This window comes from Cupriavidus sp. HPC(L), assembly GCF_000307735.3.
Classification (GTDB): Bacteria; Pseudomonadota; Gammaproteobacteria; order Burkholderiales; family Burkholderiaceae; genus Cupriavidus.
The window spans coordinates 57,672-110,107 of the sequence record NZ_AMPR02000334.1; the positions used below are offsets into that span (position 1 = coordinate 57,672).

Sequence of the window (52,436 nt, forward strand, 5' to 3'; positions counted from 1 at the left end):
TCGATCGGCATGATCAGGTCGATCTCGCCATTGGGATGGGTGTGATGCGGGCCGGCGATATCGTTCATGTCGACCACGTCGACCGAAAAGCCGTGCAGGTCGTCGGCGGGTTTGAAGATGCGGCCATAGCGGATACCGCCGCCTTCGCGATCGCACAGCCAGCCTTCGGCGACGCCGGTTTCGCAGGCGGCCTTCAGCGCGCGGTAGGGCTCGGTATCGGGGCCGTATTCGGCGTTGAGCCAGGCATCGAGCGCGGCGTCGAGCGGACGGCCGGCCAGGCGGGCGGTCAGTTCGGCCAATTGCTGGCGGAAGGCCTGGGCGGCCGGTGGGAGGGTGGGGGACATCGGCAAGTGCTCCGTCACGTCGGGGAAAACCTAACCGGTTTGCACGTCGGCTTTTGATGCATTATTGTGCATGGGCGAACCATAGAGGTCGACGCCGGCGCTGTCAAGAACTATATTGCAGGAGTGTCGGCGGATGCGCTAGGCAAAGGCTGCGCGCGCGAACGAAAGCTGATGTTGTTGTGGGCCTCCAGCCACGCCGCCTGCGTGCGCTATATGAAGTAAAGCGCAGCATGGTCGCTATCCGAGTGCATGCACAATAATTCTTGACGCCGCTCGAAGAGATGCACTATGATGCGTGACATCGGGTTCCAATCCATGCACTATCGTGCTTTACCGCACGAGGCGCGCAGGCTGAACAGACAGCGATGTCAGCACAGAGAACAGGAGACAATGCCGTGACCCAGGTCCCCCGCGTCGACTACCAGACCGACCCTTCCCAATACAAGCACCTGAAGCTGCGGTTCGATGGACCGGTCGCCACGCTGGTGCTCGATATCGACGAGAACGCCGGCCTGCGTCCCGGCTACAAACTCAAGCTCAACAGCTACGACCTCGGCGTCGACATCGAACTGAACGACGCGCTGAATCGCATTCGCTTCGAACATCCCGAAGTGCGCAGCGTGGTGGTCACCAGCGGCAAGGAGAAGGTGTTTTGCTCCGGCGCCAATATCTTCATGCTCGGCGTCAGCAGCCACGCGTGGAAGGTCAACTTCTGCAAGTTCACCAACGAGACTCGCAACGGCATCGAGGATTCCTCGAAACACAGCGGCCTGAAATTCCTCGCCGCGGTCAACGGCGCCTGCGCCGGCGGCGGCTACGAGCTGGCGCTGGCCTGCGACGAGATCCTGCTGGTCGACGACCGCTCGTCGGCCGTCAGCCTGCCCGAAGTGCCGCTGCTCGGCGTGCTGCCCGGCACCGGCGGCCTGACCCGCGTCACCGACAAGCGCCATGTGCGCCACGACCTGGCCGATATCTTCTGCACCACCACCGAAGGCGTGCGCGGCCAGCGTGCCAAGGAGTGGCGCCTGGTCGACGACATCGCCAAGCCGGCGGTGTTCGCGCAGAAGGTACAGGAGCGTGCGCTGGCGCTGGCCGCGCAGAGCGATCGCCCCGCCGACGCGCAAGGCATCGCGCTGACGCCGCTGGAGCGCACCGTCGAGGCCGATGCGCTGCGCTATGGCTACGTCGACGTGCAGATCGATCGCGCCGCGCGTACCGCGACCTTCACGATCCACGCGCCGCGCGGCCCGCAGCCGGAGACGCCGGCCGCGATCGCCGAGGCCGGTGCGGCCTGGTATCCGCTGCAGCTGGCGCGCGAGCTCGAGGACGCGATCCTGTCGATGCGCACCAATGAGCTGGGGATCGGTACCTGGCTGATCAAGACCGCCGGCGATGCCGACGCGGTGCTGCGGATGGACGCCACGCTGCTGGCGCACCGCGACCACTGGCTGGTGCGCGAGACGATCGGGCTGCTGCGCCGCACGTTCAGCCGGCTCGATGTGTCATCGCGCAGCCTGTTCGCGCTGGTCGACGAGGGCACCTGCTTCGCCGGCTCGCTGCTGGAGCTGGCGCTGGCCTGCGATCGCATCTACCACCTGGCGCTGCCTGACGACGAGGCCCGCGCGCCAAAGATCACCGTCGGCGAAACCAACTTCGGCCTCTATCCGATGGCCACCGGCCAGAGCCGCCTGGGCCGCCGCTTCTATGACGAAGCGCCGGCGCTGGAAGCGGTGCGCGCCAAAGCCGGCCAGCCGCTCGATGCGGACGCCGCCTTCGCGCTCGGCCTGGCGACCTCGAACCCGGACGACATCGACTGGGCCGACGAGCTGCGCATCGCGATCGAGGAACGCGTGGCGATGTCGCCCGACGCGCTGACCGGCATGGAGGCGAACCTGCGCTTCAACGGCCAGGAGACCATGTTCACGCGCATCTTCGGGCGGCTGACCGCCTGGCAGAACTGGATCTTCCAGCGGCCCAATGCCGTCGGCGACAAGGGCGCGCTGAAGGTCTACGGCAAGGGCGACAAGGCGGCATTCGACTGGAACCGCGTCTGACTGGATGTCGTCCCCGCGAAAGCGGGGACCCAGCGGCTTTCAGCGACGCAGAAAGCAAGCCACTGGGCCCCCGCGTTCGCGGGGGCGACAGGGATGGCAACGACACAGCGACATATCACCGGGAGACCAACGATGTCCGGTATCAACTACAGCGAGAAGATCCCCAACAACGTCAACCTCAGCGAGGACCGCACGCTGCAGCGCGCGCTGGAGCAGTGGCAGCCGAACTACCTGAGCTGGTGGAACGACATGGGCCCGGACGGCTCGCAGAACTTCGACGTCTACCTGCGCACCGCGACCAGCGTGGATCCGCAGGGCTGGGCGCAGTTCGGCTACGTCAAGATGCCGGACTATCGCTGGGGCATCTTCCTGAATCCGGCCGAGCAGGGCCGCAAGATCCATTTCGGCGACCACAAGGGCGAGGACGCGTGGCAGGACGTGCCGGGGGAATACCGTGCCAACCTGCGCCGCATCATCGTGACGCAGGGCGATACCGAGCCGGCCTCGGTCGAGCAGCAGCGCCATCTGGGCCTGACCGCGCCGAGCATGTACGACCTGCGCAACTTGTTCCAGGTCAATGTCGAGGAAGGCCGCCACCTGTGGGCGATGGTCTACCTGCTGCACAAGTACTTCGGCCGCGACGGCCGCGAGGAAGGCGAGGCGCTGCTCGAGCGCCGCAGCGGCGAGCAGGACAACCCGCGCATCCTGCAGGCGTTCAACGAGCGCACGCCGGACTGGCTGTCGTTCTTCATGTTCACCTACTTCACCGACCGCGACGGCAAGTTCCAGCTGTGCGCGCTGGCCGAGAGCGCCTTCGATCCGCTGGCCCGCACCACCAGGTTCATGCTGACCGAGGAAGCGCACCACATGTTCGTCGGCGAATCGGGCGTGTCGCGCGTGATCCAGCGCACCTGCCAGGTGATGAACGAGCTGAAGACCGACGATCCGGGCAAGCTGCGCGCCGCCGGCGTGATCGACCTGCCGACGATCCAGCGCTACCTGAACTTCCACTACAGCGTGACCATCGACCTGTTCGGCGCCGACGAGTCCAGCAATGCCGCGACCTTCTACAGCACCGGCCTGAAGGGCCGTTTCGAGGAAGGCAAGCGCAACGACGACCATCTGCTCAAGGACAGCACCTATCGCGTGCTGCAGGCCGCCGGCGGCCAGCTGGTGGAGAAGGAAGTGCCGATGCTGAACGCGCTGAACGAGGTGCTGCGCGACGACTACATCAAGGACAGCGTCGCCGGCGTCGAGCGCTGGAACCGCGTCATCGACAAGGCGGGCATTCCGTTCCGGCTGAAGGTTCCGCACAAGGCCTTCCACCGCAATATCGGCGCGCTGGCCGGCGTCAAGGTGTCGCCGGACGGCCGCGTGATTTCGGACGCCGAATGGCAGGCCAATGTCGGCCAGTGGCTGCCGACCGAAGACGATCGGGCGTTTGTCGCCAGCCTGATGGGCCGCGTGGTCGAGCCCGGCAAGTTCGCCAACTGGATCGCGCCGCCGGCGATCGGTGTCAATCGCCAGCCGGTGGATTTCGAATACGTGCGGTTCAACTGAGCGACGGCGAGAGCAACGGCAATATCGGCGCAACAGCGCCAGCAACAACGACAGCGACCGCGCGTGACCGAACGCAGCGCCGAGCCGCGGCAGCATCTGGAGACGGCCATGGATATGGCAGACATGCAAATCATCAAGCAGCATCTGATCGACCCCGAGATCTGCATTCGCTGCAATACCTGCGAGATGACCTGCCCGGTCGGCGCGATCACGCACGATTCGCGCAACTACGTGGTCGACGCCGACAAGTGCAATCTATGCATGGCCTGCGTATCGCCGTGCCCGACCGGCTCGATCGACAACTGGCGGATGGTGCCGCGCTCGCGGCCCTATACGTTGGACGAACAGCTCGGCTGGGACACGCTGCCCGACGAACTGAGCAGCGAGCAGCTGGCCGCCAGCGGCGTGGGCGCCGAGGCGATCGCCGAAGCGCAGGCGCTGGAGGCGGTGGAAGAGCCGGTCGATCCGGCCCTCGCGCAGATCGCGCCGTTCAACAGCGCGCAATACGGCGCCACTCTGCCGCCGTGGTCGGCCGCGCATTGCTACACCAATCTGTACGGGCCGAAGTCGGCGATCAAGTCGGTCACGGCCACCGTGGTCGGCAATGTGCGCGTGACCGAGGTCGGCCGCGACTACGACACCCACCATCTGGTATTGGACTTCGGCGCGATGCCGTTCCCGGTGCTGGAGGGGCAGTCGATCGGCATCGTGCCGCCGGGCGTCGACGAGCAGGGCCGCCCGCATCATGCGCGGCAGTATTCGGTGGCCAGCCCCCGCAATGGCGAGCGGCCGGGCTACAACAACCTGTCGCTGACGATCAAGCGCGTGCTCGAGGACCATCAGGGCAATCCGGTGCGGGGCGTGGCCTCGAATTACCTGTGCGACCTGCAGGTCGGCGACACGGTCGAGGTGATCGGCCCGTTCGGCAACAGCTTCCTGATGCCGAACCATCCGCGCTCGAACATCGTGATGATCTGCACTGGCACCGGCAGCGCGCCGATGCGGGCAATGACCGAATGGCGGCGCCGGCTGCGCAAGTCGGGCAAGTTCGACGGCGGCAAGCTGATGCTGTTCTTCGGCGCGCGCACGCAGGAGGAATTGCCGTACTTCGGTCCGTTGCAGAACCTGCCGAAGGACTTCATCGATATCAACCTGGCGTTCTCGCGCACGCCGGGCCAGCCCAAGCGCTATGTGCAGGACCTGATGCGCGAACGCGCCGCCGACCTGGCGCAGCTGCTCGCCGATCCGGACAGCTATTTCTATGTCTGCGGGCTCAAGAGCATGGAGGAGGGCGTAGTGCTGGCGCTGCGCGATATCGCCGAACAGGCCGGTCTCGATTGGGAAGCGGTGGCCGCTTCGCTGAAGCGCGAAGGGCGGCTGCATCTGGAGACGTACTAGCTTGCGTATCGCCCTGACCGGGGCTTCGGAGGTTCACAAGGCCGGCCGCCGCGCAAACGCGGCGCCGGCCTTGTTCTTTTAGTCGTTTAGTCGTTTAGTCGGTCCAGCTGGGGCGATGCTCGCCCAGATCGGCGACATGGTCGTCGCCATCGGGCAGGCCGAGCGAGAAGCGCACCGGAAAACGGACCGCGATGCGGTCCTGGTCCGGGTCCGACACCGCACGAATCGTGCCGCGTGCCTGCACGTGCGGGTCCTGCAGCAGCTCTTCGGCATTCAGCACCGGCGAGATCGGCAGATCGACGCCGGCCAGCAGGTCGAGCCATTGCGCCAGCGTGCGGCTGACGAAGATCTGCGCCAGCAGCGCGTTGACCTCGACCTTGTGGCGCTGGCGACCGGCCCGCTCGGCGAAGCGCGGATCCTTCAGCGACGGGAATTTGTCGCCCAACGCGTCGCGCAGGTTCAGCCAGAACTTGTTCTCCAGAATGCCGAGCGCCAGATGGCGGCCGTCGCGCGTCTCGAACAGGTCGTTCTCCGGCATCACCGTGGGCGAGCGTAGCGGGGCGTCGGCATGCTGTTGCGCGGCCCAGGCGCCGTGGGCGGTCCACGACAGCATCGCATCGTGGATCGAGACATCGAGATGCTGGCCGCGCCCGTGCTGGCGCGCGCTGAGAATGGCGACGGTCAGTGCCAGCGCCGCGTAGCTGGAGGCCGCATAGTCGGACACCCGCACGCGCGGCCGCGCGACCTTGTCGCGCACCTGTACCGGCGCGGCCCAGTAGCCGGCCAGCGCCAGGTAGTTCAGGTCGTGTCCGGCATGGTCGGCATAGGGCCCGGTCTGGCCGAAGCCGGAGATCGAGCACAGCACGACGGCCGGATTGACCTTGGCCAGTTCGGCGTAGTCCAGGCCGAGTCGCTGCATCACGCCGGGACGAAAGCCCTCGACCACCGCGTCGGCATCGCGCACCAGTTCGAGGAAGGCGGCGCGTCCCTCGCTATCCTGCAGATCCAGTGCGACCGAACGCTTGCCGCGATTGAACTGCGCGAACACCGAGGCGCTCAACGTGCGCGAGGTATCGCCGACGCCGGGCCGCTCGACCTTGATCACGTCGGCGCCCAGCTGCTGCAATTGCAGCGTCGCGTGCGGGCCGGGCAGCAGCTGGCTCAGATCGATGATCCGGACGTCCTTCAGGCAGGACCAGTCCGGCTTGGCCGATGGCTCGTTCGATGGCTTGGCCGATGTCATTGCCGGGGCTCGATCAGCCGATATCGGCCGTCATGCCGATATCGCGCATCAGCGATGCATAGCGCTTGGTCTCGGCGGACACCATCTCGCGAAACTGCGCGGGCGACGCGCTGCGGCGCAGTTCGCCCGCGCTGGCCTCGAGCAACGAGTCGAGCTTGCCGCTGGCCTGGACCTCGTTGATCGCGGTGAACAGGCGCTGCGTCAGTGCCGGCGGCAGGTCGGCCGGCGCGAACAGGCCGCTCCAGTTGTCGAGCACGAAGCCGGGCGGCAGCGCCTCGGCCAGCGTCGGTACATTGGGGAAGTAGCGCGAGCGCTCGGCCGTGGTCACCGCAAGGGCGCGAACCTGGCCATTGCGCAGGTACGAGGTGGCGGTGCTGAGCACCGGCATGCCGAATTGCGTCTGCCCCGTCAGCATCGCCGTCAGGATCTCGGGCGCGCCCTTGTACGGCACGTGGACCGCCTCGGTGCCGGTCTGGTGCAGCATCGATTCGACGGCCAGATGGGCGATGCTGCCCTTGCCGCCGGAGCCGTAGTTCAGCTTGCCCGGGGCGCGCTTCATCGCCGCGACCAGCTCGGCCGCGGTGCGGTACGGCGAGTTGGCCGGCACCACCAGCGCGGTCGGGCCGCCCGACAGCGGCGCGATGCAGGTGAAGTCGCGCGCCGGGTCGTACGGCATCTGCTTGTACATATGGATGTTGATCACGTGCGTGTTGGCCAGCACGCCGAGCGTGTAGCCGTCCGCCGCGGCGCGCTTGAGCGCGCGGCCGCCGATGATGCCGCCCGCACCGGGCATGTTCTCGACCACCAGCGGCTGGCCGAGCTTGGGCGCGAGTTCGGCCGACAGCGCGCGGGCCATGTTGTCTGGCGAGGTGCCGGCGAGGAACGGCACGATCAGCCGGATCGGCCGGTTCGGATAGTCGCTGGCGGCGTACGCGCGCGGCAGGATGCCGCCCAGTGCCGCGGCGCCCGCGGCGGCCAGCCATGTTCTGCGATGCATTTGCTGTCTCCTGTACTGATGGCGCAGTCTGGGGCTGCGTCGATCGTTGCCTGGTTGGGGATCGTGGTGGGATGGCAACCGCCACCCAACAAACCCCTGCGCTACCTATCGAGCCTTCTCGCCCGCAGGCCCTTTCCCCGCCTGCTCCATCAGCGGCTCCAGAATCGCCCGCGCAATGGTATTGCGCTGGATCTCGCTGGTGCCCGTGAAGATGCGGAACATGCGCAGCTTGCGGAAGGTCTGCTCGACCGGATGGCCTCGCGTGACGCCCACATTGCCGTGGATCTGCACTGCCTTGTCGGCGATCTCGAAGCAGCGCTCGGACACGAACAGCTTGCAGGCCGCGGCTTTCATCCGCAGGTCGGCGCCGCTGTCGGCCAGCGCGGCGGTCTGCGCGATCATCGCCTCGCACGCCCACAGCGCCGCCGCCATATCGGCGAGCATATGCTGGATCGCCTGGAACCGCGCGATCGGGCCGCCGAACTGCCGGCGCTTGCCCGCGTACTCGACCGAAGCGCGATACACGCTGGTGGCAAGACCCAGCATGCTCGGGCAATGCAGCAGGCGGTTGACGTTGATCCGCGACATGCTCAGCTTGAAGCCGTTGCCCTCGCCGCCAAGGATATTGCTGCGCGGCACCCGCACATCGACCATGCGGATATCGGCGTCGATATGCTGGCCCGACATCGGCGTGTATTCGGTATCGACGGTGACGCCCGGCAGATCGAGATCGACCAGCACCGCGCTGATCGACGGTGGCGTGGTGCTGGCGTCGGTCACGCACAGCACGATCGCGAAGTCGGCGAACGGCGCGCCGCTGATGTAGTGCTTGTGGCCATTGATGACCAGCTCGTCGCCGTCGGCGACCGCGGTCGTCGAGATGCTCATCGCGTCCGACCCCGAATGCGGCTCGGTCATCGCGAAGCAGGTCGAGCGCTCGCCGCGGATCACCGGACCGAAATAGCGCTCGATCTGCTCCGGCGTGGCGTACTTCAGCATATTGCCGACGCGCGGCGGACCGCCGAGGTCGCCCAGCACATGCGGCGCCAGCGAGCAGCCGCTGGCGGCGATGTCGGCCTTCAGCGCGCATTGCTCGGCGATATTCAGGCCCTTGCCGCCCAGTTCGACCGGCAGGCAGGCGGCGTACAGACCCAGCTCGCTGGAGCGTCGCCACACGCGGCGCAGCACCTCCTTAGGCCACGGGTCTTCCGAGCCCAGGCCGAGCTCGCGCTCCATCGGCCGCAGTTCCTCGTCGATAAAGCGCCGGATGGCGGCCCGCGTCTCGACCAGCACGGGATTGGTCAGGTATTCGAACATGGCGTCGTTCCTTGGTGTCGTGGGCGGTGGGTCGCGTGTCAGTTCACGCGCCGTTCCTGACCCTGCCAATAGCGCTCGCGCACCAGCTTGCGGGCGAGCTTGCCGCTGGCGTTCTTCGGCAGCTCGCTGACGAAGTCGATCGAGCGCGGCGTCTTGTAGTCCGCGATGCGCGCACGGCAATGCGCGATCAGGTCGGCCGCGCTCAGTTCGCGCCCCGGCCACAGCGTGACCACGGCCTTGACGCTCTCGCCCCAGGTCGCATCGGGCACGCTGATCACGCAGGCTTCCATCACGTCGGGATGCTGGTACAGCGTCGCTTCGACCTCGGTCGGATAGACGTTGAAGCCGCCCGAGATGATCATGTCCTTCTTGCGATCGACCAGGTAGATGAAGCCTTCCTCGTCGACACGGGCCAGGTCGCCGGTATGCAGCCAGCCGTCGACCAGCACCTCGCGGGTCAGTTCCGGTTCGCCCCAGTAGCCCTGGAACACGTCCTCGCCGCGGATCACCAGTTCGCCGATCTCGTCGCCGCTGACTTCCTCGCCGCGCTCGTTGACCACGCGCACCTCGGTCTCGCCCATCGCGCGGCCGCACGAGGCCAGGCGCTCCGGACGATTGGCCAGCGCATCGGCATGATCGGCGGTGGACAGCCGCGTGACGCCGGAGGTCGATTCGCTGGCGCCATAGCCCTGCGACAGGATCGGGCCGATGCGCTCCCACGCCTCGCGAATGCGGGCCGGGGCCATCGGCGCGGCGCCATAGGCCAACGTCTTCAGGCTGGACAGGTCGGCAGTGGCCAGCGACGGCTCGGCCAGCACCATATTGATCATCGCCGGCACCATGAACACATGGGTGATGCGCAGGCGCGCGATCTCGGCGAGGAAATGCGCCGGCTCGAACTTGTCGAACAGCACCAGCGTCGCGCCGCAATACAGATAGGGCTGCATCAGCATGCCCGACGCGTGCGTGACCGGGCCGATCAGCGCCAGCCGGTCGCCGGAGCGGGCGGGGCGGTCCATGCCGAGCACGATCTTGCGCAGCGAGGCGATGCGATTGCCGTAGCTCTGCATCGCGGCCTTGATCTTGCCGGTCGAACCGGACGAGAAGTGCAGCACCGCGAGATCGGACGCCTGCGGCGTGTAGTCGGGCGCCCGGGTGTCGCCACGGCTGACGACATCTTCGTAGTCCAGATAGCCGGGCGCCGCTTCCCCGATTGCGATAAAGGTCTCGACCGAGCCGAAGCCAGCCGTCTGCGGGTTGTAGCCGGTGTAGCCCCGGCCCGCGATCATCACGCGCGGCCCGCAGTTCTCGACCACCTGGGTTGCCTCGGCGGCGGTGAAGCGCGGATTGAGCGCCGCCTTGACCAGCCCCGCCTTGAACAGCGCGCATTCGATCTCGACCAGCTCGGTGCAATTGCGCGACTGCACCGCGACGCGGTCGCCCTTGGCCAGGCCCAGTCCCAGCAGCGCATTGGCCAGCCGGGTCGAGCGCTCGTCCAGCTGGCGATAGCTGAGCGCGCGGTCGCGATACAGCACCGCGGGGCGGTCGCCCCAATAGCGCGCGGCACGCCGCAGGAAATAGGCGAAGGTCATCGATGTCTCCTTGATCTGCTTTGGCGGCAGTTTGGAAGACGTGAGACATCACTACAATGCTGCATTGGAAATAAAGCCATAACCGACGGGAATGCGAGGGAAGCGGCATGGAGACACGCGATCTGGAGTACGTGCTGGAGGTGGCCGCCCATGGCGGCATCGGCCGGGCCGCCGAGGCGCTCGGCATGAGCCAGCCGGCATTGACCAAGGCGGTGCAGCGGGTGGAAGGGCAGATCGGCCTGCCGCTGTTCGAGCGCACCGCGCTTGGCATGCGGCCGACCCAGGCCGGCGCGGCCTTTATCGAGCGCGCCCGGCGCATCCGGCTCGAATACGAGGACGCGCTGGCCGAGATGCGCGGTATCCGCACCGGCGAGCAGGGCGTGCTGCGGCTGGGTTATTCGCCGTCGATTCCAAACCCGGTGGTGCTGGACGCGTGCCGTCAGCTGATGCAGGAGCGGCCGGTCGCGCGGTTGCGCTTGACCAGGCGAATGGCGCGCGACCTGATGGATCCGCTGCTGGCCGGCGAACTCGATCTGGCCATCGCCCCGGTTCCGCGCCAGCGGACCGACGAGTTCGTCGTCCACGACCTGTTCGACGACACGCTGGCGGTGGTCGCCGACGAGTCGCACCCTTTGCATCGCAAGCGCGGCCTTATGCTGGCCGACCTGGTCGATCAGGAATGGCTGCTGCCCGGCGCCCATATCCTGCTGCGCCAGCAGCTCGAGGCCGCGTTTCAGCAGCGTGGCCTGCCGCCGCCGAACCTGCGCGTCGAATCGGATTTCGGCAGCGCCTCGCTGTTCTATCTGATGCGGGGCACGCGGATGCTGAGCATTGCCGGCGCGCAGATGGCCCGGCCGCTGGCGGGTTTTCGTGCGTTGCGGCTCAGCAGCGACGAACTGGATTTGCGGCGGCGGGTCGGCGTGATCGCGCGCGCCGGGGCCTATCTGTCGCCGCTGGCGCAGCGGATGGTGGCGATCTTGCAGGCGAGGGCGATATAGGACAGTGCGTCGGCATGCCGTCTCTTCGGCAGCGAAGGGAAGGGAAAAGCGAAGAGAAAAGCGAAGAGAAAAGGGAAGAGAAATGGCACGCCCGCCCGCCGCTATACTGAGGCACCGTTGCACCGACCATTTGTGGACGACAGCACCATGAATATCTGGCTATTTCTCGTTCCCTTTGCCATTGCGGCCGCATTGCCGGGGCCCGCGCAAGGCGCCATGTTTGCCAGGGTCGTCAGCATGGGCACCGCGTCTGCCTGGTCATTTATCGTGGGCATGGTGGCGGGCAATGCCGTCTGGCTGCTGGCGGCCGTCTTCGGGCTTTCGGCGCTCGCGGTCCGTTTTGCCACCGTGTTCGTGGTGGTCAAATGGCTTGGCGTGCTGTTCCTGCTCTATATGGCATGGCGGCTGTGGAAGTCCGATGGCCACCGCGCGGCGCAGCAGCCGGCGCGTTCGGGCAGCGGTTTTCTGGCGGGCGCCTTCCTGACGCTTGGCAATCCCAAGGCCATGGTGTTTTTCGGCGCGGTATTGCCGCAGGCATTCGATATGACGGCGTTGACGGCGGGGCAGATCGTGCTGATCGTGATCCTTGGCGTGGCCGTCGATTTCCTCGTGCAATTGTTCTATCTGATGCTGGCGCGGCAGACCCGGACCTTCATTTCCTCCCCGCAACGCGTACGGATCGTCGACCGCACCGCGGCGGCGTTGATGGCCGGCTGCGCCGGCGCGATTGCCGCGAAAACGTAGGGGATTCCACTCCCGCGTTTTCGCCGTCCGAGCAAAAATACAACGGACACAGAGATTTAAAAAGATTTCATATCGGCAAGCCGTTTGTTGTTGTATTTGTATTGGCCAGAACGGGCTGCATAAATACAAGGTCGGCGCGAGCCAGCGCCAATGCCGATACGATGAAATTCTCTGTCTTTCTGCTCGGAGCCGGAACCATCGCCGTGATGCTGATGGGCGCGGCACAGGTCAAGGGCACGCTGACGAACGCGCCGATCGCCGCGCTGGCCCCGGGTTTTCACGCCGATGGCGATCATTTTGGCGGCAGGCCCTGCGCCGAGCCGTGCGCCGAGTTGTTCCAGGGCTATGCATGGGCGCTGATGCACGACGTGCGCCATGCCAGGTCCTGCGAAGCGGTACAGCCGGACTTTCGCGCCGGCTGCATGCAGTACGTCGATGATCTGAACATGCGGCGCAGCGCCCGGGCCGTGGCGCAGCGCCAATCCGGCCCATCCGACATCCCGGCGACGGGCGGGTCCGCGAAACCGATCGGACCCACGCCGACGCTGGTGCTGCCAGTCTCTACATCCGGTACCGCAACGTCGCCATGACGCTGCGCGGCGCGCCCGGCAGGTTCAGGTTCGGGCTCGAACCGTGGCCCGAGACGATATAGCCCTTGTCGAACAGGTTGTACAGGTTCAGCTGCAGCTCCATCGGTCCGCGCCGGTACCACGCCATCATGTCGGCCGTGACATAGCCGGGCAGCGTCACCGTGTTCTGCGGATCGGCCATGCGCGCGCCGACGAGGTTCAGGCCGCCGCCGATGCCGAAGCCGTGCCCCAGCTCCTTGGTGACCCAGACATTGCCGCTATGGCGCGGTGTCAGCGTGGCGCGCTTGCCTTCGAGCGCGCTGGTCGAGCGGGTGACCTGCGCGTCGAGGAAGGCGTAGCCGGCCAACACCTTCAGGCCCCGGCCCAGATCGCCGGCGACGGTCAGCTCGGCGCCGTCGGTCCGCTGTTCCCCGATCGGCATCAGCGCGGTGCCGGTGGCGTTCGCGACCTTGATATTGGTCCGTTCCAGCCGGAATACCGACACCGTGGTGCTGAGGCGGCCATCGAGGAAATCGTATTTGGCGCCGATCTCGGTATTGCTGGTTTTTTCCGGGGCGAGCTCGGCGTTATTGGCGGCCAGCGAGAAGGCTTCGCCCGACGGCTGGAACGAACGGCTCCATGACAGGTAGTACGACTGTGTCTTCGACGGCTGCCACACCAGGCCCGCGCGCGGGCTCCACGCGTTGTCGGTACGCGCCAGGCCGCGCTGGTTCGGGCGGCGGTCGACGGTCTCCTGCTCGAAGCGGTCGTAGCGGATGCCGACCAGCGCCTTCCACTGCTCGCTCAGCGTGATCATGTCCTGGGTGTAGAGGCCCAGCGTCTTGAAGGTGCCTCGGTTGGTGGTGCCCGGCGTGCCGCCGAGCAGCCGCGGCAGCGTCGGTAGCACCGGATGGAACAAGTCCACGGTGGCGACGTTGTTGCGCGAATAGTTGACCAGGTCCTTGTTCTGCTGGCCGACCTCGACGCCGTACAGCAGTTCGTGCTTCATGCCGAACAGCGTTGCCTTCTGCGTCAGGTCCGTCTGGTTGAACCAGCCGTGCTCCTCGCGGTAGACGTTGGAGCGGTTCAGCGACACCGTGCGCCGCGCCGCGTTGACGGTGCCCGGCAGCGTGTTGTTGCGGTCCAGCGAATAGTGGTAGTAGCGCGTCGCGTTGCGGATCGACCAGTTGTCGTTGAAGCGATGCGTCAGCGTGGCGGTGCCCGAGTACACGCGCGACTGGCTGTAGTCGGCGTCGCGTGCATTGGCCGCGCCGTAGTAGGTGGACGCCGGCACCTCGACCGGACGGCCGTTGAACGCCGGGATGCCGAAGTCGGTCACGCGCCGGTCTTCCAGATAGTCGGCCTGCAGCAGCAGCTTGGTGTTCGGCGCGAGCTTCAGGTCCAGCGACGGCGCGATCGCGGTGCGGTCCAGAAACTGCTGCGAGCGGTAGCTGTCGGCGCGCTGCACCGCGCCGGTGATGCGGAACGCCGCCGCGCCGTCGCCGAACACCCGGCCGACGTCGACCTCGCCGCGCCGGTCCGCCCACGAGCCGTAACTGAGGCTCAGGTCGGTGATGTCCAGGCCCGGCTTCTTCGTCACGCGGTTGATCAGGCCGCCCGACGAGCCGCGGCCGTACAGCACGGCGGCCGGTCCCTTGATCACCTCGATCCGCTCGACGTTCGACAGGTCGCGGAAATACAGCGCGTCGTCGCGGATGCCGTCGACGAACTGGTCGGCGATCGCGGTGAAGCCGCGAATCGTCACCTGGTCGCGCTGTCCATCCCCATGCGAGAAGCCCACCCCCGGCACATTCTTCAGCGTGTCCTGGATCGAGGTCGCGTGCTGGTCGCGCATGACTTCGGCGGTCACCACGTTCACGGTCTGCGGCACGTCGCGCAGCGGCACGTCCATCTTGGTGGCGGTGACGGTATCGGGCGGGTTGTAGCCCTCGCCCAGCTCCCGGCTTGCGCTGGCCTTGACCTTCACTTCGGGCAGCGTTTCAGTGGCCTGGGCCCGGACGGCGGCAGGGGAAAGAACGGAGGCCGCCAGCAGGGCGGCGGTGATCGGGTGACGCTTGGCTCGCATTTTGTAATGAACTGTAATATTTTGACGGAATGCGAATTATTATCATTACAAGATATGCGGTCAACTGCCTAATCACCCATTCGTGGGGTGCGGCCAACGCAGCGTCCGCGGGCAAGTGTCTCTTTCGGTACTCCGGGATCACGGTGGACGGCGATGAACGGCGCGTGAAGCGGCGAAGAATTCACGGCCAGCACCGTTCAGGAACACGCGGCGGGCGTATGCTTGCACGGTAGTCAGCCGTCCTGTCACCCATGTCACCGCTTCGCTCGCCCCGCCAGTCTTCCACTTCCCGTGATCCGCGCAGTTCCTCGCCGTTTCGCCATTTCCGCCGCTTCTTGCCCGATCCCGAACGGTTGCAACAGCACCGGTGGCTGCGCTGGATGGGGCCGATCCTGCAGCACCCCCGTCTATGGCATGTCAGCCGACGCGGCATCGCGCTTGGCGTCGCGCTAGGCCTGTTCTTCGGCCTGCTGCTGCCGATCGCGCAAATCCCGATGAGCGGCGCGGTGGCGGTCGCGTTGCGTGCCAACGTACCGGCCGCGGTGGCCAGCACCTTCGTCAGCAATCCATTGACCTTCGGCCCGATCTACTACGCCGCGTGGCGGCTGGGCAGCGCGGTGCTGGGAGAAGGCGGCCCGCCGCCGGCGCCGGAAGCGCTGGCGGCGGTCGCGGAACCGGGCGCGATGGTCAATCTCGTTCCGGGAGGTGCCGCGCCGGCGGCACAGCCGGCCCAAGTGGAAAAGGAGAGCTGGTGGACGGAAACCCGCCGCCGCCTGCTGGGCGTCGGCAAACCGCTGCTGCTGGGCCTGGCGCTGATGGCCACCGTGACCAGCGTGTTGTTCTATTTCGGCGTGTCGTGGGTGTGGGCGCTGCGCACGCGCCGGATCCGGCGCCGGCGTGTGAAAGCGGCGCAGGCCGAAGCAAAACTGGGTGGCGGTGGCCCGCGCGCCAAGCCGTGAACAAGGCAGCTATCGGTCGCCCGGGTGGCCTTTTCGGCAAGTGATGCCCGCGGTTTTGCTTTAGCTGTTGCTTTCCGGCATACGCATTTCTACCTAATGTTGCATTGCGTCAATTCTTTGCCTACAATTCGGGAAAACCCCATAAGGGTTATCCCTGAAAGGAAGGACGCCATGAACACCCAATCCGATATCAAGCTGACCGATCAACTGGAACGTGACCTGATCGAGCGTGAACTCGACGCTCCGCGCCTGGGCTTCGCCTACGACGTCAAGCGCGCCATCGCCGCCGTGCAAGGCGTGCTGGCCCGCCTGCAGTCGGACGCCCGCAAGGCCAAGATCGTCTTCGCGAACGGCTAAGCAGCCGGCTCGACCCCTGCATCGCGATAGTCCCCCGCTGTCGCGCTGCAGTAAGCAGTAGGGTCGGCCAATCAAAAACCGGTCCGGTATCGGCCTCGCAGCAATGCGCTGCGGGACCGATGCCGGGCCGGTTTTTTGTTGGGCCGATCAGCGTGTGCTGCTTTCCGATTCGTTCGGCGTTCCGTTCGTACCGTCGCCGGCGGCCGCTTCCGCGTGTGCAGGGACTGAGGCGGGGCGGCTCACCGCTGCCGCGGCGGGACGCGGCTGCCACGACACGCTGATGTCGCCGTTGACGAAGGTCTGGCAGGCCAGCCGGTGGCCGCTCGCCAGCTCCTGCTCGGTCAGCAGTTTTCTCTCCTTGGCCTTGACCTCGTCGGTGTGCTCGAGGCCGCTGTCGATGTGGCACTTGCAGGTCCCGCAAAGGCCGCCGCCGCACTTGAACGGGATGCCGCCCTGTTCGCGCAGCGAGACGCGCAGCAGGTTGCTGTTGGGCGGGGCGGTGGCGGTCTTGCCGTTGTTGCTGACGAAGGTGATCTGGATCATGGCGATGCGCTGCGAGAGAGCGTGTTCGGGATTTCGGGATTTCGGGATTTCGGGATGTCGGATCAGATGGCGACCAGCGTCAGTTCCATGCTGCCGAACGAGGCGAGCCGGCGCAGTTCCTCGCGCGCCGCTTCGACGGTGGCGTACTTGTCCAGGAACTTGGTCGGGACGTGGTTGACGATGCCGGGCGGCGTTTCCTCGACCACGCGGACCTTGGCCTCGTGCTCGAGCCGGGCGATGACGAAGCGCACGGTGGGTTTGCCGTAGAAGCGGTACTCGTAGCGTTCCACCGGCGTGACGCCGTCGACCGGCTCGGTGCGGAACTGGCCGGGGCGGCTGGTCAGGATCACGTACATGGCTTGCGACTCACGATGCAGGCCATCAGGCCTTGATGCCGGCCGGTACGCGGCCCGCGGCGCCGGCGGCTTCCTCGGCCGGCGACAGTTCATCCTGCGCCAGCTCGATGTCGTGTTCGATCCAGAGCTGGCAGATCAGCCGGTAGCCCTGCTCGAGCCGCTCGCCCAGCTGCTTTTTCTCTTTCCAGTTCGGCGGCGGCAAATGTTCGGCGCCGGAGAGCACGCGGCAGGCGCATTTCGAGCACTTGCCCATGCCGCACTCGTAGCGCAGGTTCGGATAGGGAAACTGCCGGATCCCGGCGCGCACGACCAGATTGGTACGAGGTGCGACCTCGTCGCTGTGAACCTGGCCGTGCCGGTGAAGAAGAACCTTGGGCATGATGTCGTCCTGCTTGTTGCTGTCTACTTGGCTATCTGTCTAGCTATCTGCGGATGGGAGGCGAGGGCGGCGGCCGCTCAGGACCACAGCAGCATCGCGGCCACGGTCGAACACGCCAGCCCGATCACCACCGGAATCAGCAGCGCGCGCACCGCGTCGAGCACCGGCACCCGGGCGAAGCCGGCCACCGCGATCAGCGAGGACCAGGCGATCAGCGTGCCGCCACCGGTCCAGACCGCGCCCATCTGGCCGACCGCCGCCAGCGTGGCCGGATCGAAGCCCACCACCGGGCCCAGTGCGCCGGCCAGCGTGCCGGTCAGCGGCAGGCCGGCGAAGCCGGAGCCGTCGATGCCGGTGATCATGCCGACCAGCAGCACGCCGAACGCGACCAGCATGTGGTTGTCGGGAATCAGGTGCTGATACGACTGGATCAGTTCGAACAGCAGGCTCGGGGCCTTGCCTGGCGGCAGGCCGAGGATCTGCGCGGCAGTCTCGCCGGCGCCGACGAAGAAGAAGCCGGCGATCGGCAGCACCGAACCCATCGCCTTGAAGGCGAACACGAAACCGTCGGTGATGTGCTCGGGGCAGACATCCAGCATCCGGCGCGGGCCTTCGGCGGCCAGCGTCGCCAGCATCATCAGCACCGCGGCCACGCCGCCGACCAGAGCGGCGGCCTCGCCCCCCTTCAGGTCCTGCACGCCGGTGCCGAGCTTGGGCAGCACCATCACGGTGACCACGGCCAGGAAGGCGATCGGCGTCACGATGGCAAAGCACTTCGACCATTTGATCCGCTTGCGCTCGACCATCGACAGGCTGGCCTCGATATTCGATTCGGTGGCCAGCGGCTCCTCATGCGCGGTGGCGCGGGCGATCTCCGCCTTGTCGAAGGTGCCACCGCCGCCGCCGTCGTCACCTAAGCCCAGCGCGGCCCCGCTGGCGCGCTGTTGCCAGCGGTCCAGCAGCGTGCCGCTGGCCGGGACGATGTGCTTGCGCATCGACAGGTAGGCCAAACACAGCGCGATCGCGCCGGTGATGATCGACAGCGTCAGCGCGCGGTCGGCGACCACGGCCGCGCTGACTGCGGCGCCGGCCGCCTTGGCGCTGATGCCCGGGGCGACGCCGATCACATAGTCCGACGACAGCGCCATGCCCTGGCCGGCAATCGCGATCGCCATCGCGCCCGCCAGCGGCGGCAGTCCGGCCGCGATTGCCGCTGGCAGCAGGATCGCGGAGACCAGCGGCACCGCGGGCGTGGGCCAGAAGAACAGCGAAATCACATAGGTCACGCCGGCCAGGATGAAGAAGGCGCTGTGGCCGTTCTTCATCACCACGCGAAACGGCTCGACCATGCGGATATCCGAGCGCAGCGTCTTCAGCGCGTTGAGCAGCGCGGTCATGAAGGCGATGACCAGGAAGATATTGAACAGCTCCTTGGCGGCCACCAGGCTGGCCGAGAACACGCCCGCCAACGCGGATACCGGGCTGCCGGTCAGCGCGAACACGACCAGCGCGGTCCCCACGATGGAGGGCACGACGACATTGGCGCGCAGGATCATCGTCAGCACGATGACCGCGACCCCCATGAGATATATCCAGTGCGCGGCACCGATCACGACTTCGTGTTGCATGAAAGCTCCGTGGGGCGAGAGGGTGGTTCGTGAAGCTCGACCGTCCTTCGGGTGGGGGTCTGGACGGTATACTATATTCCGTATCGCTATGTCGCCAAGCGAAATCGTATACGGATATACGCTGATACCGGGGTGGGGTTTGATCCCGGAAAGGCGCACCAGAACTGGGATTCGTGCACCCCAGGAAACACCGTTGCGGTGCCTGCGCTCGGGGAATGGCTTGCGCTTTGATTCGCGTCGTGTGTAGACTGTATACCAACAACCGCTAGTCAGGTATTCCGCCGCCGGCAGTTGACGACGCGACGTGCGGCCGCGCCGCCGTCCGTGCTGCTCCCACTCCTTTCCGTCATGACCACCACGCTGCCCGCGTTGATTGCCAGTCTGTCGCCGACGCTGTCGCCGGCCACGTCCTTGCTGCCGGCCGTGCCGCTGTCCGAGTACGGCTGGATGGGTGCGACGATCTTCGCCGGTGCCTGCCTGCAGGGCGTGGGCGGCATCGGCTTCGCGATGCTGGCGGCACCGCTGGCCGCGATGTTCTTTCCGCAGCTGGTGCCGGGGCCGCTGTTGGCGATGGGCGGCTGCCTGTCGCTGCTGGCCGCGCTGCGCGAGCGCGAGGCGATTGCCTGGCGTTTGACCGGAACCGCGTTGCTGGGCCGCACGCTCGGCGGCCTGATCGGCGTGCTGGCCATTGCCTGGCTGCGGCCGCAGTGGCTGGCGGTGGTGTTTTCGTTGTCGATCCTGCTGGCGGTGGCGCTCAGCGCCCTTGGCTGGCGCGTGCGGCCCTCCGCTGGGAATCTGGCCATCGCCGGCACCGCGTCCGGCTTCATGGCGACGCTGACGTCGGCGGGCGCGCCGCCGTTCGCCATCGTGATGCAGCACATGAGTCCGGCGGCGATGCGCGCGACGGTCGGCTGCATTCTCGGTGGCGGCGCCGTGTTGTCGCTGGCGATGCTGGCCGGCGCGGGACGCTTCGGTATTGCGGACCTGACGTTGAGCGCGCTGCTGGCGCCGTTCCTGCTCGCCGGGTTTGCGGTGTCGAGCCGGCTCAAGGCGCGTGTGTCGGCGGTGGCCGTGCGCCGGTTGCTGCTGGCTTTGTGCGCGGCGGGCGCGATCGCCGTGCTGGTCAAGGTGGTGGTGCAGGGCTGAGCTGCCTGGCCCCCTCTACCTCGCTTCAACTTCAACTACATCCATCCACCATCGCAGGAGACCCGATGCAGCACATCACAGACGAAATGGTCGATCGCCACGTCGCGCCGGAAGACGTGCAACGCATCATGCTGGAGGCGTTCCGCAGCTTCGGCCAAGGCAAAGCCGCCATGCAGCAGCGCATCCGTACCGAGGCGGGCGGCGTCAAGCTGTCGACGCTGGGCGCGGTGATACCGGATCAGGGCGTGGCCGGCGCCAAGGTCTACACGACCATCGACGGGCAGTTTTCCTTCGTGATCCTGCTGTTCTCGACCGAGGATGGACGGCCGCTGGCGTCGTTCGATGCGGGCGCGATCACGGGGCTGCGCACCGCAGCTTGCACGGTGGTCGCGGCGCGCCATCTGGCGCGGCCCGATGTCCGTACGCTGGCGCTGTTCGGTGCCGGCACGCAGGGCGCCGCGCACGCGAGGCAGTTGAGCGCCGCGTTGCCGCTGGAGCGCATCCTGCTGTGCGATCCGTATGCGCCGGCCGATCTGCCGGAGCGGCTGAGCCAGAGCTGCGGCATTCCGGTGCTCGTGACGGAGAACGAGGCTGCGGTGCGAGAGGCCGACATCGTCGTCACGGCATCGCGCTCGACCACGCCGCTGTTTTCCGGGGAGGCGATCAAGCCCGGGGCATTCGTGGCGGCGATCGGTTCCAGCCTGCCGCATACGCGCGAACTCGACGACGTGGCGCTGTCGCGCGCGTCGGCCGTGGTCGTCGAATGGAAGCCGCAGTCCACGCGCGAAGCCGGCGACATCGTGATGGCGGGGCAAGGCGTGCTGCCCGAATCGAAGCTGGTCGAACTGGCCGATGTCGTGCTGGAGCGCGCGCAGCCCCGGCGCAGCGACGACGACATCGTCATCTACAAGTCCGTGGGCGTGGGCCTGGAAGATGTGGCACTGGCCGGGCTGGCGTGGCAGCGGGTGCAGGCGGCTGCGCGATGAGTCGTTAAGCCACTGGGTCCCCGCCTGCGCGGGGACGACATGGAAGTGTTCCGTCGTCCCCGCGAACGCGGGGACCCAGCGACTTGCTTCGCGGCCGAACTCCGACTCGCCAGAAACCCAAGGTAAACCCCGACGAATAAAGCCGCCCAGGCCCTTGTCCGTCCCGCTTAAGTGTATATAGTATACAAACATCGGACGAACGATCCGTCCGACCCAACCATCCCGAACCGTCAGCCAACAAGGAGCCCCACATGGCCGAACTGATGAACCGAGAAGAATTCCGCGCCGCGCTGGAAGAAGCGATCAAGGGCAAAAGCGCCAACCAGGCGCCGTTCAGCAAGGCCTGGGCCACCGGCAAGCTGAGCCGCGCGCATCTGGCCCGCTGGGCCGAGAACCACTATCACTATGTCGGGCCGTTTGCCGATTACCTGGGCTACATCTACGCCCGGATGCCGGATCGGTATACCGAGGCCAAGGATTTCCTGCTGGCCAATATGTACGAAGAGGAAATCGGCGGCGATCGCCACACCGACCTGCTGATCCGCTTCGCCGAGGCCTGCGGCACGACCCGTGAGCGCGTGATCGATCCCGACAACATGTCGTCGACCACGCGCGGCCTGCAGTCGTGGTGCTATGCGGTGGCGATGCGCGAGGACCCGATCGTCGCGGTGGCCGGCCTGGTGGTCGGGCTGGAGTCGCAGGTGCCGTCGATCTACCGCAAGCAGACGCCGACGCTGCGCGAGAAGTACCAGTTCACCGACGAGGAGGTCGAGTTCTTCGACCTGCATATCGTCTCGGACGAGATCCATGGCGAACGCGGCTACCAGATCGTGCTCGAGCACGCGAACACGCCCGAGCTGCAGCAGCGCTGCCTGAAGATCTGCGAGATCGGCGCCCAGATGCGGCTGCTCTATACGACCGCGCTGTACTACGACTACGTCGCGCATGAGCTGCCGCTGCCCGAGCTGGAAATGGCTGCCTGAGCGCGACGCTCGAACCGTGCCGCGCGGCGCCTACCGGCGCCGCGCTCTTTCCCTGACCGCCTGATGAGCGCCGCAAAGATGGAACCGTTCTACAACTACATCGATGGCGAATGGACCGCGTGCCAGTCCGGCCGAACCTTCGACAACATCAATCCCGCCGATACGAACGAAGTGGTGGGCCGCTTCCAGGCATCCGCCGCCGAAGATGGCCAGGCCGCAGTGGCGGCCGCCGCCGCCGCGTTCGAGGGCTGGAAGAACACGCCGATCGGCCGCCGCGCGGCCATCCTGAACCGCGCCGCGCAGCAGCTCGAAGCCAATGCCGACAGCGTCGCGCGCGAACTGACGCGCGAAGAGGGCAAGGCGTTGAGCCTGGCGCGCGACGAGGTCCTGCGCTCGGCGCAGACGCTGCGCTTCTATGCCGTCGAAGGCCAGACCTTCACCGGCGAATCGTTCCCCAACGACGACGGCGACATGCTGGTCTACACGCAGCGCGAGCCGCTGGGCGTGGCGACGGTGATCTCGCCGTGGAATTTCCCGATCTCGATCCCGGCACGCAAGATCGCGCCGGCGCTGATCACAGGCAATACCGTGGTGTTCAAGCCGTCGTCCGATGCGCCGCTGAGCGGCTATCGCTTGGCCGAGGCGCTGATCGACGCGGGCCTGCCCAAGGGCGTGCTGAACTTCATCACCGGCAGCGCCGCCGACGTGGGAGCCGCGATCACGCAAGCCCCGGCCGTGCGTGCGATCTCGTTCACTGGCTCGACCCGCGCCGGCGAGCAGATCCATCGCTCGGTGCCGCTGACCACGCGCACGCAGATGGAGCTGGGCGGCAAGAATCCGCTGCTGGTGATGGAGGACGCGGATCTCGACCAGGCCGTCGGACTGACGATCAAGGGCGGTTTCTCGCTCAGCGGCCAGGCCTGCACCGGTACCAGCCGCGTGCTGGTCGCCGAGTCCGTGCGCGACGCCTATACCGAGAAGCTGCTGGCCCGCGTCAAGACACTGAAGATCGGCAGCGGCCTGACGCCCGGCATGGACCTGGGTCCGCTGGCCACGCGCAACCAGCTCGACAACGTGCTGCGCTATATCGACATCGGCAAGTCCGAGGCGACCCTGCTGTGCGGCGGCGAGCGGCTCGGCGGTCCGGAGTTCGACAACGGCTTCTACGTGTCGCCCGCCGTCTTCACCGATGTCACGCAGGACATGCGCATCGCGCAAGAGGAGATCTTCGGGCCGGTGATCGCGATCATCGCGTTCAGCGACTACGCCGACGCGATCGCCAAGGCCAACGACAGCGAGTACGGCCTGGCCGCGGCGATCGTCACGCGCAATCCGCGCTACATGCATCGCTTCGCCGCCGACATCGAGGCCGGCACCGTCAAGATCAACCGCACCACCACCGGCAATCTGGTCAACGCGCCGTTCGGCGGGCTGAAGCGCTCCAGCACCTCGACCTTCCGCGAGTCCGGCCGCACCGGCCTCGAGTTCTATACCCAGATCAAGACCGTCTACCGCGGCCTGTAAGCACTACGTATCGCAGCATCGCAGCATCGCTACACCGTATCGACCAGGAGAACATCGCATGAAACAAGCCATCAAGCTCGAACTGCGCGAAGCGCGCCATATGGTGGCCGCGGCCATCGCCAAGTCCGAGGAGATCGGCGTGCTCGAATCCATCTGCGTGGTGGACGAGGGCGGCTATCCGCTGGTGCTGGAGCGGATGGACGGCGCCCGTATCACCGGGCCGCAGATCGCCTGGAACAAGGCCTTTACCGCGGCCGGCCACAAGCGCTCGACCCATCTGTTCACCACGCCGCCGAACGGGCCCGCGCTGCCCGGCAACGAAGCCTTCGGCATCCAGTGGAGCTTCGAGGGCAAGTTCGCCGCCTTTGTCGGCGGTTTTCCGATCGTCGTCAACGAGCAGGTGATCGGCGGCATCGGGCTGAGCGGCGGCAACGGCGAACAGGACACGCAGGCGGGCCTCGCCGCGCTGCAGGCGCTGCAGGAATTGCTGGCACCGCAGGACCTGAAGGTGGTGGTGCAGGCCGATATCAAGCGCTGAACCGAGCGCTGACCCAAGCGCTGCACGAAGCGCTGAACCCCCGCCGCATCCTTCAACCGGCCATTCGGAACGCATCATGTCTCACCGCATCCAGATCCTCGAAACGCAGCAGGCCTTTTTTGTCGAGCGAGGCGAAACGCTGCTGCAGGCCGCGCTCAAGGCCGGTATCGCGCTGCCGCACGATTGCCAGCTGGGCGGCTGCGGCACCTGCCGGATGAAGCTCGTCGAAGGCGAGGTCCGCTACGAGGAAGAGCCGATGGGGCTGGCGCCCGACGAGGCGGCGGCGGGCTATGCGCTGGCCTGCCAGGCGCAGCCGGTTGGGGATTTGGTGATCAGCACCGCGCGCGAGGACGAAGCCTGCGCCGAGCCGATGCGGCATCGCGCGCGGATCGAACAGGTTCTTCCGCTGACGCCGACCGTGCTGCAGGTCCGGCTGGAGGTGCCGGATCTCGACGCGGCGCTGGATTATCGACCGGGCCAGTACCTCAAGCTGATCGCGGCAGAGGGGCAGGCGCGCACTTTCTCGATGGCGTCGGTGCCGCAGGGCGGCAGCATCGAACTGCATGTGCGCCGCATTCCGGGCGGCGCGGTCACCGACCGCATCCTGCCGGGCCTGGCGCCCGGCGATGCGGTCGAAGTCGAGCTGCCGCACGGCAACTTCTTCTATCGCGCGCGCGACTATCGTCCGTTGCTGATGGTCGCCACAGGCACCGGCATCGCGCCGATCAAGGCGATTCTCGAGTCGCTGATGGACGATCCCGATTGCCCGCCGGTATCGCTGTACTGGGGCATGCGGGAGGAGGGCGATCTGTATCTGCACCAGCAGATCGAGGGCTGGGCCGAGCGCCTGTACGACTTCCGCTATGTCCCGGTGCTGTCGCGCGGCGCAGCCGGCTGGCAGGGCCGCCGCGGTTATGTGCACCATGCCGCGGTCGACGATCTCGGCGACCTGTCCGAGCACGCGATCTACCTGTGCGGCTCGCCGGACATGATCCGCGACGCGCGGCAGGCCTTCCTCGATCGCGGCGCCAGCACCGAACATATCTACGCCGACAGTTTCACGTTCCAGCGGGACTGAGGCCCGGCGGCCGTGGAGGGGCGGCGACCGCGCCGCTTCGTTCGGTAGCTGGTATACAATGACGCCAGCCTTTGGCGCGGGCTCGCACCGACCCGGTGCCTCGCCGCAGCGCCTGGGTCCCCGCCAATTCGCGCGCTGTCCAATCCGATCGCCTCGCCATCCGCCATGTCCCTCCGCCCGTCCGTTTCCGCCGCGCCCGATCAGGAAGTCGTGAGCCTGGGCGCCAGCCATTCGCCGCTGTTCGCGCTGGTCACCGACAAGCTGCGTGAGCGCATCCTGAAGGGCGACTACGAGCCGGGCGAACGCCTGGTCGAGAACAAGCTGTCGGCGGAACTGGGTGTGTCGCGCATCCCGGTGCGCGAGGCGCTGCGGGCGCTAGCCAGCGAAGGGCTGGTGCTGATCGAACCGCGCCGCGGCGCCTCGGTGGCCAAGCTGTCGCCCGATATCGTCCGCGAGATGGTGGAGGTGCGCGCCACGCTGGAGGGGCTGAACGCCAAGCTCGCCGCGCAGCGGCGCGATCCCGCGCTGATCGCGGAGCTCGAGGCGGTGTTGCAGCAGGGCATGGAAGCGGCGGCCCAGGGCAAGGCCGACGAACTGCTGACGCTGAATTCGCGTTTTCACGAGGTGCTCGGCAATATCGCCGCCAACAGCGTGCTGCAGGAAATGATGCGCTCGCTGCGTGAGCGTACCGCGGTGCTGTTCGGGCCGGCCAACACGGTGCGCGCCCGCCAGAACTGGGACGAACACGCGCAGATCCTGCAGGCGGTGATCGCCGGCGATGCCGATCTTGCGGCCCTGCTGGCGGCACGGCATGTCTACAGCGCGGCCAAGGCGGCCGAGCTGCCGGTCGGCGAGCAGCACGCCGCCTGACGGCTGTTGCTTGACGCATGTTGTCTGAGGGCTGTTGCGGCCTGACGCCTGTTGACTGACGCCGGCGGCAGGTCCTCCGGTCTCTCTGCCTTTTCTCTTTTCCCTTTCCCGATTCCTCTTTCGCGATTCCTCTGTCGCGATGCACCACGGGCGCGGTGCGCCTTGCCGCCGTGCCCCGGCATCGGCCGCGCGCACGGGTCCGGGGCGTCCGGCGCACCGTCATGGCGCAATGCACAAAAATTGTGTATACTGTCGACTGTTGTAAACGCAATAGAGAAAGACCATGACTTACCGCGACACCAATGCCCGGGCGTCGTACCTGAAGACCCCGGTCGGCCAGCAACTGCTGCGCCACTACGCGGCCCGCGACGCGGTCCGCCACGCGACGCCGCTGATCCCCCTGCGGATCGCCGACGTGCTCCGCTTTGTGCAATGCCTGTTCGGCCGCGCCGGCTGCGGGCATCGCCCGGCATAACGGCGAAGCCGATACAGCGCTCACGTCGTTGCCGCGCAGGCGGGGACCTAGTGTCTTCAGAAGCCGCTGGGTCCCCGCCTACACGGGGATGACGACGGCGCAAGCAATCTGAACCGCCCTTCGGGGCGGTTTTGCTTTTCCGGCCGCTCTTGTGTGCGGCACTGCTTCGAATGCGCGGCACCGCATCGTGCCGCGATCTTCCCGGACCGATTCTTGCGTCCAGCGCCACCCACGTACCGACAGCCCGCCAGCGGTGCGAGGGTTTCCGCCAATGCCGACGAGCCTTGGTCCGCCTTAAACTATTGCATATAGTATACCGACGCAGCACTTAGCCTCGCCTCCGCCAGAGGGGCAGGCGTGCTGCCGTCAGGGTCGCGGCATAAAACAACAGGCAACAACAAGAACAGGAGCCGACGTGAGCCTGCCAACGTCCCCGTCCATCCCGGCCCGCGCCGGTGCTTCCCTGCGCCAGCAAACAGCCGCCGCCCCGCCCGCCGCGCGCTATCGCCCGCTATGGCAGGCCGTCGACGATCTCGCCGAAGGCCGCACCAGCGCCGAGCAACTGCTCGATCTCTGTCACGCCGCCTGGGCCGAACGCAATCAGCTGCTGAACGCCATCGTGCTCGCCGACTTCGATGCCGCCCGGGAGCAGGCGCGCGCCAGCGATGCGCGCCGCCGCAAGGGCAGGGCGCTGGGGCCGCTCGATGGCGTGCCGTTCTCCGTCAAGGAATCGTTCGACGTGGCCGGCTGGCCGACCACCTGCGGCAATCCGGCGCTGCGCGAGCACGTCGCGCAGCGCGACGCCACCGCGGTCCAGCGGCTGCGCGAGGCCGGTGCGGTGCTGGTCGGCAAGACCAATGTGCCGCTCGGCCTGCGCGACTGGCAAAGCTATAACGCGGTCTACGGCACCACACGCAATCCGCACGATCCGTCGCGCACGCCGGGCGGTTCGTCGGGCGGCAGCGCGGCGGCCGTCTGCGCCGGCATGAGCCTGTTCGACATCGGCTCGGACATTGGCTCGTCCCTGCGCAATCCCGCGCACTACTGCGGCGTGTTCTCGCACAAGAGCAGCCACGGCATCGTGCCGCTCAGCGGTCATGGCACCGGCGCGGCGTCGTTCGGCATCCAGGACATCAACGTCGCGGGCCCGATCGCCCGCAGCGCGCGCGATCTCGAACTGGTGCTGCAAGCGATCGCTGGTCCGGAAGGCGCCGACGCGCAGGCTTTTCGACTGGCGTTGCCGCCGTGCCGGATGGATTCGCTGGCGCAATTCCGCGTCGCGGTGCTGCCCTCGCACCCGCAGGCAGAGGCCGACCGCGAGGTCAGCGACTGCATCGAGGGGTTGGGCCGCTGGCTCGAAGGGCAGGGCGCCAGCGTTGCCTGGCATGTACGCCCGTCGTTCGACGCTGAAGAACTGTGGCGTGTCTACGTGCTGCTGCTGCGCGCGACTACCTCGGTCCATATGCCGGACGGCGCGTTCGCGGAAGCCATCCAACAGGCCGAAGCCGCCACGGCCGACGACGCCAGCTACGCGACCCTCCAGCATGTCGGCGCAACGCTCCGCCACCGCGACTGGCTGCTGCTGCAGCACGCACGCGAGCGTTTTGCCGGGGCCTGGCAGCGTTTCTTCGATGACTACGACGTGCTGCTGTGCCCGGCGGCGACGACGACCGCCTTCTCGCTGAACGAATCCGGCGAGCCTTGGCAGCGCCATCTGGATGTCAACGGCAAGCCGCAAGCGATGACGACCCAGCTGTTCTGGGCCGGCCATTCCGGACTGTGCGGACTGCCGTCGACCGTCGCGCCGATCGGCCCCGCCAGCAACGGCCTGCCGGTCGGCGTGCAGATCGTCGCCGGACGCTACCGCGACCTGACCTCGCTGCGCTTCGCCGGCCTGCTCGAGGCGGCGGGCTTCGCCTTCCGGCCGCCGCCGGGCTGAGCACGCTTCGCTGACACCACGCAAACACCAGGCAAACACCCCACCGAATTCGCACGCCGCGCGGCCCGCCACGCCGCCGCGATGCCCACACTGACAAGGAGCGACGATCATGATGGACTGGTTCAAAGAGCTATCGCGGATGGAGCGCAAGGGGTTCTACGGCGCGTTTCTTGGCCATGCGGTCGACGTGTTCGATTTCATGATCTATTCGTTCCTGATCTCGACGCTGCTGACGCAGTGGCAGATGAGCAAATCGACCGCGGGCGCGATCGTCACGTGGACGCTGGTGTCGTCGCTGGTCGGCGCGATCGGCGCCGGCATGCTGGCCGACCGCTATGGCCGCGTGCGCGTGCTGCGCTGGACCATCGTGGTCTTCACCGTCGCCTGCTTCCTGTGCGGGCTGGCCAATTCGCCCGAGCAGCTGATGCTGTTCCGCATGATCCAGGGCATCGGCTTCGGCGGCGAATCGTCGCTGTGCATGGTGCTGGTGACCGAGATGATTCGCAATCCGGCGCACCGCGGCAAATACTCGGGCTTCACGGCGAGCAGCTATTCGTTCGGCTGGGGCGCGGCGGCGCTGGCCTATGGCCTGACCTTCAGCCTGTTCCCGGCCGAGACGGCCTGGCGGGTCTGCTTCTTCCTGGGCATCGTGCCGGCGCTGGTGGTGTTCTATCTGCGCCGCAACCTCGACGAGCCCGAGGTCTTCGTCAAGACGCGCGCCGAGCGGGCCGCGTCGCAGGGCTCCGCCTGGCAGGAGCTGGGCCGGCTGGTGCGGCGGCCGCTGCTGCGCAAGACCGTGCTGTGCAGCCTGCTGTCCGGCGGCATGCTGGGCGCCTACTACGCGATCGCGACCTGGCTGCCGACCTTCCTGAAGACCGAGCGCGGCCTGTCGGTGTTCGGCACCAGCTCCTATCTGGCGGTGACCATCCTCGGCTCGCTGGTCGGCTATGTGGCTGGCGCCTACGCGACCGACCGGCTGGGACGGCGGCCGACCTATGTGCTGTTCGCCGCCGGCGCCTTCGTGATGGCGCTGATCTATATGGTGATCCCGGTCTCCAACCTGTCGATGCTGTTCCTCGGCTTTCCGCTGGGCGTGCTGATGCAGGGGGTGTTCTCCGGCATCGGCGCGACCATCTCGGAGTCGTATCCGAACGATATCCGCGCGACCGGCTACGGCGTCTCGTACAACCTCGGCCGGGTGATCGGCTCGTTCTTCCCGCTGTCGGTCGGCTGGCTCAGCTCGGGCCGGACCTCGTTGCCGCTGGCCATCGCCATCGTCGCCGGGGCCGGCTATGCGCTGGTCGTGTTCGCCGCGCTGATGCTGCCGGAGACCACCGGCATGGATCTGGACAAGGCCGGCGGCGACGAGGCCGACCGGGACGACAAGGTGCCGGGCAAGGTCGGTTTGGCGCCGGCGCCGGGCATCGGCGGAACCGCGGCCTGATCAGTCCGAAATGACATCGAACCGGGGGAACGGGCAGGGCGGAAACGCCCCGCCCGATATCCAGATCGTCACGTTTTCGGGAACAACCTAGGGCTAACCCTGTCCATGCGATTGCATTCGGTTACAATGCCGCACTTGCGTCTTATTACGCAGAGCACTAACCGCCATATTTTTGGCGTAGTGCCTCTGCCCGCATACCGACGCCAACTTCCCCTTGATGCGAGCCTTTCTACCGTTTCTGATCGCGGCCTGCCTGTTCCTGCTCTCCTTCGGAGCGCAGGCGAGCACGCGTCTGGACGCGGCGGCGGGGCTCGGGCAAGGACAGATGCGCGTGGGGCCGCTGGTCTGCAGCATGGCCGCGGTCGCCGCGGTGGCGGCCCGGGCGGTTTCCAGCGATGACGACGGCAGCCGCATCGTCGCCCCGGGCGACGACGGCATCCACGCCGACGACGACGTCGCCGAAGCCGCCTCCCACCCGGGCTACTGCAATATCTGGTCGGCGGACCTGCTCGATCCGCCCGACGTGCTCGACGAAATCGAGGAATCGAGCGCGCTGTTCGCCTTGCCGGCGGCGCCGCTCGAACTGCCTTCCGGCGATGTCTCTCCGCCTCGCCACGGCCGCGCGCCGCCACTGCCTGCGGCGCTGTTCAAGCCCCCCATCTTCTCCGCCTGATTGCTGACGCGCCGGTCCGGCTCCGCGTCGGACCGGTCGCGCCCCCTATCTGCGTGTCTTGCTCGCGGCGCTCGCTGCCGTGGGCCGTGTGCTTGTCGCGGTAACGCCGTCCGCGCGAAGCCGGCATGCAGTGGTCCGGCTTTTTCTCGTTGCCATGAAGATCTCTACGCTTACCCTGATAGCGTCGCTTTCGCTTGGGGTGTCGTCGGCCTTTGCCGCCGATGCCTTCTCGCTGGAGCAACTGCTTTCCCTGTCCCAGAACTCGAACAAGGGCGTGGCCGCCGCGCATGCCGGCGTGGACGCCGCCAGCGCCGCCGTCACCAGCGCGGGCGCCTATCCGAATCCGCAGGTCGAAATGATGTACGGCCGCCTGCGCGGCCGGCAGGCCGGCGTCGCCGAAGGCAACACGCCCAGCTTCTCGATCACGCAGCGGCTCGACTACCCCCAGCAGCGCAGCCTGCGCCGCTCGATCGCCGAGCGCAATCTCGACGCGACTGAAGCGGGTCTGCAGGCCTTCTATGCGGACCTCGCCGGCCGCGTCAAGACCGGCTACTTCGGCGTGCTGCGCCGGGAGAGCGAACTGGCGGCGGCGCGGGAAGACCTGGCGATGATGAAGCAGGTCCATTCGCGGGCGCGCCTGCGCGTCGAGGTCGGCGAGGCGCCGCGCTATGAGCTGATCCGGGCCGAGACTGAACTGCTGGCCGCGCAGAAGTCGCTGCAGAGCGCCGAATACCGCGTCGACCAGGCCAAGGCGGCGCTGCGCCAGCAGGTCGGCGGCGCGCTGCCGCCGAAGTTCGCGCTGGCCGGCAGCCTCGGCCAGATCCCGAACGTGCCCGATCTGGCGGTGATGCGGGAGCGGCTGAGCACGGCCAATGCCGAACTGGTCCAGCGCCGCATGGAGCTGGAGCGCGCCAATCTGGCCGTCGACTACCAGCGCTCGCTGCGGTTGCCCGAGCTGGCGGTGCGTGCCAGCACCACGCGCGAGCCGGACAACAGCGTGTCCCAGGTCGGCCTGGTGCTGACCATCCCGTTGTGGGACCGCCGCAAGGGCCCGGTGGGCGAGGCGGTCGCGCAAGCCACGCAGGCACGCAGCGCCTATGAGCTGCGCGAATTCGAACTGGCGCAGGAACTCGAGTCGGCGTACCGCCAGCTCGAAATCACGCAGGCCCAGGTCACCGCGCTGGAGTCCGGCATTGTCCGTGAGGCCGAGAACGCGCTGCAGGTCGCGCAGGCGGCCTACCGGTACGGCGAGCGCGGCATCCTCGAAGTGATCGATGCCCAGCGCACGCTGCGCAACGCTCGCAACGAACTGATCGCCGCCCAATACGACCAGCAGATGGCCGTGATCCAGATCGAACGCCTGCTGTCGATGGCGCCCGGCATGTCCACGCCCGGCGTGACCCCGGGCAGGACCTCGGACGTGACTCCGGATGTCAGCCCGGCTATGACCCCGGCCGTGACCTCCGCCACGACCCCGGCCATGACCCCGACCGCCGCGACCCTCTCCACCGAATCGAACAAAGACTGACCATGCGCCCCATTTCTCTCCGTACCCTGGCGGTGGCTGCCGCCATGATGTTGACGCTCGCGGCCTGTTCCGAGGAGCCGCCGCCCGCAGCCGAGGCGCCCAAGCTGCCGCCCGGCGTGGTCAAGCCCGAGCCCTCGTTGCAGCAGCAGCTGAAGGTCGCGCCGGTGACCGCCAGCCCGTTCAGCGAGATGCTGCACGTCGCCGGCCGCATCGATTTCGACGAGCAGCGCGTGGCCCGCATCGGCGCCTCGGTGACCGGCCGCGTGACCGACCTCTACGCGATGCCCGGCCAGGAAGTGAAGGCCGGCCAGGTGCTGGCGCGCCTGCACAGCAGCGAGCTGGGCGCCGCGCAGATGTCCTACCTGAAGGCACTGGCGCAGTCGCAGTTGCAGGCGCAGAACGCCGAGCGCGCGCGTCAGCTGTTCGCCGCCGACGTGATCGGCCGCGGCGAGCTGCAGCGCCGCGAGAGCGAATATGCGATCGCCCAGGCCGAGATGAATGCCTATCGTGACCAACTGCGCGTGCTGGGCATGTCCAAGGCCGCGATCGCCGAGCTGTCCAAGGGCGGCAGCATCAATTCGTATTCGCCGGTGTATTCGAGCATCAGCGGCACCGTGGTCGAGCGCAAGGTCGCGCAGGGCCAGGTGGTGCAGCCCGCCGATTCGCTCTATACGGTGGCCGACCTGTCGCGCGTCTGGGTCGTGGCCGAGGTGCCCGAGCAGCAGGCCGCGCTGGTGGCCGAGGGGCAGACCGTCGAGATCGACGTGCCGTCGCTGGGCGCGGGTACGGGCCGCAGCCGGATCGCCGGCAAGCTGATCTATGTGGGCCGCACCGTCAATCCCGAATCGCGCACGGTGCTCGTTCGTACCGAACTCGAGAACCGCGAGGGACGCCTGAAGCCGGCGATGCTGGCCAGCATGGTGATCGCCAGCCGGCCGACCGAGCGGCTGGTGGTGCCGGGCTCGGCCGTGGTCCGCGATGGCAACGAGGAGCAGGTCTACGTCGAGCAGGGCGAGGGCCTGTATCGCGCCGTGCCGGTCAAGCTCGGCGCGGAGAGCGACGGCATGCGCGTGGTGCAGAGCGGCGTCAAGGCTGGCGACCGCATCGTGGTCAATGGCGCGTTCCATCTCGATAACGAGCGCAAGCGCCTCGAGCAAGGTTGACCACGATGATCGAATCCCTAGTCCAAGCTGCCATCAAACAGCGGCTCGTGGTCTGCGTGATCGCGGTCGTGCTGTTCTTCTTCGGGCTGCGCGCCGCCGGCAAGCTGTCGGTCGACGCGTTCCCCGATGTCACCAACGTGCAGGTGCAGATCGCCACCGAGGCGGCCGGCCGCTCGCCCGAGGAGGTCGAGCGCTTCGTCACGGTGCCGATCGAGATCGCGATGACCGGCCTGCCCGGGCTGGTCGAGATGCGCTCGCTGAACAAGGCGGGCCTGTCGCTGATCACGCTGGTGTTCACCGATGCCACCGACGTCTATTTCGCGCGCCAGCTGGTGATGGAGCGGCTGATCGAGGTCGGCGGCCGCATGCCGGAAGGCGTGACGCCGGTGCTCGGCCCGGTGTCGACCGGTCTGGGCGAGGTCTACCAGTACACGCTGGACCGCGCCGATGACGGCGACCGCGAGCTGACGCAACAGGAACTGTCCGAGCGCCGCATCGTGCAGGACTGGGTCGTGCGCCCGCTGCTGCGTTCGATCCCGGGCGTCGCCGAAATCAACTCGCAGGGCGGCTACGTCAAGCAGTACCAGGCGCTGATCAATCCGGACCGCATGCGCCACTACGGCATCTCGGTGCAGCAAGTCTATCAGGCACTCGCCAACAACAACGCCAACTCGGGCGGCGGCGTGCTGCCGCACTATGCCGAGCAGTACCTGATCCGCGGCGTGGGTCTGGCGCAAGGCGTCGAGGACCTGAAGAGCATCGTGCTGAAGGAGATCAACGGCACGCCGGTCTACCTGCGCGACGTCGCCGAGGTCACCATCGGCCATGAAGTCCGGCAGGGCGCGCTGATCAAGAACGGGCAGACCGAGGCGGTCGGCGGCATCGTGATGATGATGCGCGGCGGCAACGCCAAGGAGGTCGTCAGCCGCGTCAAGCAGCGCGTCGCCGAGATCAACGAGCGGGGCATGCTGCCCGGCAAGCTGCAGATCGTGCCGTACTACGACCGCAGCGAACTGGTCGACGCCGCGTTGTGGACGGTGACCAAGGTGCTGCTCGAAGGCGTGGTGCTGGTAGTGATCGTGCTGTTCCTGTTCCTCGGCGACCTGCGCTCGTCGGTGATCGTGCTGGCCACGCTGGTGCTGACGCCGCTGCTGACCTTCATGGTGATGAACCAGGTGGGGCTGTCGGCCAACCTGATGTCGCTGGGGGGGCTGGCGATCGCGATCGGCCTGATGGTGGACGGCTCCGTGGTGGTGGTCGAGAACGCGTTCGAGCGATTGGGGCGCAAGGATGAGCTGAGGCTGTCGAAGACCGAGGTGCTGGTCAAGGCGGTGCAGGAAGTGGCGACGCCGGTGATCGTCGGCGTCGGCATCATCATCCTGGTGTTCCTGCCGCTGATGACGCTGACCGGCACCGAGGGCAAGATGTTCGCGCCGCTGGCCTTCACCATCGCGATCGCGCTGGCCATCTCGCTGGTGCTGTCGCTGACGCTGTCGCCGGTACTGTCGTCCTACATCCTGAAGGGCGGGGCAGAGCACGATACCCGCGTGATCGCCTTCCTGAAGCGCCACTATTTGCGGATGCTGAAGGTGGCGATGGCAAACAGCCGCAAGACCGTGGTCGCTGCCGTCGTCGCGTTCCTCGGCACGCTGGCGATCGTGCCGCTGCTCGGTTCGTCGTTCATGCCGGAGATGAAGGAAGGCTCGATCGTTCCGGCGATCGACCGCGTGCCCAACATCTCGCTGGAGGAATCGATCAAGCTGGAGAAGGAGGCCAACAAGCTGGTGCTCAGCGTACCGGGCGTCAAGTCGGTGGTCTCCGGCGTCGGCCGCGGCGAAAGCCCGGCGGACCCGCAGAGCCAGAACGAGTCGACCCCGATCGCCAGCCTGAAGGACCGCGACGAGTGGCCCGACGGCTGGACGCAGGACGACATCGCCGAGCAGATCCGCCAGAAGCTGCGCGCCATTCCGGGCGTGCAGATCGTGATGGCGCAGCCGATTTCCGACCGGATCGACGAGATGGTCAGCGGCGTGCGTTCGGACATCGCGGTCAAGATCTTCGGCGACGACCTCGGCAAGCTGCGCGAGCTGGCCGGCGAGGTCGCGCGCGTGGCCGGCGGCATCCAGGGCTCGCAGGACATCCGCATCGAGCGCATCACCGGTCAACAGTACCTGTCGATCGACATCGACCGCCAGGCGATCGCGCGCTACGGGCTCAATGTCTCGGACATCCACGACATCATCGAGATCTCGATCGGCGGCAAGCGCGCGACCGACATTTTCGAGGGTGAGCGCCGCTTCAGCGCCGCGGTCCGTCTGCCGGAGCGCTTCCGCCACGATGTCCAGTCGATCCGCCAGCTGCTGGTGACCACGCCCGACGGCATCCAGGTGCCGCTGCAAAGCGTGGCGAAGATCGAGGTCAGCGACGGCCCGGCGCAGATCAGCCGCGAAATGGCCAAGCGCCGCGTCGTGGTGATGATCAACGTCAAGGACCGCGACCTCGGCGGCTTCGTCGCCGAGCTGCAGCAGGCGGCCGACAGCAAGGTCAAGCTGCCCGAAGGCTATTACTTCGAGTGGGGCGGCCAGTTCCAGAACATGGAACGCGCGATGGGCCACCTGAAGATCATCGTGCCGATCACGATCGCCGCGATCTTCTTCCTGCTGTTCCTGCTGTTCAACTCGCTGCGCTTCGCCACGCTGATCATCACAGTGCTGCCGTTCGCGTCCATCGGCGGCATCATCGGCCTGTTCATCACCGGCGAATACCTGTCGGTGCCGGCGTCGGTGGGCTTTATCGCGCTGTGGGGTATCGCGGTGCTGAACGGCGTGGTGCTGGTGTCCTACATCCGCAATCTGCGCAACAACGGCATGGACCTCGACGAGGCGGTGATCCACGGCGCCACCATGCGGTTCCGGCCGGTGATGATGACGGCAACCATCGCGCTGCTGGGCCTGGTGCCGTTCCTGTTCTCGACGGGTCCTGGCTCCGAGGTGCAACGCCCGCTGGCGGTGGTGGTGATCGGCGGCCTGATCACGTCGACGCTGCTGACGCTGGTGATGGTGCCGACGCTGTATCGCTGGTTCGACGACCGCAAGCCAAATCCGGCGACGGACGAGCCGGTGTAACCGAAGGCCGGGCGCCGGCCTGTGCCGGCGCCATGGTGGTGCGTTGGGGTCCCCGCGAAGGCGGGGGCCCTTTTTTATTGCCCGGCGTTCAGTCAGTCGTCCTGCGCCAGCCGATGCACCGGCTCCGGCAGTGCATCGAGCAGCGGCTTGCCGAAATACTGGCGATCGCTGACCGCCAGCTGCTTCAGCCCTTCCCGCAGCAGCCGCAGCGCCTTTGCCGCCGGCTCCAGCTGGCCGGCATGCGCGGAATACCAGGCCAGTTCGAACCACAGGCTGCTCTGCTGCAGCAGCGGATACTTGCGCTCGCCGCGCTGCGATTCCGCCAGGCGCCAGGCGGCGACGTCGTGCCAGCTGTCCGGCCAGGCGGGGCCGGTGAAGGCGTCGGCGAACGGCCCGGCCAATTGCCGCAAGGCCGCCACGCCGATCGGTGCGGTCGCCTGGAATTCGGCCAGCGTGGGCCGCGGCGCGGTATGGCAGGCGCCGCGCGCGATGCGCATCAGGTAGATGGCGTTCCATGCGGACGGATGGCGGTTGCCGGCACCGCGGCCCAGCCATTCCGACAGGCCGATCCACTGGATCGCGCGCTCCGCTTCTCCATCACGCAAGGCGCCGGACCATCCGATGCCGGCCTCGCCGAACAGCCATAGCGCCATGCCGATATTGGCGGCCACATGCTGCGCGGCATCGGAGACGTTCGATTCGAACGCCGCGGCCAACGCCTGATCGAAATGGGTGGCGGCCTGTTCGGCCAGTGCGCCAGCGGTCGCGGCGTCGTGCGGGGCAGCGGCCAGCGCATTGGACCGCTGGATCAGCGCGGCGAGGTTGTGCCATTCGAAGCGGACATGCGGGTGGGCCTGCACCAGCGTCGCACTGGGCTGGTTCTGCGCCAGCGCCTGCAGCACGGCCAGCGCGCCGGGCAGGTCGCGCTCGTCGTAGGCGCACCAGGCGGCGACGATGCCTTCCATGGCGTCGAGATAGTCGTTGCCGGCGATGGCATGACCGCGCCGGCGCCGCTTCAGTGCGCGCAGCATCTTGCGCGTCTGTGCGCGATCGCCCAGGCGGCGCCACAGCAGCGCCTCGTTCAGCGCGACGAACGCGTGTTCGAACTCGCTGGCGGCCAGCCGCCGCGCGGCGCGGAATGCGGTCAGCGCAGCGGGGGCGTCATGCGAGCCATTTCCACCTGTCCCGCCGGTCTTGGCCGCATCCTCGCGCGACAGCGGCGTCAACAGCCGCCCCTCACGCAACGCCTGCTTGCCGTCGACAAAATGGCGCCAGAACGACAGGTCGGTCTGGGTGACCATCCGCTGCGGGATGAGCGCCTTGCCTTGGCCGGGCCCGTCGCGATCGAGGCCGAGAAACGCCGCAATCTCCGCCGCGCCGGCCGGAGCCCCGTCGACCACGCAGACGATGCGCTGGCGTTCATGCGCGGCAAGCCAGAACGGCCCCTGGCTGCGTCCCTCCAGATTCAGAAAACGCGGATCGCGGCTGGCGTCGTCGCCCCAACCGACCGCCAGCTCCCAGCGCGCGAAGTCCTGGAAGGCACGCGTAATCGCCATGCGCAGCGTGCGCGCGTTGCTCATGCGCTCGCGCAGGTCGTCGGCGTAGACCAGCGGCCGGTGCGGCGCCTGTTGGGCCGCGTAGTGCAGCCGGACCAGCAGCCATACCGACTGGTAGGGCGCCCGGAGGCCATTGACGGTTTGCGGGGCGCACAGCTCGATTAGCAGGGGCTCGGGCATGGAGGCGGGCACAGAGAAGCGGAATCGGTACAGGGACGTGACAGCCGTGACAGCGGATGCAGATTGTCGCACGCATCGCGTTGGACTGGCGCATGCCTGTGGCTACGATGCGGGCTGTCCGGTTGGTGTCGCGCCACGCCGCCCGGACCGGCGCGCCATTCCCAAGTACAAGGAGAGACCATGAAGTCCCGAACGAACGAGCAGCCTCTGCATGGGCAATGTCTGTATCGCCGCCGTCTGCTGCAATTGGCCGGAGGCGCGGCGTTGCTGCCGGCCGCCCGGTTGGTGCAGGCCGACGACATCGCCCGGGTGGTGCAGCGGGCCGAGACCGCGGCGCCAGCCGAAGCCGTCCGCGAGGATCTGATGTCCCACTTCCGCGAGCTCGATGTCGACGGCTGCTTCGCGATGCTCGACGTCAAGGCGAACCGGCTGTCGCTGGTCAACGCGCCGCGCGCGAAGACGCGCATGGTGCCGGCCTCGACCTACAAGATTCCGAACAGCCTGATCGCCTTCGAAACGGGCGTCGTGGCCGATCCCGACCAGATTCAGCCGTACGGCGGCGGCAAGACGCGATTTCCGCAGTGGCAGCGCGACATGAACCTGCGTGAGGCGATCGCGATGTCGAATGTGCCGGTGTACCAGGGTGTCGCGCGCCGCATCGGCATGCAACGAATGCAGACGTGGGTCGACCGCCTCGACTATGGCAATCGCGAATTGGGCAAGCAGGTGGATCAGTTCTGGCTGCGCGGGCCGCTGGCCATTTCGGCCGTGGAGCAGACCCGTTTTCTCGCGCGGCTGGCGCAGCAGCAGCTGCCGGCCTCGCGGCTCAGCCAGCAATGGGTGCGGGAGATCCTGAAAGTCGAATCGGGCGGCGACTACGCGCTATTCGCGAAGACCGGCTGGGCGATGGACGCCGGGCTGAACCACGGCTGGTGGGTGGGTTGGGTCGAGCGCAACGGCGGCGTGTACACCTTCGCACTGAATATGGATCTGCAGCGCGAGGAGCTCGCGCCGAAGCGCTTGACGATCGCGCGGGCGATGATGGTCGAGCTGGGCGCATTGCCCGCGCAAAACGCGCCGGTGCGCAAGACGAGCTAGCGCAGGGCGTGCCGCCACTGTCGGGTGACGACGGTGCGCGACCCTGCGCGCCTACGGGACGACGGTCAGACTGTCGCGTCCAGCTCCGACGCGCGAGCTTTCGTCGCGGCGGCCTTGCGCTTGCCCTTGGTGAAGCTCGACAGGCCGTCGATCACATCGCGCCCGTAGGCGACGGCCGCTTCGATCGCCTCGCGCGGGCTACCGGCGCGATGCGAACGCAGCGCGGGCAGTCCGGTCGACGGCGCTCCGCCCAGGGCAATGATATTGATCGTTGCCTCGAAGCTGTCGCGTGCGGTGCCCGACTTGCTGGCCTGTTCGGCGGTGTGATGGACGTGGGCCGAGAGGCGATAGCCCTTGTAGACGGCGTGGTTGGCGTACATGGTGGACTCCTTGGTAATGCGCGCCCTCAATGGCGGCGCAAGCGCGCAATCGCGCGTTCGCCCGCTTGCCGGGCGACCTGCTTGGCCTGCGCTTCCGTGCGATGCAGCGTGTCGCGTACCGCGACGTTCTCGAGCACCCGCTCGCGGCCGCTTTCATAGCGGCTGACGATGTAAGTGGCGAACCACTGGCCGGGGCTTTGCTGGATCGGATGGACAGCGACGGTGTATTGGTTGTGGTTGTGTTGTGGATTCATGTGATTGGAATGGGGCGGTCCCTTGCCCTGTCCGGTGGATCCGCGCGAATGCGTCAGCGTGAGAAAGGACGCGTGCAGGCGGACTTCGGGCGCCGTGGCGCGTGGTGACACGCGCGACTTGCGACTTACCGAAAACGGCGATGGTCACTGCGCGTGATGCCGGCTCGGAGTGAGCGGGAACATCCGCGATGCGATGACTGATTGGGAACGCTTGGGTGGTGAATGCCGGACGTCAGGTCGGGCGGCGGGGCCCTCGGGGCCAGCCGGACAGTGTCTTGTCTTAATAATCTGTCCGGGTTTTCGCCTCTTGGGGCGAAGGAGCACACTATAGCACGGTTACCTATGGAGCGCGGGGCAGTGGTTTGCGCTCGCTCTTGGCTGCAAGGAGGAGGCAGGGGTTGCTCGATGGCCGTCGTGGTTTGCCGGTGCCCGTCGTGGTTTGCCGGTGCCCGTTGCCCTCTCCCCAACCCTCTCCCGCAAGCGGGAGAGGGAGCCGCTTACCGCGAGTGTGACGGCTGTCGCGGTCTGTATTCGGGAGCCTTGTCGTAGCGAGTGTTTCCTTTCTCGAGCAAGCGGGAGAGGGGGCCACTTGTCGCGGGTGCTGCGGCTGTCGCAGTCATTGGTGTGACGGCAGTCGGAGCCACTGTTCTCCAGAGCCTTGTCGTAGCGACTGTTTTCTCCCCTCTCCCGCTCGCGGGAGAGGGGCGGGGGAGAGGGAAAGCAGCGCTCGTTATGCGAGAAACGCCGGAAAACGCACCGCTCCCACGCCCGGCACCATCAAATATGCAGCACCCCCCGAATCGTCTCCGCCAGGTCCTTCGCCAGGAACTTCGACACATAGGCATCCGCGCCGACCTTGCGCACATGATCCTCGCTGGCATTGCCCGACAGCGACGAGTGGATGACCACCGGAATGCCCTGGAAGCGCTTGTCCGCCTTGATCTTGCGGGTCAGCGTAAAGCCATCCATCTCCGGCATCTCCAGATCGGTCAGCACGCAGGCAATCTCGTCGCGCACCGTGCGTCCGGCTTTTGCCGCATGGGCGGCGATGTCGTTGAGCTCGTCCCACGCTTCCTGGCCGGTCTTGGTCATCACCACGGACACGCCCATCGCATCGAGACCTTGCTCGATCAGGCTGCGGGCCAGGGCGGAATCGTCAGCCGCCAGGATCTTCGCGCCCGGACGCAGCGCCAGCTTCGGCCCCACGGTCGATGGATCGACATCGGGCTGGCTGGTCGGCAGCACGTCGCGCAGGATCTGCTCGACGTCGAGCACCTGCACCAGCCGCGCGTCCGGCGTGTCGGCATTGAGCTTGGCGATGCTGGTCACCAGTCCGCCCTTGGTGCTGGCCTCGGCCGACACCACCTCATTCCACTCCAGCCGCACAATTTCTTCGACGCCTTCGACGGCAAAGCCCTGGGTCGAGCGCGCGTACTCGGTGACCAGCAGGATGCCGCAGCTGCCGCCCTGCGGTGTGCAGCCAACGATCTTGGCCAGATCGATCACCGGAATTACCTGGCCGCGGATGTCGGCCATGCCCAGCATCGCCGGGGCGCCGCCGACGACGGTGGTGATTTTCGGCATTACCAGAATTTCGCGAACTTTGAATACATTGATCCCGAAAATCTCGTTCTGGCCCGAGCGTTCCGCATTTCCCAACCGAAACAGCAACAATTCGAACTGGTTATTGTTGGTCAGGTTGGTGCGCTCGTCGATTTCCTTCATCAAGCCGCTCATGACTTCCTCTTGCTCCTCGCGACGCCCGCACGAGCGGTGGCGCTGTGTCTTGTCGATGTCACACGGGGTGGAAGCCGGGAAGGGCTCCAGGCCGCTCGTGGTACGCACCATTAACGGCTTGGGCGCTTCAACCTTGAGCGACTTGGGCTGCACCGAAATGGGGAACGTTGTAAACAGATATTTACTTAAACCTGATGTAAAAAGTTCTCAAGGCAGTTTTCAACATTCGTCGCTATGATCCCGTGTGCGTCGATGTAACATCATTGATACATCAATTACAAATAGACATCGTTCCCGGTACGTGCTCGGCTCGCGCGACCGGAACGAGGCAAGGCGGCACCCGAGCGGTTTTCGGGATGCTTCCTGCTACGGGTAGAGCAAGAAGGGGCGGTTAGACCGGGACAACCGGCGAATCGGGTAGGAGTAGTAGCTATGCACGAGCCGAATGGGGTGCAGTGGCGTCGACCCAGACGTCCGCTCCCGACCAGCATGCGTTCGCGTCGCGGCGAGGGTATGTTGCCAAGTTGCGCCCAAACCACTTTGCAGTCCTACGGACCGCGAGGACGAGCCCTTCGTCCCTTTGCGACCGCGGTCGACGTTCGCCGTTTTCTGTTGCGTTCCGCTACCGGCGCCTTGCCCTGATGGCGGCGTTTGGCACGACCGTTTGATTCGTGCGACAAATTTTCCACTGTTCACATTCGTTTTAAATCGGGTTCACGGTCCGTCGCTATCATCGGCAACGAGTCCTTCGATGTATTTACTTTAAGACAAATAATACATTTGAAGTGCATTGGTTCCGGTTTGACAACGGCTTGCGCCACCAGAACAACAAGGCCACCACCGAATTCCGCCCGTAGCGGACAGGAACTCGGACGGGGCCGCAGCGGCGGAATCGGGACGGAACCAGGCAATTTGGTATGGAGAAATCGCGATGTTCGAGCCAAACACCGCAGCCCTGTCCCAGGGCTGTGACACGACCCTGAAGAATGTCATTGGCGCTGGCCGCAGCTGCGTCCGTGCGCCTATCGCCGCGCTGGCGGTCGCCGCGTCGCTCGGCCTTGGCGCTTACGCGTCCAACGCCGCGGCCCAAGCCGCGCCGGCGAACGCGCCGCAGGGTGCCGCCGCAACGTTCCAGAAGCAGGCAGCCGACCTGGGCATCAAGTCCTGCGCGAATCTGTTTGCCACGCTGGGCGACAGCCTGACCCGCGGCACCACCTACGCGTCCAACGCGTCGACGCAGAAGGACGCACCGAACGATCACGCCGCGCAGGCCCTCGTCGGCATGCGCTATGACACGCCGAACTACAAGGGCCAATCGGCAGGCGTCATCTTCACGTCGCCGACAAAGACCGGTTGCGAAGGTGGATTGGTGCGCGTTGCACCGTTCCCGCAATCGTGCCCCGATGTCGTCAAGCAGCTGCCGCAAGGCAGCACCTTGGCAACCACGCTTTCTGGCACGCCGCTGTACAACCTCGGCGGCAACCAGGGGCAAGCGCTGCTGGTTCCCAGCGGCAACAGCTGTGTCGTCGTAACGGTAGCAAACGCCATGGATCGCCGATGAAGCGATCCACGTAGCGGGCGCACCGCTTCTCTAACGCACCGGCCGGTTCAGGCCGGGCGTCTCTTCTTTTTCGATTTGGGGATCGAAACCCCGGTTTACGCCGGGGAAGGGGGGCTTTTTGTCTTCGCAAAGGGCCCATGTCAGTTTGGCGAACTTTCTGGGGGTAGTCGCCATGCATCAAACCATCACGGTATGGCTGGCCTGTGCTCGGTCCAGCCTTGGCAATAACGCAGTCGGGCGGAGGGCTTCGGCATGAACAAGTCCTATCGCACGATCTGGAACGAGTCTCTTGGCGCGTGGGTTGCAGCCTCGGAGCTGACCAAGGCGCGCGGCAAGCCCAACAAGAGCGCAGTCGCTCTGGCCGTTGGGGCGATGCTGGTCGCAATGCCCGCCGTCGCGCAGACCAAATACGAAGCGGGTGGCGGTACAGCCGGCCAAGATGGATCGATCGCAATCGGCCTCAACGCATCGGCCACCACGGACATCAATGCCGTTGCGATTGGAGCCTCTGCCATCGCGAGGGGAACTTCGGCGATTTCCATTGGCGCCCTGGCAGAGACCAACGGTCTGGGAGCCCTGGCGATCGGTGTCAATTCCGACGCTATCGGCGATCTCACTTCGGCCTTCGGTCGTGCCGCGGCGGCGACTGCTATGAATGCAACCGCGATCGGTGCGTTTGCGAATGCCAATCAGAACGGAGCGACGGCGTTAGGTTCCACCTCGCAGGCGACCGGCATCAACGCGGTAGCCGTCGGTAGTGGGGCGACGGCGTCTGCAATCAACGCTGTGTACGTTGGTGCTCGGACGGCGGCAGGGACGGGAGCAACCGCAGAATCCGCCATCGCTATCGGCACGGACATCCTCGCATCGGGAACCGATTCGATCTCCGTCGGGCGTCAAAGCCAGACGACGGCATCGAACGCTATCGCACTGGGCCGGGTTGCTGTTGCGGCAAGCGATGCGGCGACAGCACTCGGCAACGGTACGCGGGCGATGGGGAACAGTTCGCTCGCGCTGGGTACGCAAGCGCTCGCGATGGGCGACAGCACGGTCGCCGTTGGACAGGGCGCGGGTGCTGGCTCCACCGTCGGCAATAACGGCTCCATCGCCATGGGCGTGGCAGCGGGTGCGCTCGTAAGCGGAGCGCAGAACACCGCCATTGGTGGCGGCGTTCCGAGCGCTATGCGCGGCGCTGGCTCCGGGGTGACCGGCACACGCAACGTTGCGATGGGTGTTGGGGACGGCACGGTTGCCTATGACGGCACGCTGGACGCGGCCGCAGGTAGCCTGGTATCGGGCAACGACAACGTGGCCATCGGTACCAATGCGGGCATCGGTGTCGCCGCCAATGCGACGACGTCGGTTGGCTACAACGCCAAAGCCAACGCAGACCGCGCCACCGCCATCGGCTCCGGCGCCCAAGCCGCAGCGGTGGATGCCATCGCCATGGGTACCAGCGCTGTCGCCGATTCGGCTGACGCAGTCGCGATCGGTAACGGCTCTCGAGCAACTGGCGGCAAGGCAGTGTCGATCGGTTCGGGCAACGTCGCCAGCGGCAACGGTGCCGTCGCGATCGGTGACCCGAACACGGCGACCGGCGATGGCGCCGTGGCACAAGGTATGGACAACACCGCGACCGGCAACGGTTCGGTCGCGCTGGGGAACACCAACATGGTTGGTGGCGGTGGCCAAGCGGTCAGCACGACCGGAACCGCGGCGCAGGGCGCCGTCGGTATCGGCTATCAGAACACCGTCGTTGGCCAGGGCAGCGTAGCCATCGGCAGCACCAGCCGGGCAATGGGGGCGGGCTCGCTGGCTTTCGGCGATACGGCGGTGGCCAACAGCGGCTATGACGTCGCTCTCGGCTCGGGCGCGACGGCAACCGGCGGCGGCGCGCGCGATAGCATGGCGGTGGCGATCGGTTCAGGCGCTCGTGCTACCAATTCGGGCACGATTGCAATCGGTGATGCCTTTGGGGCCGGTGTCGTTGCGTCGGGCCGCGATGCCATCGCCATCGGTACGAGCGCATCCGCATCCGGCCAGTATGCAACGGCCGTCGGTGGCAGTGCCACGGGCACTGGAGCCAGCTCCACCGCGGTGGGTGTCTTCTCCAATGCCATCGGTGCGAATACGGTTGCGCTCGGCAATGGGGCAACGGCCAACAATGCTGGTGACGTGGCGTTGGGCTCTGGTTCGGTGACAGCGGCAGCAGTGCCGACTGCCAGCACGGTCATCCGAGGAACGACCTACAACTTCGCTGGCGCGAATCCGTCCAGCGTTGTCTCCGTCGGCACGTCGACTGCTCCACGCCAGATCCAGAATGTCGCGGCCGGCCGCATCGACCAGAACTCGATGGACGCGATCAACGGTTCGCAGCTCTATGCCGTGCAGCAGTCGCTGCAATCGGCGGTGACTGGCTCGGCGGCACACTACTTCAGTGTCAACGAGAACGGCACCCCTGGTGCTAACTACAACAACGATGGTGCGACCGCACGGTTTGCTCTGGCGGCGGGTTACGGTGCATCGGCCAGTGGCATCCAGGGCACGAGCGTGGGCTACATTGCCAATGCAAGCGGCCTGGAGAGTACCGCGATCGGCTACGCAAGCACTGCGAGCGGAGTCAATGCCACCGCCCTCGGCAATCAGGTGATGGCCGCAGCGGACAACAGTATCGCGATCGGTACGAACAACACCGCGTTGCCGCATGTGGACGCGACATCAACGGCCGGCATTTCCATCGGCTTCTGGTCGACGGTCAGCAACGCGCAGAGTGGCATCGCCATTGGTGACAGGGCGAACTCGGCCGCTACTTTCGCGCTCGCAGTGGGTCGATCTGCGAATTCCACAGGCATCGCGTCCGTCGCCGTCGGTAACGCGGCGCGCGCAGAGGCTGACTATTCCGTCGCGATGGGCTCCGGCGCGGTAAGTGCGGGCGTGTCTACGGTCGCCATTGGGCAAGGTGCCGGCTCTGCGTCAACCACTGCAAATTCTGGCTCCGTCGCCATCGGCGTGGCCGCCGGCGGGTTCGTAGAGGGCGCACAGAACGCGGCGATCGGGGGTGGTATTGCCAACGTCATGCGAGGCGCTGGCTCAGGCGTCACGGGTACACGTAACGTGGCGATGGGCTCCGGCGACGGCACTGTGATGTACGACGGCACGCTGCAAGCAGCCGCGGGTAGCCTGGTGTCCGGCAGCGACAATATCGCCCTCGGTACCAACGCCGGTATCGGGGTCACCGCGAACGCGACGACGTCTGTCGGCCTCAACGCCAAAGCCAACGGCCTCAACGCGATCGCGATGGGTACCGGCGCGCAGGCGACTGGCGCGAACAGCATCAGCATCGGTACCGGCAACGTCGTCAGCGGCGCGAACTCGGGTGCCTTTGGTGACCCGAGCACCATTACCGGTACGGGTTCCTACTCGGTCGGTAACAACAACACCATCAACGCGAACAATGCGTTCGTGGTCGGTAATGGCGTAACCATCCCGACTGGCCGCGATGGTTCGGTGGTGCTCGGCAATGCCTCGACGGTGGCGGCGCCCGTACCGACGGCCAATACCGTGATCGCGGGTACGACCTACACCTTCGCTGGCGCGACTCCGACGAGCGTTGTGTCGGTGGGCGCCGTGGGTTCGGAGCGCCAGATCCAGAACGTCGCCGCTGGCCGCATCAGCGAAACGTCGACCGACGCGATCAATGGTTCGCAGCTGTATGCCAGCAATCGAGCCATCGAGGCCGCGATCGCGGGTGCCGAGACGCACTACTACAGCGTCAATGACAACGGTACCCAACAGGCGAACTACAACAACAACGGCGCGACGGGTGCGAACTCCATCGCGGCGGGCGTGGCGGCGACCTCGGCCGGCAGTAGCGCGACGGCAGTGGGCCGCCTCGCCGCGGCGACCGGCAACAACTCCGTGGCCGTGGGCAGCGGTGCTACCGCGACCAATGATTTCGGTGTCGCGGTCGGCAACAACGCTCAGGCGAATGGGACGTCGGCCATCGCAATGGGTACGTTGGCTCAGGCCAACGGCGCCGCAGCCCAGACCATCGGCGTGAACTCGCGGGCAACGGGCGACGAAGCCGCTGCCTATGGCCGCTCGGCCAACGCCGGTGCGGCCAATGCCACCGCAATCGGCTCCCGCTCGGCGGCAACGCAGGCGGGCGCTACTGCATTGGGCTTCAGCTCGCAGGCGACCGCAACGAACGCGCTCGCCTTGGGCAATGCTGCTGTGGCAAGCAACGCCGGGGATGTGGCGCTGGGCTCCGGTTCGGTGACTGCGGCAGCGGTCGGTACGCCGAATGCCGTGATCGGCGGCAACACGTACACGTTCGCGGGTACCACGCCGGCTTCGACAGTCAGCGTTGGCGCGCCGGGCGCGGAGCGCACCATCACCAACGTCGCCGCCGGTCGCCTCAGCGATACGTCGACCGACGCGGTGAACGGCTCGCAGTTGTACGCGACCAACACCCAGGTGACGCAGAACACCACCGCTATCTCCAATATCAATAACGGTGGCGGCATCAAGTACTTCCACGCCAACTCGACGTTGCCGGATAGCCAGGCCATCGGCACGGATTCGGTCGCGATCGGGCCGAATGCGGTGGCCAACAACGCGGGCGACATCGCGCTGGGCTCCGGCTCGGTGACGGCCGCCGCAGTCGGCACCGCCGGCGAGACCATTGGCGGGACGGCCTACACCTTCGCGGGTGCGACGCCGACCTCGACGGTCAGCGTGGGCGCGCCGGGCGCGGAGCGGACCATCACCAACGTCGCAGCAGGCCGCCTCAGCGACACGTCGACCGACGCGGTGAATGGCTCGCAGCTGTTCGCGACCAACTCGAAGGTGAACCAGAACACCACCGATATCACCAATCTGAACAACGTGATTGGCGATATCAACAACGGTGGTGGCATCAAGTACTTCCACGCCAACTCGACGCTGCCGGATAGCCAGGCCATCGGCACGGACTCGGTCGCGATCGGGCCGAACGCGGTGGCCAACAACGCTGGCGACATCGCATTGGGCGCGGGCTCGACCACGGCGGCAGCAGTTGGCACGCCGGGCGAGACCATTGGTGGCAACGCCTACACCTTCGCGGGTGCAACGCCGACCTCGACGGTCAGCGTGGGTGCGGTGGGCGCGGAGCGAACCATCACCAATGTCGCCGCGGGCCGCCTGAGCGGAACGTCGACCGATGCGGTGAATGGCTCGCAGCTGTACGCGACCAACCAGCAGGTCAACTTGAACACCGCCGATATCACCAATCTGAACAACACGATCGACAACATCAACAACGGCGGCGGCATCAAGTACTTCCACGCCAATTCGACGTTGCCGGACAGCCAGGCGATTGGTGCGAACTCGGTCGCGATCGGTCCGAACGCGGTGGCCAACAACGCCGGAGACATCGCGTTGGGCGCAGGTTCGGTGACGGCTGCAGCCGTGGGTACGCCAGGTGCGACCATCGGTGGCAATGCCTACACCTTCGCCGGTGCCACGCCGACCTCGACGGTCAGCGTGGGCGCGGTGGGCGCGGAGCGGACCATCACCAATGTCGCGGCGGGTCGCCTCAGCGATACGTCGACCGACGCGGTGAACGGCTCGCAGCTGTACGCAACCAACCAGCAGGTGGACCTGAACACCGCCAACATCGCCACTAACACGACCAATATCGCCAACCTGAACACCATCATCGGCGATATCAATAACGGCGCTGGCATCAAGTACTTCCACGCCAATTCGACGCTGGCCGACAGCCAGGCGCTCGGCACCGACAGCATCGCCGTCGGTCCGCAGGCGGTCGCCAACAACACGAACAGCATCGCGATGGGTAACGGCGCGGTCTCGAGTGTCGATGGCGGCGTGGCGCTGGGTTCGGGTTCGGTGTCGGATCGTGCGTTGGCCCCGGTCAGCGGCACCATCACGGCCGGTACCGCGATCGTGCCGTACAACACTACCGACGTGAACCTGGCCGGTGCGGTGTCGGTCGGCAATGCCGCGACCAACACGCTGCGCCAGATCACCAACGTGGCCGACGGTACCAGCGCGCATGACGCCGTGACGATCCGCCAGCTCCAAGGCGCGATCGGCTCGGTAACGGCCACCGGTACCAAGTACTTCCACGCCAACTCGACGCTGGCCGATTCGCTGGCCGTGGGTGTCGACTCGATCGCAGTGGGTCCGGAGACGATCGTCAACGGCGACAACGGCATCGGCATGGGCCGCAACGCCCAGGTCGCGCAGACCGCGCCTGGCGGTACCGCGATCGGCCAGAACTCGCTGGTGTCGCAGGCCGATGGCGTCGCGCTGGGTACCAACGCACAGTCGCAGGGGATCCAGTCCCTGGCGCTGGGCGCGGGTTCGCAGGCGGTGTTCGCCAACAGCGTGGCGCTGGGCGCAGGCTCGGTGACGACGGTGGGCGCGCGTACCGGCTACATCGGCTACGGCGTCGGCAGCCAGAACTCGGTCGGCGAAGTGTCGGTCGGCAATGCAGGCGCCGAACGGCAGATCACCAACGTGGCTGCCGGCTCGGCCCCGACCGATGCGGTCAACGTCAGCCAGCTGAACCAGGTCGCGCAGAACACCGCGACCTCGCTGGGCGGCGGTGCTTCGTACGATTCGACCACGGGTACCTATACCGCGCCGAGCTACTCGGTCGGTGGCGGCACCTACAACAACGTGGGCGACGCGCTGGGCGCGCAGGACACCATCGTCAAGAACCAGGGCAGCAGCCTGGCGAACCACCTGGGCGGCGGTACGACCTACGATCCGTCCACCGGCAACATCGGTGGCGGCTTCACGGTCAACGGCAAGACCTACGCGAACGTGGCGGATGCGATCGGCGAGGCGGCAGGTCAGGCGTCGAACTCGATCCAGTACGACAACTCGGATCGCTCGCAGATCACGCTCGGCGGCACCAACGGGACGAAGATCACCAACGTCGCCGCGGGCAATATCAGCGAGAACTCGACCGACGCGGTCAACGGCTCGCAGCTGCACCAGACCAACACCACGGTGAACAACCTGGTCGAGGGCAAGATCGGTATCGTCAAGCAGGAGACGAATAACGGTCCGATCTCGGTCGGCGGCGACACCGGCGGCACCACGGTCAGCATGGCGGGCAAGGACGGCGATCGCCGCATCACCGGCGTGGCCGAAGGCACGGCGCCGACCGATGCGGTCAACGTCAACCAGCTGAACCGCATCAGCCAGGGCATCGACCAGAAGTTCGCGGGCATGGACAGCCGTATCCGCGCGGTCGAGAACCGGTCGAACGCGGGTATCGCGTCGGCGATGGCGATGGCGGGTCTGCCGCAGGCCTACCTGCCGAACAAGAGCATGCTGGCCATCGGTGCTGCCACGTTCAACGGTGAAACCGGCTACGCGCTGGGCCTGTCGCGCGTGTCGGACAACGGCTCGTGGGTCTACAAGGCGTCTGGTGCCGCTTCGTCGCGTGGCGACTACGGTGGCGCGGTGGGCGTCGGCTATCAGTGGTAAGCCGCACGGGATTGTCCGTGTAGCACGGGCGTGCGCCAGTCCCCCAGCTGGCGCACGTCCGACCACTACCCGATCATCAACGTCCCGCCGGCGCGATGACGCCATGCCGGGACAAGGAGTTCGAAACCATGTTTGATTCGATGAAACGCCATGCCGCACCCTGCGCCGCCTTGCTGGCGGCAGCGCTGCTGGCCGGCTGCGGCAACCTGAGCAAGATCGACGACAAAGGCCACACCGCTGCGCCGGTCTGGCCGAAGATGGATGTCGAGAACATGACGCTGCTCGAGGGCATCCATCCGGACCCGAACAGCCTCGCGCTGGTCAAGGCCGGCATGACCAAGGACCAGCTGTACCACCTGCTGGGCCGCCCGCACTTCCTCGAGGGCTTCTTCTTCGTGCGCGAATGGGACTACCTGTTCCATCTGCAGACGCCGTCCGGCGACAAGGCCTGCCAGTACAAGGTGCTGTTCGACCGCGACACGCGCGCGCAGGAATTCCTGTGGCGCGAGAAGGAGTGCGAGGAGGCGGCGAAGGCGTTGATCGCGAAGGCGAAAGCCTGACGCGTTGTGTTGGAAGCCGCTGGGCCCCCGCGTTCGCGGGGGCGTCGGAAGAATAGCCGTCGTCCCCGCGCGGGCGGGGACCCAGCGACTTGAGGTAGCATTGCCGGGCCTGTTTATTCGAGCAGACCACAGATATCTTGATCGGGCCGGTAACGGCCCTTGTTTTTTGGAGTTGCCATGTATCGCGCCGCATCGGTTGCCGCTTCCGTTCTTGCCGTGTTCGCCCTCGGCGCCTGCCAACAGATGCCCGCCCAGCAGGGTCAGCAGCCCGCCCCGATGGCGCCTGCCGCTGCGGCTCCTGGACCGGCTCCCGCGCCCGCTCAAGTGCAGCGCGCCGCCGCTCCTCAACAGGCAGCGCAGCAGCCCGCGGTTGAGTTCCGCCTTGCGCAGCCGGAACGCGCGCCCAACCTCAACGAACTGCGCATGGCCAATGCCACGTTGTGGGTCGCGCCGCAACCGGTTCTCGCGCGAGGTGACCTGAGCACGGTCGTGCCCGTCAAGGCGAAGGACGGCAAGTCGTACGTGCGCTTCAACTTCACGCAGCCCGGCGCGCAGAAGCTCGCTGCGTTGACGCAGCGGTTCTCCGGCAAGAACCTGGTGCTGACCGTTGGCGGCAATCTGGTGGCAACGCCGCGCATCGGCCGGCCCATCACCAACGGCGTGCTGTTCGTGCCGATGGCCAGCGAGCAGCAGGCGCTGAACGTCGCGGCCGTGATCGGCGGCGCCGGCGCGCCCGCAGCGCGGTAACACGATCCACCGTCGTCCCCGCGAACGCGGGGACCCAGTGACTTGATAGCGGCTGCAAAAGCCGCTGGGCCCCCGCCTTCGCGGGGGCGACAAAAACACGGGGGCGACAAAAGATATCCCCGTCGTCCCCGCGAACGCGGGGACCCAGTGACTTGATTGCGGCCGCAAAAGCCGCTGGGCCCCCGCCTTCGCGGGGCCGACAAAGACACGGGGGCGACAAAGACACGCGGGCGACAAAAGACATCCCCGTCGTCCCCGCGAACG

Annotated in this window: 41 protein-coding genes (1 of these 41 only partly in view); 27 read left to right on the forward strand and 14 right to left on the reverse strand. The window is 66.7% G+C overall.

All coding sequences use genetic code 11. The annotated features are described in order from the left end of the window. On the reverse strand, window positions 1-344 hold the 5' portion of the coding sequence (locus B551_RS17035; RefSeq protein ID WP_006575749.1) for a DUF4863 family protein. Its footprint begins 151 nt before the window's first position; 344 of the gene's 495 nt are visible here — the first part of the coding sequence; the start codon lies at window positions 342-344; its stop codon lies beyond the left edge, outside the window. Window positions 345-739: 395 nt separating this feature from the next. Here B551_RS17035 and boxC point away from each other — a divergent pair, with 395 nt between their 5' ends. The 3 genes from boxC (at window position 740) to boxA (ending at window position 5,356) form a co-directional block, all read left to right on the forward strand. Continuing rightward, window positions 740-2,398 carry a 2,3-epoxybenzoyl-CoA dihydrolase gene (gene boxC, locus B551_RS17040; protein ID WP_006575748.1) on the forward strand — a complete coding sequence of 553 codons (1,659 nt, stop codon included), beginning with the start codon at window positions 740-742 and terminating at the stop codon, window positions 2,396-2,398. A gap of 132 nt (window positions 2,399-2,530) precedes the next feature. Beyond that, window positions 2,531-3,958: a benzoyl-CoA 2,3-epoxidase subunit BoxB gene (boxB, locus tag B551_RS17045; protein ID WP_006575747.1), complete on the forward strand. Its 1,428-nt coding sequence runs from the start codon at window positions 2,531-2,533 to the stop codon at window positions 3,956-3,958. Window positions 3,959-4,066: 108 nt separating this feature from the next. Further along, window positions 4,067-5,356: a benzoyl-CoA 2,3-epoxidase subunit BoxA gene (gene boxA / locus B551_RS17050; protein WP_006575746.1), complete on the forward strand. Its 1,290-nt coding sequence runs from the start codon at window positions 4,067-4,069 to the stop codon at window positions 5,354-5,356. Window positions 5,357-5,450: 94 nt separating this feature from the next. Here boxA and B551_RS17055 read toward each other — a convergent pair whose 3' ends face one another. The 4 genes from B551_RS17055 to B551_RS17070 all read right to left on the reverse strand — a co-directional run bounded on the left by B551_RS17055 (window position 5,451) and on the right by B551_RS17070 (window position 10,505). Then, a complete protein-coding gene (locus B551_RS17055) occupies window positions 5,451-6,599 on the reverse strand; it encodes a CaiB/BaiF CoA-transferase family protein (RefSeq protein ID WP_006575745.1) in 1,149 nt (382 codons plus the stop codon). 13 nt (window positions 6,600-6,612) lie between these two features. Beyond that, window positions 6,613-7,596, reverse strand: a complete 984-nt coding sequence (locus B551_RS17060) for a tripartite tricarboxylate transporter substrate binding protein (protein WP_006575744.1) — start codon at window positions 7,594-7,596, stop codon at window positions 6,613-6,615. Between the two features lie 105 nt (window positions 7,597-7,701). Beyond that, window positions 7,702-8,913, reverse strand: coding sequence for an acyl-CoA dehydrogenase family protein (locus B551_RS17065; RefSeq protein ID WP_023264625.1), 1,212 nt, complete (start codon window positions 8,911-8,913; stop codon window positions 7,702-7,704). Window positions 8,914-8,951: 38 nt separating this feature from the next. Then, the gene (locus B551_RS17070) at window positions 8,952-10,505 is read right to left on the reverse strand and encodes an AMP-binding protein (protein WP_006575743.1); all 1,554 of its coding nucleotides are present in this window, start codon (window positions 10,503-10,505) and stop codon (window positions 8,952-8,954) included. Window positions 10,506-10,612: 107 nt separating this feature from the next. Between B551_RS17070 and B551_RS17075 the strand changes: the two genes are divergently transcribed. The 3 genes from B551_RS17075 to B551_RS17085 all read left to right on the forward strand — a co-directional run bounded on the left by B551_RS17075 (window position 10,613) and on the right by B551_RS17085 (window position 12,837). Beyond that, window positions 10,613-11,503, forward strand: a complete 891-nt coding sequence (locus B551_RS17075) for a LysR family transcriptional regulator (RefSeq protein ID WP_006575742.1) — start codon at window positions 10,613-10,615, stop codon at window positions 11,501-11,503. 132 nt (window positions 11,504-11,635) lie between these two features. Continuing rightward, window positions 11,636-12,247, forward strand: a complete 612-nt coding sequence (locus B551_RS17080) for a LysE family translocator (RefSeq protein ID WP_006575741.1) — start codon at window positions 11,636-11,638, stop codon at window positions 12,245-12,247. A 161-nt stretch (window positions 12,248-12,408) separates the two neighbouring features. After that, window positions 12,409-12,837: a hypothetical protein gene (locus tag B551_RS17085; protein ID WP_006575740.1), complete on the forward strand. Its 429-nt coding sequence runs from the start codon at window positions 12,409-12,411 to the stop codon at window positions 12,835-12,837. Here the strand turns inward: B551_RS17085 and B551_RS17090 are convergent. Then, the gene (locus B551_RS17090) at window positions 12,809-14,902 is read right to left on the reverse strand and encodes a TonB-dependent siderophore receptor (RefSeq protein WP_023264627.1); all 2,094 of its coding nucleotides are present in this window, start codon (window positions 14,900-14,902) and stop codon (window positions 12,809-12,811) included. The two genes, B551_RS17085 and B551_RS17090, sit on opposite strands and share 29 nt — an antisense overlap. Before the next feature lie 353 nt (window positions 14,903-15,255). Here B551_RS17090 and B551_RS17095 point away from each other — a divergent pair, with 353 nt between their 5' ends. Continuing rightward, the gene (locus tag B551_RS17095) at window positions 15,256-15,861 is read left to right on the forward strand and encodes a DUF2062 domain-containing protein (protein ID WP_253281374.1); all 606 of its coding nucleotides are present in this window, start codon (window positions 15,256-15,258) and stop codon (window positions 15,859-15,861) included. 171 nt (window positions 15,862-16,032) lie between these two features. Then, the gene (locus tag B551_RS17100) at window positions 16,033-16,218 is read left to right on the forward strand and encodes a hypothetical protein (RefSeq protein WP_006575737.1); all 186 of its coding nucleotides are present in this window, start codon (window positions 16,033-16,035) and stop codon (window positions 16,216-16,218) included. A 147-nt stretch (window positions 16,219-16,365) separates the two neighbouring features. On the opposite strand, the gene B551_RS17105 is transcribed toward B551_RS17100, so the two are convergent. The 4 genes from B551_RS17105 to B551_RS17120 form a co-directional block, all read right to left on the reverse strand. Next, window positions 16,366-16,761 (reverse strand): 2Fe-2S iron-sulfur cluster-binding protein, encoded by a 396-nt coding sequence (locus tag B551_RS17105; protein ID WP_006575736.1) that lies wholly within the window; start codon window positions 16,759-16,761, stop codon window positions 16,366-16,368. Window positions 16,762-16,823: 62 nt separating this feature from the next. Continuing rightward, window positions 16,824-17,117, reverse strand: a complete 294-nt coding sequence (locus B551_RS17110; RefSeq protein ID WP_006575735.1) for a hypothetical protein — start codon at window positions 17,115-17,117, stop codon at window positions 16,824-16,826. A 25-nt stretch (window positions 17,118-17,142) separates the two neighbouring features. Then, the gene (locus tag B551_RS17115) at window positions 17,143-17,496 is read right to left on the reverse strand and encodes a 2Fe-2S iron-sulfur cluster-binding protein (RefSeq protein ID WP_006575734.1); all 354 of its coding nucleotides are present in this window, start codon (window positions 17,494-17,496) and stop codon (window positions 17,143-17,145) included. A gap of 77 nt (window positions 17,497-17,573) precedes the next feature. After that, on the reverse strand, window positions 17,574-19,124 hold the full coding sequence (locus B551_RS17120) for a hypothetical protein (RefSeq protein ID WP_006575733.1): 1,551 nt from the start codon (window positions 19,122-19,124) through the stop codon (window positions 17,574-17,576). A gap of 348 nt (window positions 19,125-19,472) precedes the next feature. Here B551_RS17120 and B551_RS17125 point away from each other — a divergent pair, with 348 nt between their 5' ends. The 14 genes from B551_RS17125 (at window position 19,473) to B551_RS17190 (ending at window position 36,596) form a co-directional block, all read left to right on the forward strand. Then, complete coding sequence (locus B551_RS17125; RefSeq protein WP_006575732.1) at window positions 19,473-20,270, forward strand: sulfite exporter TauE/SafE family protein; 798 nt, start codon at window positions 19,473-19,475, stop codon at window positions 20,268-20,270. Between the two features lie 65 nt (window positions 20,271-20,335). Then, a complete protein-coding gene (locus tag B551_RS17130; RefSeq protein ID WP_006575731.1) occupies window positions 20,336-21,256 on the forward strand; it encodes an ornithine cyclodeaminase family protein in 921 nt (306 codons plus the stop codon). Window positions 21,257-21,507: 251 nt separating this feature from the next. Next, window positions 21,508-22,239 (forward strand): TenA family transcriptional regulator, encoded by a 732-nt coding sequence (locus B551_RS17135; protein WP_006575730.1) that lies wholly within the window; start codon window positions 21,508-21,510, stop codon window positions 22,237-22,239. Between the two features lie 78 nt (window positions 22,240-22,317). Next, window positions 22,318-23,763: an aldehyde dehydrogenase family protein gene (locus B551_RS17140; protein ID WP_006575729.1), complete on the forward strand. Its 1,446-nt coding sequence runs from the start codon at window positions 22,318-22,320 to the stop codon at window positions 23,761-23,763. A 58-nt stretch (window positions 23,764-23,821) separates the two neighbouring features. Continuing rightward, window positions 23,822-24,301 carry a heme-binding protein gene (locus B551_RS17145; RefSeq protein WP_006575728.1) on the forward strand — a complete coding sequence of 160 codons (480 nt, stop codon included), beginning with the start codon at window positions 23,822-23,824 and terminating at the stop codon, window positions 24,299-24,301. Between the two features lie 76 nt (window positions 24,302-24,377). Further along, complete coding sequence (locus tag B551_RS17150; RefSeq protein WP_006575727.1) at window positions 24,378-25,379, forward strand: 2Fe-2S iron-sulfur cluster-binding protein; 1,002 nt, start codon at window positions 24,378-24,380, stop codon at window positions 25,377-25,379. A gap of 165 nt (window positions 25,380-25,544) precedes the next feature. After that, on the forward strand, window positions 25,545-26,249 hold the full coding sequence (locus B551_RS17155) for a GntR family transcriptional regulator (RefSeq protein ID WP_023264630.1): 705 nt from the start codon (window positions 25,545-25,547) through the stop codon (window positions 26,247-26,249). Window positions 26,250-26,532: 283 nt separating this feature from the next. Next, window positions 26,533-26,724 (forward strand): hypothetical protein, encoded by a 192-nt coding sequence (locus tag B551_RS17160; protein WP_006575725.1) that lies wholly within the window; start codon window positions 26,533-26,535, stop codon window positions 26,722-26,724. 463 nt (window positions 26,725-27,187) lie between these two features. After that, the gene (locus tag B551_RS17165) at window positions 27,188-28,663 is read left to right on the forward strand and encodes an amidase (RefSeq protein ID WP_043440562.1); all 1,476 of its coding nucleotides are present in this window, start codon (window positions 27,188-27,190) and stop codon (window positions 28,661-28,663) included. Window positions 28,664-28,772: 109 nt separating this feature from the next. After that, entirely contained in the window at window positions 28,773-30,107 is a 1,335-nt protein-coding gene (locus B551_RS17170; protein WP_006575724.1) for an MFS transporter, read from the forward strand. A 217-nt stretch (window positions 30,108-30,324) separates the two neighbouring features. After that, window positions 30,325-30,780 (forward strand): hypothetical protein, encoded by a 456-nt coding sequence (locus tag B551_RS17175; RefSeq protein ID WP_006575723.1) that lies wholly within the window; start codon window positions 30,325-30,327, stop codon window positions 30,778-30,780. Window positions 30,781-30,934: 154 nt separating this feature from the next. After that, window positions 30,935-32,308, forward strand: a complete 1,374-nt coding sequence (locus B551_RS17180; RefSeq protein WP_043440507.1) for a TolC family protein — start codon at window positions 30,935-30,937, stop codon at window positions 32,306-32,308. A 2-nt stretch (window positions 32,309-32,310) separates the two neighbouring features. Then, the gene (locus tag B551_RS17185) at window positions 32,311-33,471 is read left to right on the forward strand and encodes an efflux RND transporter periplasmic adaptor subunit (RefSeq protein ID WP_006575722.1); all 1,161 of its coding nucleotides are present in this window, start codon (window positions 32,311-32,313) and stop codon (window positions 33,469-33,471) included. A 5-nt stretch (window positions 33,472-33,476) separates the two neighbouring features. Further along, window positions 33,477-36,596, forward strand: coding sequence for an efflux RND transporter permease subunit (locus tag B551_RS17190; protein WP_043440510.1), 3,120 nt, complete (start codon window positions 33,477-33,479; stop codon window positions 36,594-36,596). 92 nt (window positions 36,597-36,688) lie between these two features. On the opposite strand, the gene B551_RS17195 is transcribed toward B551_RS17190, so the two are convergent. After that, window positions 36,689-38,332 carry a hypothetical protein gene (locus tag B551_RS17195; protein WP_006575721.1) on the reverse strand — a complete coding sequence of 548 codons (1,644 nt, stop codon included), beginning with the start codon at window positions 38,330-38,332 and terminating at the stop codon, window positions 36,689-36,691. Window positions 38,333-38,512: 180 nt separating this feature from the next. Between B551_RS17195 and blaOXA the strand changes: the two genes are divergently transcribed. After that, window positions 38,513-39,430: an OXA-837 family class D beta-lactamase gene (gene blaOXA, locus B551_RS17200; RefSeq protein ID WP_006575720.1), complete on the forward strand. Its 918-nt coding sequence runs from the start codon at window positions 38,513-38,515 to the stop codon at window positions 39,428-39,430. Between the two features lie 65 nt (window positions 39,431-39,495). Here blaOXA and B551_RS17205 read toward each other — a convergent pair whose 3' ends face one another. The 3 genes from B551_RS17205 to B551_RS17215 form a co-directional block, all read right to left on the reverse strand. Continuing rightward, a complete protein-coding gene (locus B551_RS17205) occupies window positions 39,496-39,810 on the reverse strand; it encodes a hypothetical protein (protein ID WP_006575719.1) in 315 nt (104 codons plus the stop codon). Between the two features lie 26 nt (window positions 39,811-39,836). Next, window positions 39,837-40,064, reverse strand: a complete 228-nt coding sequence (locus B551_RS17210) for a hypothetical protein (RefSeq protein ID WP_006575718.1) — start codon at window positions 40,062-40,064, stop codon at window positions 39,837-39,839. A gap of 777 nt (window positions 40,065-40,841) precedes the next feature. Beyond that, window positions 40,842-41,801 carry a chemotaxis protein gene (locus tag B551_RS17215; RefSeq protein ID WP_023264635.1) on the reverse strand — a complete coding sequence of 320 codons (960 nt, stop codon included), beginning with the start codon at window positions 41,799-41,801 and terminating at the stop codon, window positions 40,842-40,844. 931 nt (window positions 41,802-42,732) lie between these two features. Here B551_RS17215 and B551_RS25200 point away from each other — a divergent pair. The 4 genes from B551_RS25200 (at window position 42,733) to B551_RS26915 (ending at window position 52,172) form a co-directional block, all read left to right on the forward strand. After that, entirely contained in the window at window positions 42,733-43,362 is a 630-nt protein-coding gene (locus B551_RS25200) for a hypothetical protein (protein ID WP_006575717.1), read from the forward strand. 252 nt (window positions 43,363-43,614) lie between these two features. Then, a complete protein-coding gene (locus B551_RS17225; protein WP_023264636.1) occupies window positions 43,615-50,865 on the forward strand; it encodes an ESPR-type extended signal peptide-containing protein in 7,251 nt (2,416 codons plus the stop codon). 128 nt (window positions 50,866-50,993) lie between these two features. Further along, a complete protein-coding gene (locus tag B551_RS17230; RefSeq protein ID WP_006575714.1) occupies window positions 50,994-51,425 on the forward strand; it encodes an outer membrane protein assembly factor BamE in 432 nt (143 codons plus the stop codon). A gap of 177 nt (window positions 51,426-51,602) precedes the next feature. Continuing rightward, window positions 51,603-52,172 (forward strand): hypothetical protein, encoded by a 570-nt coding sequence (locus tag B551_RS26915; protein WP_216599704.1) that lies wholly within the window; start codon window positions 51,603-51,605, stop codon window positions 52,170-52,172. Window positions 52,173-52,436: the final 264 nt, after the last annotated feature.

Excerpts from the sequence above, each read along its gene's own strand:
- boxB (WP_006575747.1), top strand. The coding sequence starts at position 2,531 with ATGTCCGGTATCAACTACAGCGAGAAGATCCCCAACAACGTCAACCTC.
- boxA (WP_006575746.1), top strand. The coding sequence starts at position 4,067 with ATGGATATGGCAGACATGCAAATCATCAAGCAGCATCTGATCGACCCC.
- B551_RS17055 (WP_006575745.1), bottom strand. The coding sequence starts at position 6,599 with ATGACATCGGCCAAGCCATCGAACGAGCCATCGGCCAAGCCGGACTGG.
- B551_RS17060 (WP_006575744.1), bottom strand. The coding sequence starts at position 7,596 with ATGCATCGCAGAACATGGCTGGCCGCCGCGGGCGCCGCGGCACTGGGC.
- B551_RS17065 (WP_023264625.1), bottom strand. The coding sequence starts at position 8,913 with ATGTTCGAATACCTGACCAATCCCGTGCTGGTCGAGACGCGGGCCGCC.
- B551_RS17070 (WP_006575743.1), bottom strand. The coding sequence starts at position 10,505 with ATGACCTTCGCCTATTTCCTGCGGCGTGCCGCGCGCTATTGGGGCGAC.
- B551_RS17075 (WP_006575742.1), top strand. The coding sequence starts at position 10,613 with ATGGAGACACGCGATCTGGAGTACGTGCTGGAGGTGGCCGCCCATGGC.
- B551_RS17085 (WP_006575740.1), top strand. The coding sequence starts at position 12,409 with ATGAAATTCTCTGTCTTTCTGCTCGGAGCCGGAACCATCGCCGTGATG.
- B551_RS17090 (WP_023264627.1), bottom strand. The coding sequence starts at position 14,902 with ATGCGAGCCAAGCGTCACCCGATCACCGCCGCCCTGCTGGCGGCCTCC.
- B551_RS17100 (WP_006575737.1), top strand. The coding sequence starts at position 16,033 with ATGAACACCCAATCCGATATCAAGCTGACCGATCAACTGGAACGTGAC.
- B551_RS17105 (WP_006575736.1), bottom strand. The coding sequence starts at position 16,761 with ATGATCCAGATCACCTTCGTCAGCAACAACGGCAAGACCGCCACCGCC.
- B551_RS17110 (WP_006575735.1), bottom strand. The coding sequence starts at position 17,117 with ATGTACGTGATCCTGACCAGCCGCCCCGGCCAGTTCCGCACCGAGCCG.
- B551_RS17115 (WP_006575734.1), bottom strand. The coding sequence starts at position 17,496 with ATGCCCAAGGTTCTTCTTCACCGGCACGGCCAGGTTCACAGCGACGAG.
- B551_RS17120 (WP_006575733.1), bottom strand. The coding sequence starts at position 19,124 with ATGCAACACGAAGTCGTGATCGGTGCCGCGCACTGGATATATCTCATG.
- B551_RS17125 (WP_006575732.1), top strand. The coding sequence starts at position 19,473 with ATGACCACCACGCTGCCCGCGTTGATTGCCAGTCTGTCGCCGACGCTG.
- B551_RS17130 (WP_006575731.1), top strand. The coding sequence starts at position 20,336 with ATGCAGCACATCACAGACGAAATGGTCGATCGCCACGTCGCGCCGGAA.
- B551_RS17135 (WP_006575730.1), top strand. The coding sequence starts at position 21,508 with ATGGCCGAACTGATGAACCGAGAAGAATTCCGCGCCGCGCTGGAAGAA.
- B551_RS17140 (WP_006575729.1), top strand. The coding sequence starts at position 22,318 with ATGGAACCGTTCTACAACTACATCGATGGCGAATGGACCGCGTGCCAG.
- B551_RS17145 (WP_006575728.1), top strand. The coding sequence starts at position 23,822 with ATGAAACAAGCCATCAAGCTCGAACTGCGCGAAGCGCGCCATATGGTG.
- B551_RS17150 (WP_006575727.1), top strand. The coding sequence starts at position 24,378 with ATGTCTCACCGCATCCAGATCCTCGAAACGCAGCAGGCCTTTTTTGTC.
- B551_RS17155 (WP_023264630.1), top strand. The coding sequence starts at position 25,545 with ATGTCCCTCCGCCCGTCCGTTTCCGCCGCGCCCGATCAGGAAGTCGTG.
- B551_RS17160 (WP_006575725.1), top strand. The coding sequence starts at position 26,533 with ATGACTTACCGCGACACCAATGCCCGGGCGTCGTACCTGAAGACCCCG.
- B551_RS17170 (WP_006575724.1), top strand. The coding sequence starts at position 28,773 with ATGATGGACTGGTTCAAAGAGCTATCGCGGATGGAGCGCAAGGGGTTC.
- B551_RS17175 (WP_006575723.1), top strand. The coding sequence starts at position 30,325 with ATGCGAGCCTTTCTACCGTTTCTGATCGCGGCCTGCCTGTTCCTGCTC.
- B551_RS17180 (WP_043440507.1), top strand. The coding sequence starts at position 30,935 with ATGAAGATCTCTACGCTTACCCTGATAGCGTCGCTTTCGCTTGGGGTG.
- B551_RS17185 (WP_006575722.1), top strand. The coding sequence starts at position 32,311 with ATGCGCCCCATTTCTCTCCGTACCCTGGCGGTGGCTGCCGCCATGATG.
- B551_RS17190 (WP_043440510.1), top strand. The coding sequence starts at position 33,477 with ATGATCGAATCCCTAGTCCAAGCTGCCATCAAACAGCGGCTCGTGGTC.
- B551_RS17195 (WP_006575721.1), bottom strand. The coding sequence starts at position 38,332 with ATGCCCGAGCCCCTGCTAATCGAGCTGTGCGCCCCGCAAACCGTCAAT.
- blaOXA (WP_006575720.1), top strand. The coding sequence starts at position 38,513 with ATGAAGTCCCGAACGAACGAGCAGCCTCTGCATGGGCAATGTCTGTAT.
- B551_RS17205 (WP_006575719.1), bottom strand. The coding sequence starts at position 39,810 with ATGTACGCCAACCACGCCGTCTACAAGGGCTATCGCCTCTCGGCCCAC.
- B551_RS17210 (WP_006575718.1), bottom strand. The coding sequence starts at position 40,064 with ATGAATCCACAACACAACCACAACCAATACACCGTCGCTGTCCATCCG.
- B551_RS17215 (WP_023264635.1), bottom strand. The coding sequence starts at position 41,801 with ATGAGCGGCTTGATGAAGGAAATCGACGAGCGCACCAACCTGACCAAC.
- B551_RS25200 (WP_006575717.1), top strand. The coding sequence starts at position 42,733 with ATGTTCGAGCCAAACACCGCAGCCCTGTCCCAGGGCTGTGACACGACC.
- B551_RS17225 (WP_023264636.1), top strand. The coding sequence starts at position 43,615 with ATGAACAAGTCCTATCGCACGATCTGGAACGAGTCTCTTGGCGCGTGG.
- B551_RS17230 (WP_006575714.1), top strand. The coding sequence starts at position 50,994 with ATGTTTGATTCGATGAAACGCCATGCCGCACCCTGCGCCGCCTTGCTG.
- B551_RS26915 (WP_216599704.1), top strand. The coding sequence starts at position 51,603 with ATGTATCGCGCCGCATCGGTTGCCGCTTCCGTTCTTGCCGTGTTCGCC.